We start from the raw sequence: 57,671 nt of genomic DNA, 5'->3' as shown, positions 1-57,671 counted from the left end.
AAAAGTTTAGAAAAGAAGCCTTGTTTCTTTTCTTCAAAGTCTTTTATATCAAACTTATCCATTATACTATTAAGTTGAGTTAATAAGGTTCCTGAATCCTCAACCTTAGTTGTTTCAATTGTATGCAATATTTGATCAGCAAATTTAGAGATTTCAACTGCGGTTTCTTGTCCAAAATTCATTACAGAATCCACATTTGATACATCAAGTTCCCTTGCAATTGCAAGTACCTCTGGAGAGTTTTTTACTCTCAAGGATATTTCATTAGTTTCTTTTTCTAAGTTAATACTTTCAGTACTTAATTCGTTGTTTATGTTTGTATTACCAAGCATAAAATTTCCTCCTCTTATTTAAATAGGTTAGACCAAAATGAATTTGATTTACTTTTACGAATTGAATTCAAGTTGGGTATATCTAGGTTAAAGGTAACGTCTTCTAATTTATGAATATCGTAATATTCTTCATAAACTCTGGTTTCTATATTATTATAGCCTGTAGGGGTAAAGATTACTATGTCAAAACCCATAAGGTTTAAGAAAGCTAATATAATGGAATCTTCTTCTGTAAATATAGCTTCATCCTTAGCATAAATCATAATCTTTGGAATCTTAAAAGGATAATCAAATTTTTGTATCATTTCTAATATAATCTTATCTAAATTTAATATGCATAGTAGAATTTTTAGCTTAAATTCTATTAAATTAGAGTTTTTTAGTATAGGCATAGTTATTAATTGATTTATTTTATCTATTATACCATCTTGAAGAGGAGTTTTTAAGTAATGAAACTTATATAATCTATGCTTTAAAAGGCTTTCTTTATCTACAACTCCATCTTTAAAACAGTATTCTAAACTATATAAATCATATTTAGAATAGGCCTCCTTGACATAAGGAATTTTAGGTATAAATAGAAGATTATTTGCAGACTTAAGTTCTTTAATTTCATTCCAATAAATACTTAAATCTCTATGAGTACCGCTGATTTTAGCGAATAAATTTGGAATATATACCGTGCCGTTTTCGACCTTAAATCCTGGGCGCATTCTTGCTTCTTCATTCCAAAGAATTTTTAGCTCATCAAAAGTTGTTTTTAGAGTAAGAGGGCGAGTCTTGTAGTTTTCAAACTGCCAAGGTTTAAACAGACCATCTTGCTCATTGTAAATTATATTTTCTATTTCCTGAGAAGCTCTAAAAGCCGTAGTTTCATGTCTTACTATAAGTTCTTCCTTAGGGAAATCTTTAAGCTCACATCTATTAGGTAATTCAAAAAGCTTAGAATACTTTTGCTCATTATCTATATCATTAAAGACTGTATCTTCCTTAGAATTAATATATAAAATATCACACCCTATGAGAGATAAGAATATTAAAAAGTAAGCTTCATGTTTTCTTATATTTCCATAATACATAACCTTAGGATTATATATTTCTTTAGAAGAATTTTTTAGATAATCGAAGTTTTTAAATAAATCTGGAACATATTTATTTATCCACATAATAATCTTTATTGCAAAGTTCTTTATTTTAGCAGTATTTATATTAAGTTCCTTAGATATATATAATTCTAAAATACTATAAAAACTTTTTATTATTGAGGAGTTAGCTATTTCTTCTTTAAGATCTGGAAAAGCTCCAGCATTTATCAACATTCCTATTACATTAGAAAGGACTTTTTTATCTGATTTTTCACTTTCAGATATATGCTGAGGTATAGCATTCCATATATGGGCAGTTTTATTAGTTAATTCCATATTATTTTCTACGGGCAAGGGGTTGGTAATCTTAAAATACAATGAACCAAGAGATTCTAAGGTCTTGTCTATTCTATATAAAGCATTATAGTATTCTGATTCCTTTTCTGTAATTCCTATATACCTGTAAAAATATATTGGAACTAAGGGCATAGGTTTGCCAACAAAATTTCCTCTTTCATTTAAGGAAGAGGTAACATCAGTAAATATATCATTAGAAATTTTATAAATACAGGTTATGGAATTTATATATTTATCTTTATTAAAGCTTTCAGATGTTACAGATGAATTTAATGAAGGACTATTAAAAGAGGTATGACTAGTGTGATTTTTCGATAAAGCCTCTATGTCCAAGTTTCTCTTATAAGGAAGTATAAAGATTTTGGAGAACTGTCCCTCTTTATCAATAGTGGAAAAATCCCCATCATCAGGAGAGTTTATATAAAGAACATCAAAGCCTAGTCTAGATAAAAATATTAAAAAATAAACTTCGTGTTTCTTTATGCTGCCAAGATATAAAACCTTTGGATTTATGATATCATGAGTGCTCTTTGAATCAAGATTAAAATTATTTACTAAATCCATGGCAAAATTATTTATCCAAGTAATCAGCTTAAGAGTAAAGTTTTTAATTTTGGTTAAGTTAACATAAGGTTCCTTTTGTAAGTACAAGTTCAATACATAGCTAAGGGATTCTTCTATAGATGAAGTTAACAAAGAAGAATTAGCGTCAATTAAAGAACCGCTTTTTTTAAGCGAAGTTATTAATGCTTCTATTTTAACATTATCAAAAGGTTCAAGCTGATTTTCATTCCATATAGATTGAAGTTTATCGCTTAATATGGAATTGACTTCAAATGGGATATTAGATATAAATTTAAAATAAAGACCATTAAGGTTAGATAACTTCTTATCCAGGTTGTTTAATTTGTCATAGTATTCTTTTTCATTTTCCTTTACACCAATGTATCTATAAAAGTAAATTGGCACAATAGGAGAGCTTCCGTTTATAAAACCTACTCTTTTATTAAGTGGTGTTAGTATATCACTAAAGACGTTATGGGAATTTTTTAGAGAAGGATGTATAAACTTTCGTACATTGATCATTTTTCATTCCTACTTCCTCTCAAGTAAACTGAAATTTAATAAAGTGTAAACTTAGTCACCTATTAATTGTATTATACAGAAAAGTTATATTAACTATCAACATAGGTAAGTCAGTAAAATAAGAACTTTTAGCTTATTTTATGAGATAAAATTTTAAAAGCTCTACCAATAAATGTATGGAATATAAGTAATTTTATGGGTATAATGTTACTATATCATATTGTTAAGGAGATAGTATATGTTTGAGGATATTAATAAACAATTAGGAGAATTAAAAGAAAAAATAAAAGAAAAGGAAAGGCTTAGGTTAAGATTAAAGGAATTAAAAGAGCAGTTTGAATATAAAGAGAAGAAGGTACAGGAATTAAGAAATATTTTAAATAAGGAATATAAAGACGTTAAAAGGCTAGAAAACTTGAGTGTAGGAGGGCTTATATACACTCTTTTAGGGAGAAAAGAAGAAAAATTAGAGAAGGAAAAAGAGGAGTATGTATTAGCTAAAGTTAAATATGATGAAGCAACTGCAGATTTAAGAGCCTTAGAAGCTGATATAAAATCAGCAGAATACAGGTTAAAAGATCTTACAGGAATAGAAGAAGAGTACGATAGCTTGATTAAAAAGAAGGAAGAAATCATTCTAGCTTCTCATCCAGAAAATAGAATAAAGCTAAAAGAGCTGGAGGAAGAAATATGGAGATGTCAGAATAATATTAAGGAACTAAAGGAGGCTACTTTAGCGGGAGATAATTTACTGGATGCTTTAAATAAGGTTATAGATTCTCTTAAAAGTGCAGCTAATTGGGGCACTTTTGATATGCTTGGAGGTGGAATGTTATCTACAGCTATAAAACACAACCATATAGATAAAGCTAAAGAGAATTCTTATGAGGTAAAAGATCGTATAAGAAAGTTTCAAAGGGAACTAAAGGATATAGATAGAGAATTTAATTTAGATATAAATATAGGGTCCTTTGCTAGCTTTGCGGACTTTTTCTTTGATGGATTTTTCGTGGATTGGTATGTTCAGTCTAGTATTAAAGATGCACTTAATAATGCTGAAAATTTAAAATTAAATGTTTATAACATACTTAATAGAATTTATGTAGAAAAGCAGGAATCAGAAGAAAAGCTCAATAGGCTTAAAGAGGAATATAAAAGTATTATTGAAGAAACATATTAGAAAAATGCTGCGCATTTTTAAGATTAAGACAATTAAGAATATGTAATTACGATTTAAAGAGATAAAATGAAAAAATTAAGATTAATAAATTTCGTACCATTAATGATCACAATACCTTCCATAACTATTGGAGCCATAGCGATGTGTCACAATAAAGTTTCAAGCTCTATCTGGATACAAAATATAGTTTGTTTGGTGATTGCAGGGTTGATTTCATGTTTTGCAGTTTCAAACAAATTTATAATTATAAGAATAAAAACTATTGGTTTTTTATACTAATTTCATTACTTCTCTTATTATTAACCCTTATAAGTCCAGGTATAAGCGGGATTCACAGGTGGGTTTCCATCGGAATAATTAAGTTCAATGTTTCAATGATTGTGTTACCAAGAATAATCATAGAATTATGGAAAGTATCACAAACAGAAGATTTGAGATTAACTGTCTTTATAACAATAGCTATATCAATTTTACTGGCTATTCAGCCAGATGCTTCTCAATTAACTGGTTTTTCCATACCCATGATGATTGTATTATGCAATAATATTGATAAAAAGCGTATTCGTATATTTGTTGTGGGGATACTTTCTATATTGATTATTCTTTCATGGGTATTTTTAGATAATCTACCAGCAGTGGATTACGTAGAAGGAATAGTGAGTCTATTAGGGAATATGGGATTAATATGGCTTGTTATAGGAGTTATTTCTCTTGGAATATTACCAATGCCTTTTATATTGTTTCAACCCAAATACTTAAAATTACCCTCAATATGTGTAGGCTTATACTTTATAATAATTTTAGTTTCTACATTATTTGGGAATTTTCCAGTTCCTTTGATGGGATATGGAATTTCCCCTATAATAGGCTATTACATAGCAATAACTTGGTATGCAAAATCTAAAATCGATTCGTAATTTTATTTTAATGTGCAATAAGCATGTCTTAGTGAAAATTAAGATCAAAAGATGAAACTATGATATTGATATGTGAAGAATAAAAAAGTTTGAGAGGGAAAATGATTATGAGTATTAAAAAAATTATAAGAGGGATATTACGCCTTGATGATGGTGTAAAAGAAAAAGATAGAATTGAAAATGTTAAAGCTTATATAAAACAGAAATTAAGAGAAAAAGGTTTTAAAAACAATCAAATAGAGATTGATTTTTCGGATATTTACACCGATGAAGAGGTAATAAAAGCGGCGGAAGAATTAGGATTTGGATTGGAAAGAGGAGAAAAAGACGGTGTATGGTGGCTATTTAGATATTAGTTGAAAATCACCAATATAACTATTAACTTTTACTTTGGAATATACTGCTGCTTTATTGATAAGGAGAAAATAATGATTAAAAAGCTTAATTTAAGGGATATAAAAACAGCAAAACGCGTAATAGAATTGCAAAGAGCCTCATATAAAATAGAAGCTCAACTTATAGGTTTCTATGAAATACCGCCTTTAATGGAGACAATAGATAGCTTACAGGCATGTGATGAAATTTTTTATGGATACTATATAAACGATGTTTTAGCAGGAATAATTTCGTTTAAAATTATCGACAATGTTTTAGATATACACAGGGTTGCCATACATCCTACCTTTTTTAGAATGGGTATTGCAGATAAGCTGATTAAATTCATAGAAGCTCTTAAAAGCAATATAAATAAAATTCTTGTATGTACTGGGAAAGAAAATTATCCTGCTGTAAATTTATATTTAAAAAATGGTTATAAGAAGAAATGTGATATTGAAATAAAAAATGGAGTTTATATAACAGAGTTTGAGAAATTACTATAAAAATATAGGGTTTAGGGGGGAATAAAAATGTATTATGGAGAAAAGGTTTGTTTAAGAGCTTATAGGGAAGAAGATATAGCAAGGGCAACAGAATTAGTTAATGACAAGGAACTTAAAAAGTTCTTGGTTAATGGAATACCATTTCCAATGACTCAATGGGAAGAAGAGGAATGGATAAGATCACAAAAGGGCAATGAGAATGGTGAATATAATTTTGCTATAGAGGATATAAAAACAGGAAAATATATTGGAGGCTGCGGAATTCATAAGGTGAACTGGTTATCAAGAGTTGCAACAGTTGGAATAATGATTGGAGATAAAAACTACTGGGGAAAAGGATACGGCACTGACGCCATGAAAGTGCTTATGAAATTTATTTTTGAAGATATGAATATGAATAAGATAAGATTGAGTGTATTCTCATTTAATGAAAGAGCTAAAAGATGTTATGAAAAGTGTGGCTTCCAAGTGGAAGGAATTTTAAAAAAGGAGATATTTAAGGAAGGAAAATATTATGATGAAATTATAATGTCGGCTTTTAATAAATGATAAGCACCAAAGAGGTGCTTATTTTCCTAAAAACATCTTAATTCCAACAAATATAATAAATATGGCAAAAGCCTTTTTTAATATGTCTACTGGTAAGATATTTGCAATTTGAGCACCGAATTTTGCTCCTATAAGCATAGATATACATATTATAATACCAGCTCTTATATCTACATTTCCTCTTTTATAGTAATGAAGAAATGCTAAAATACCAACAGGTGGAAGCATAGCAGTAATTGATGTTCCTTGGGCTTGCAGTTGAGAGAAGCCTTTTATAAATATCAATGAAGGCACTATTACAATTGCTCCACCTATTCCGAATAATCCACTCAAAACTCCCGCTGCAATTCCAATCAATATGAAGGTTAATATATTAATCATCAGTGATCCCCCTTAAATATTAAAGTATGCTATAGTGTTACTTAAATTATAGCATATTATTTATGCCATAAAATTAATATAATGTTATATTTATGCAGTATTATAGTAACAATTTTTGATGTAATTTATTTAAACATTAAGTAATTTATGTAGGAGAGTAAATTTGAATATGTTATACTATCATTAATTACTACTACATAAGGAGAGAATTGATATATGTTTAATTTTAGGATTCATCAAGAATTAATATGTGCAGCAGAAGGAAGCGGACAATTTTATGCAAGAGTAGGAGCTATGATAGCAAGCCAGGGAAGTTTTACTGCAGAGAAGGTACTGCTAGATCCTAATCAAAATAAAAGTATTATAAACTCAGTTATGAACTTAGCGGCAAGAAAACTTACTGGAGAAAATATATCTATAATGAAAGTCAGCGGCGAAGGTACGTATTATATGGCTCATAACGCAGAGCATATTAGTGTAATCAAGTTGCAGCAAGGACAAAGTATAGTGGTAGAGGGCGAAAACTTATTAGCTTTTACAGAGGATTGTAAATATGGAGTTAGATTTATAGGCAGTGGAATTATATCTCAAAAGGGTATGTTTACATCAAAGCTTACAGGTATAGGACCTAATGCTCAGGTGGCTATAACTACTAATGGAAACCCATTGATATTAGAAACTCCATGTGTAGTGGATCCAGATGCAGTAATATGTTGGACTGGCCCAGACCCAAGCTTTAGAGCAGATGTAAACTGGAAAACATTTTTCGGACAAACATCAGGAGAGTCTTATTTCTTAGAATTTAACAGCCCAGGAGAAGTGGTAATAGTGCAACCAGCAGAAAGAAACTCTGGAGTTAGAATTTCTATAGACTAGTAGAATAGGTAATGTTAAATATAAGAGGAAAGGGGGATCAGTTTTAACATGAATTTAAACATAAATAATGAGAGTAAAAACTTGCGCAGTTCTCAACAGAGAAGATATGGAAATTTAGTTATAGATACTACTGTAAAAGTAAGTAGTGGAATTATAGATTTGAAGAATCCTGTAGGTGTTATTCAAAGAAATCTCACAGCAGCACAACAAGGGATTAATAACACTTCTGGGATAATCAATAACAGTGGTCAAAGAATTGAAACTCAGAATATTCAGCCTACACAAGACAAAACTGTTATAGGAAAGATTAAAGATGTATCATTAAAAAATAGTGTAAATACAAGCGTTTCTACTTCTATTATGAGAGGACAGAAGATAAGTATAAATTCAAAAACTCAGAACCTTTCTAAAATATTAATAGCCATTGAGTGGAATGTAGATTATAGGGGAAGTGAAGAGTTTGATTTAGATACTTCCGTATTTATGGTAGATGGAAACAATAACACAGCTGAAGAGGATTTTATATTCTATGGGAATCCTAAGAGTAAAAATGGGAGTGTATCTATTGGGGAAGACCATAATTCTTCTTTAAAAAGAGCATATGATAGTGTAGTTCAGCTAAATTTAGATAAAGTACCTATGAATATTGAAAAACTTGCCTTTACGGTAACTATATATGATGCTGATAAGAGGTATCAAAGTTTTAGACAAGTTTCTGGAGGTTGTTTTAGAATAATAGATGCACAAACTAAAAATGAACTAATTAATTATAAATTTGGTGATGGACTAACTAGTGAAACAGCTATTGTAGTTGCAGAAGTGTATAGATATAAAAATGAATGGAAGGTAAATCCTATAGGAAACGGTTTTAATGGAGGACTTGAAGCTTTATGTAATAATTATGGAATAGAAGTAGAATAATATGATTAATGCATGATATATAATTTTGAAAGGGCAAAAACACGAACGTTCATATAATAATATTTGCTGTAAAGTTAGGAAATTAAGACGTGCAGCAAAATATTTTATATATTTTAATAGAAATGTTCGTAAATGTTGTTGACTTCCTGTATAACATCTGTTACTATTTACAAGTGTCGAAGACAGGAGAAAAAAGGAGAGTAATTATATGGATAGATTTTTTCGCTTGAAAGAAAATAATACAAATATCAAAACGGAAGTTTTAGCAGGAATAACTACTTTTATGACAATGGCGTACATACTTGTAGTAAATCCGTCTATTTTATCAGTAGCAGGTATGGATTCTGGAGCTGTATTCACGGCTACAGCTTTGTCAGCAATAGTTGCGACGGTAATAATGGGGTTGTATGCAAAACTTCCTTTTGCTCTTGCACCAGGTATGGGATTAAATGCCTTTTTTGCATTTACAATAGTTAAGCAAATGGGCTATAGTTTTGAATTTGCCTTAACAGCAGTTTTATTAGAGGGAATAATTTTTATTTTACTCACACTTTTTAACGTACGTGAAGCTATAGTGGATTCTATTCCATCCAATATAAAAAGAGCTATTTCGGTGGGAATAGGATTATTTATTGCTTTTTTAGGACTTAGCAATGCAGGAGTAATTATACATCCAGAGGATAACGGAACAATTGTTGCTCTTGGAAATGTAACAAGCGGTAGTGCACTTCTTGCTATTATAGGTATACTTATTACAGGGCTCTTACTTGTTAGAAATGTTAGAGGAGCTTTGCTTATAGGAATAGTAATTACTACTATAATAGGAATACCTATGGGTATAACAGAAGCACCTAAAGCTATATTTAGTGCTCCTCCATCATTAAGCCCAATAGCTTTCAAGTTTCAATTTGATCATATATTCACAATTGATATGTTTATAGCTTTATTTACTTTATTATTTATGGATATGTTTGATACAATTGGAACTTTAGTTGGAGTTGCAACAAAGGCTAAAATGTTAGATGAAAATGGAAATGTTCCTAATATTAAAAAAGCTTTATTTGCAGATGCTGTAGGAACAACTGTAGGAGCTTGCCTTGGAACAAGCACAGTAAGTACATTTGTTGAAAGTGCATCAGGAGTGGCTGAAGGTGGAAGAACAGGACTTACAGCTCTATCTACAGCAGGAATGTTTATAGTTGCGTTATTTTTATCACCTTTGTTTGCTATAGTGCCATCAGCAGCAACATCACCAGCTCTAGTATTGGTTGGATTATTCATGATGGAACCAATAAAGGAAATAGACTTATTAGATTTTACAGAAGCTATACCAGCTTTCCTTACAATAATAATGATGCCATTAACCAACAGCATATCAGATGGTATAGTATTTGGTATAGTTTCATATATATTCTTAAAAGCGACAACAGGAAGAGCTAAAGAAGTTACAATACCTACCTATATAATAGGAATGTTATTTATATTAAAGTTTTTTATCTAATAAAATAAAAGCAGTAATACTTACGCTAGGAGTATTGCTGCTTTTATTTTTATTTATTATTAGTTATTAAGTAACAGTTTAAAAAAGAGCTGGTTACTAATTGTGTAATAGAGTGCTATAATAAAAACAATCTATATTTTTAAGGGGGAATAGAATGGGGGGATAATATGAAATTTTTTAGTGACTTATCAGTAAAAGAGAGTAGCCGCATCTTTTATAAAGAGCCAAGCTATATAAGAAAATCATCTCCAAAAGAGTATCTTTCTCTAGCTCTAGGGGCAACTCTATATATGCCAGCATTTAAAGAAGGAATTTTGGATATTATATTAAACAATAAATATAAAAGATTAACTTCTATGGTACTCTGTTTAGAGGATTCAGTCCCAGAAGAGAGAGTTGAAGAAGCAGAAAAAAACCTAATATATGTTTTATCAAAATTCACCCGTTATATAGAAGAAAACAAGTGTATAAAAGGAAATAAGTCTATAGAGGAGAATATGCCTCTTATTTTTGTAAGAGTGAGAAATGTGGAACAATTTAAAAGAATATCAGAAAATAGAAAAAATTTTTATCCTTTAACTGGATTTAATTTTCCAAAGTTTGATTCTACTAATGGAGAAGAATATATAAAAATTTTAAAAGATATAAATAAGGATATGTCTTATAATTTATATGCCATGCCTATATTAGAATCTAAAAATATAATATATAAAGAGAGCAGATTAGAGGAATTGATAAAAGTTAAGAAAATATTAAATTCTTATAAAAGCAATGTTTTAAATATAAGAATTGGAGGCACAGACTTTTTAGGCCTTTACAGCATAAGACGTCAAGTAGACAATAGTATATATGATATTGGTGTAGTGAAAGATTGCATTGCAGATATAGTAAACATATTTGGACGATCGGAGGAAGAATATACTATATCAGGTCCTGTATGGGAGTATTTTGACACTAACTCAGATAATCGTATATTTAAACCTTATCTAAGGCAAAGCTCATTTGTAGAATACCTAGGAAAGAGTGGTCTTAGAAAGAGGGATTATTATTTAGAAAAATGCATTGATGGATTAATTAAAGAAGTTGTATTGGACAAGGCTAATGGATTAATCGGCAAGACCATAATACATCCAAGTCATATATCTATAGTTAATGCCTTGTATGTGGTTACAAAAGAAGAATATGACGATGCAAGATTTATTGTAGAATCTAGCAGGGGTGGAGCATATAAAAGCAGATACAATAATAAAATGAACGAGGTTAGTCCTCATCTTAATTGGGCTAAGAAAATTTTAAGAAGAGCTCATGTATACGGAGTATTTAATGAAAATCGAAGCTATTTGGATTTGCTTTAAAAGGAGGAAATAATGAGAGAAAGACTTAGAGTTTTAGATGAAATTGCTGTAGATGTAGAAATTAATAAAAACCCATTTGATTTCAAGCTTAAAAACTTATTTTTGATGGCAGCTAGAAAAAATGTAAAAAGGGCATTTTTATTTGTAAGCAAGGTTTTGGGAAAACATATACCTGTTAATCCTAAGCAATCTATACTGGCAGGAAGACTTTTGGGTTTTCTTGCAGCTGAAAAGATTCAGGGGCAGTCCTTAAATTTCAATATAATTGTAGAAGCTATAAAGGATGATAAGTTTGCAGATGAAGCCCTAGAATATGCAAATGCTAATCTAATTTCTTTAGACAAGCCTACTTTATTTATAGGATTTGCAGAGACCGCAACAGCCCTTGGGAACTCTGTTTTTGCTCAATTTAAAGGAAATAATATCTTTTATATACACACAACCAGAGAGGAACTTGTAGAATGTGCCTCAGCCTTTGATTTTGAAGAGGAACATTCTCACGCCACTAGTCACTTCTGCTATCCTCTTCAAGAAGATATTTTAAATAATTATGAGAGAATAGTTTTAGTAGATGATGAAATAACCACAGGGAAAACTGCTTTAAATCTTATAAAGGCCATAAATAGGAAATATCCTAATAAAGAATATATGGTAGTTTCTATATTAGATTGGAGAAGAGAAGAGCATATAAAAGAATATAAGGTACTAGAAAGAGAGTTAAACATTAAAATACATGAAGTATCTTTAATAGATGGAGAGGCAGAGTGTCACAGTCCATCAGCTAAGGGTATAGAAATAGTATATCAAAATCAAAATAATATAAATAAATCTATAAACATACAAGAAGAATTCTACAAAGATGGATTAAAGTTAGGAGACAGTTCTGAAATCTTAAAATTAAGGGATGGTTCTCAAATTTTAAGGGATAAATCTGAAGTTTTAGTAAAAAATTATTCATTTACATGGGATGAATACGGGAATTTTACTAAGCGTCTCTGCAGTGGTGAGCTAAAAAAGTATAGTTATATAAATTCAAGTGGAAGATTTGGAATTTCAAGAAGTGAAATTAATAAAATTGAAGCTTATGCAGAGAAAATAGTGAGGGTTATAGAGCCTTTCAGCGAAAAGGTAATTGTTTTAGGAACTGAAGAGTTTATGTATATACCTATGGTAATAGGGAGCAAAATACCAAATGCAAAATACCAGTCTACAACTAGAAGTCCTATCTATGCAAAAAATGAAAAAGGCTATGGAATTCAATGCGCCTCAAGGTTTAGAAGTCCCTTTGATAAAGAAGTTGTAAACTATGTATATAACATAAAAAAAGATATGTATGAAGAAGTATTGTTTATAACGGAAAGAAAGCTAGACGAGGAAAGTAAAGATGAAATGATAAATTTATTTGTAAGTGTAGGGATATATAAAATAAACTTTGTTTATTTTTAAACTATAAACATCAAGTTGACTAATTAAAAATGTTAAAAAGAGATAGACCTGTACAAAGTTAGTTACGTAAAACTTATGATAAGGAGTGGTTATGTGAGATTTGATAATATAAAAGAACCAAGCCATATAGGGAGTTATTCCGGAGAAGATGTTATATTCCTTTTAAAAGATATATCCGGTATGATAAAAGAACAGAGCAATGAAGAAAGAGAGAGAATTATTCAAAATGGAGGCCATTATTCAGAAATGCTTCCAATAGAGTATGTTCCAACAGAAGAATATATGGATGTATTTTTTAAAACTCTAGAGGATAGTAAGGGAAAAGTGGCAAAGGCCGCAGCTGTAGTATCAGAGCTTATATACAGGAAAAAGGGAGATAGAGCAGTTATTGTATCCCTTGCAAGGGCAGGAACCCCTATTGGAATATTAATTAAACGATACTTAGAAAAGAAATATAATAAGGTATTTCCTCATTACAGCATATCCATTATAAGAGGAAAGGGAATAGACGAGAATGCTATAAAATACATCTTAAATCATCATAATCCAGAAGATATTCAATTTGTAGATGGGTGGACTGGAAAAGGAGCTATAAACACAGTCTTAAACAAGGCTATGAAGGACTTTTATGATAAATATAAGATTAGAATTAGTGACAAGCTAGCTGTGTTAGCAGACCCTGCCTACTGCGTACCTCTATATGGCACAAGGGAGGATTTTCTTATACCATCAGCTTGTTTAAATTCTACAGTATCAGGCTTAGTAAGCAGAACAGTTTTAAGAGATGACATAATAGGAAAGGACGATTTTCATGGAGCTAAGTTCTATAGAGAATGGGAAGATAGGGACTTATCAAATATGTTCATTGATACTATAACCCAGTGCTTTGAACATATTAATGTAGACGATGAAGAAATAGAAAAGTTAGATTTAGATGTATATAATACAGGTATTAGGGATGTAAATGAAATAAAAGAGAAGTATGGAATAGATGATATAAACCTAATTAAGCCGGGAGTAGGAGAAACAACTAGAGTGCTTTTAAGACGTGTTCCATGGAGGATACTTGTAGATGATATAAATAACCCTAATTTAAAGCATATTTTAATCTTGGCACAAGACAGAAAAGTTCCAGTAGAAGTTTATAAAGATATGAAATATTCCTGCTGCGGAATTATTAAGCCAAAAACAAAGGAGATCTAATATGATTTTTGCGTCGGATTTAGATAGGACTTTGATTTATACAAAAAAGCTTATAGGAGATTCTGATAAGGATATTGTGCTGGCAGAGAGGTATTTAGGTAAGGATTTGAGTTTTATGAAAAAGGATACTCTAGAAAAGCTTTTGAAAATTAAAAAAAGAATTTTGTTTATACCTGTTACAACAAGAACTATAGAGCAATACAACAGAATTTTCCTAATGTCGGAACAAATAAAGCCAGATTACGCTGTAGTAAGCAATGGAGGAAATATATTAGTAAATGGAGAAGTGGACAGGCAGTGGAAGAAAATTATAAAGGATAGAGTAGATAAGATAATTTCATATAAAATTGTAGAAAAGAGATTTTTAGAAAGTTTTAAAGATAATTCTTGGATTGATAAAATGGTTTTTAGAGACAATTTGTTCTACAGTGTTCATTTTCAAGATAAAAACCTCATAAGAATGCAAGAATTAGAAGAGTTTAAAGCTTGGGTGGAGAAAAAAGGGTGGCACATATCTATTCAGGGCAGAAAGTTGTATATTGTTCCAAACTGTGTTAACAAGTGGGATGCTGTTCTGTATATAAAAGAAAAGGAGAAGAAAAACAGAATTGTATCTTCTGGAGATTCATTCTTAGACTATCCAATCTTAATAAATTCAGATTATTCTATATGTGCATCTCATGGAGAACTTAAGGCTTTAATAGAAAGCAAGAAAGTAGAGCAGAAACATATTTATATGACAAAAAGCAGCGGTATAAGTGCTTCTGAGGAAATAACAGAAATTGTTAGTAATATAATTTGTCGGAAAGTTTGATTTTTAAGAGACTAGTATATATAATAATATTATAATGTAATAAATTGTTAAAAGGAAGAAGGTATTGGTTATGGCAATAAGCTTATCAAAAGGTCAGAAGGTTGATTTGACAAAGACAAATCCAGGATTGTCCAAGGTAATAGTTGGTCTTGGATGGGATGTTAATAAATATGATGGTGGTCATGATTTCGATTTAGATACAGCGGCTTTTTTACTTGGAGGAAATGGAAAGGTTACATCAGATAATGATTTTGTATTCTATAATAACTTAAAAGACCCTTCAGGTGCTGTTACTCATCTTGGTGATAATCGTACAGGGGCAGGAGATGGAGATGACGAACAAATAAGTGTAGACTTAGGAAAAGTTCCTTCAAATATAGAAAAAATAGATTTTACAGTAACAATTTATGAAGCAGATGCGAGAAGACAAAATTTTGGACAAGTATCAAATGCATTCATAAGAATTATAAATGCAGAGACTAATGAAGAGTTAATAAGATATGATTTAAGCGAAGATTACAGCATAGAAACTGCAATAGTTGTTGGTGAGTTATATCGTCATAATGGAGAGTGGAAGTTTAATGCAATAGGAAGTGGATTCCAAGGAGGACTTGCTGCTCTTTGCAATAATTTTGGAATAGATGTATGTTAAAATGAATCTACATACATATAATTGGGAGGATTAAAAATGGCTATTAATTTACAAAAAGGTCAAAGAATAAGCTTGACTAAGGACAATGCAGGATTGTCAATGATAATGGTAGGTTTAGGATGGGATCCTGCAGTTCAAGGCGGCAGAGGACTTCTAGGAGCATTATTTGGAGGTGGTACTCCAAATATAGATTGCGATGCATCCGTATTTATGTTAGATGCTAATAATAAAATAAAATCAAAAGATGATATAATATATTTTGGAAACAGGTACCACAAAAGTGGAAGTGTTCAGCATATGGGAGATAATCTTACTGGAGACGGTGATGGTGATGACGAGCAAATCATAATTGAGCTTTCTAAGGTTCCTCAAGACATTTCAAAATTAATCTTCGTTGTAAACATTTATGACTGTGTAAAACGCAAGCAGCACTTCGGAATGATTAAAAATGCATTTATAAGAATTGTAAACCTTGCAAACAATCAGGAAATGGTTAAATTTAATTTAACAGAAGATTACTCAAATAAGACAGCTTTATATGTAGGAGAAATTTATAGGCATAATGGAGAATGGAAGTTTGCAGCGACAGGAGAAGGAGACACTTCTTCAGGATTAGGAGAAATGGTAAATAAGTTTAGATAAAGAAAAATATATACGAAGAAAGTGAAGGAGTTTTAGAGCCTTCACTTTTTTTTATTAAATTAATCTTTTTTATTGCGAATAGATTCAAAGTCTATAACCTTAGTTTTATGTTCATGATTATGTAGGTGATCCATACAGTATTCATAATCCCCTTCACATTTAGAACAATATCTAAATTCCATATCTGGATTATCTTTTTCAGTTATTCCACAAATGGTACACTTGTGAATATAGGTTTTGGTTGGAATCTTAGATTTAAATCTCTTTCTATTATAATAAGATTGTCTATTGATTTTAGTTCTTCTAACTATATCTCTTCCAAAGAAGATGAAGTAGTTAATTATTGAGGCTAGGGCTGCAAGTTTATATGGTATAGGCTGAGAGATTACAGTAAATCCTACATAAATCCATTCAAACCAAGCTAAGTACTTTACTTTAACGGGAAGTATAAAAAATAGCAGTAGCTCAAAGTCAGGATAAATTCTTGCAAAGGCTAGAAATAAAGACAAGTTTAAATATACTCCAGATACAGAACCTCCTGATATAAAAGCAGCTATGGTTGTTCCTAACATTCCCATCAAATAATAAAGGTTAAATCTAAAGCTTCCCCATTCCTGCTCCAAAGCCGTTCCAACCATATAGGAGAAATAAAGAGCAAATATTATCCAAAATACGCTGGTTTGAGGAGGAATAAATATATAGGTTACAAGTCGCCAAATTTGCCCTCTTAATATTAGGTCGGGATTTAAAGTTAAAAGACTTATAATTTTATAGGAGCCAGTAATATATATTAAGGCAAAAACAACAGCATTTATAGCAACTATGTAAGTTATAAGTCCTCTTATAGCAAACCTTCCAAACTTTCTTTCTAGCTTATCTATCCAATTCATTCACATCATCCTTCTTAATAGCTTAGTTTAATTTAGTTTGATATCATTATAGCTTTGCATGTTTATATATTAACAAAGCTCATATATATAATGCGAGCTAGTGTACATTTTTTTAATTATTATGGTGCAACATAAAATATAGACTGAATAGGTCTTTCACCAGAAGACTTATAGGGATCGCTGATAACTTCTCCGTTATAATACATAGTAGAAGATGAACCTCCATCTAAATTTACAGCGTTATATGCCTCGTATTCATATAATATATCTTGTAATTCCTTTAGCGTTACTGCAAGTCTTCCTATGTATTTTCCGTCAATTACTAAAAATAGAATACTTCCGTCTTTGCGTTGTCCAATAGCAGTTCTAGGAGCAGTTCCCCAACCTCCATCACCAGAAGTAATGGTTTTTTTACCATTAACAATTAGTGCAGGACCAAAAGATACTGCTTCACTTACTCCTGCCTTTTGCATTTCTTCTAGACTATAGTCGCCAACAAGAAGAATCCCGTCTTTTGTTATTCCTGCTATACATATCTTTTCATCTTTTTTTAGGCTATTATAAATAATTTCCCCATTAGAGATAAGAATTCCGCCAGGATTACCCATTTTCTCTGGAGAATCGGTTAGATTTTTATTAGCCATAAATCCACCAGCATTTATAGCTGCAACTGCATTATATCTTTTAGCCATAGCACTAGTGGTTTCACCTTTTTCTCCAAGCTTTTCACTATATCCGACTTTTATGCTCTTAGGATTTTTAATTATAAGTAAATGACCTTTAAATTTATCTCCATCGATATCATGCACTTCAATTTCGTTAGTATTACTTGTTATTCCAGCGTTGATTTCTTTTTTTAACTCATTTATATCAGATTGAACAATAGTATTTATTTTATTTCTGCTAAGTATCTCATCTATTCGCTTACGAGATAAAAACATTGTAGCAATCCATTGATGAGTTGAGGTTGTCATAGCAGATCCAACTACAGTAGCCTTAACATTTTCAAAAGGGACATAGTATAATATAAATGGAGCAGTTAAAATGGTAAAGACAATTTCAAATAGTATAAAAAGCTTCTTGGGAAACTTCCCAGATAAAGACTCTTTTTTTAACATGCAAACCACCTTCATTTATTCTTATATATAATAAGAATATATAATTCTAAGTTATTTTATCTAAGTTTAAAATATAGAGTTTAAAAGCTGTATTTTAATAAGTCTATAATTCTACAATAAATAATTGTGATTAAAATAAAAACATACATATATATTATATAGCTAAAATTTAAATATACAAACATAAACTTTAAGTTGATATTGTAAAATTTCGATAAAAATCTATATATTTGAAAATATAGATAAATAAATTGCATTATATCTCCTTATTTGAATTAAAATGGAATATATGCATCAACAGGTTAAGTATATATTAATTACACAGAAAAAAGAAGCCTCTAAATCTAATGTTTAGAAGCTTCCTAATAGGAAATATTAATTAAGAAAAAATTGGGTAATGTCTATGTATAATTATACAATTATTTTTATATGTATTCAATATGTAAATAAAAAAATATAAAGTTTATTGAGAAATGAGGAAGTTTCTGTATTAAATATTAAGTATATGCTAAAATTATTAAAGAAGACATGATTACATAATGAAACTATGAAAGGATGAGTAACTTTGGATTATATACTTAAAGATTTATCTCCAAGTTTAGTTTTTAAATATTTCGAGGAAATCAGCAGAATACCTAGGTGTTCTGGAAAAGAAAAAAATATAAGTGATTATTTGGTTAATTTTGCTAAGGAACATAATTTAGAAGTAATACAGGATGAAGCTTTAAATGTAATAATTAAAAAAGGTGCTACTAAAGGTTATGAAAATGCTCCTACAGTAATTTTACAAGGTCATATGGATATGGTTTGTGAGAAAAACAAGGATGTAGAACATGATTTTGAAAAAGACCCTATTAAATTAAGAGTGGAAGGAGATTTTATAAAAGCTTCAGGAACTACCTTAGGTGCAGATAATGGAATAGCAATTGCTTATTGTTTGGCTATTCTTGCAAGCGATGATATAGAGCATCCTCCTATAGAGGTTTTAATAACAACTGAAGAGGAGACTGGAATGGCAGGAGCTTCTGCAGTTAAAGCAGAAAACCTTTCCGGAAAGATTTTGATAAATATTGATTCAGAAGAAGAAGGGGAGCTTTTGACTTCTTGTGCAGGAGGAGTTAGAAATACGGTCAGACTTACAGTAGAGCTAGAAGAGAAAAGACAAGGCTTTATTCCATATAAAATTATAATAAAAGGTTTAAAGGGCGGACATTCTGGAATGGATATAGATAAGGGTAGAGGAAATTCTAACAAGCTCATGGGACGAGTACTAAATAGTATAAATTCACAAATGGAATTATATATATCTGATATAAATGGTGGAGCTAAGATGAATGCTATTCCAAGAGAAGCTGAAGCTGTTATATTCATAAGAGAAGGAAACGAAAGCATTTTAAACAATATAGTTAAAAGAATGCATAATATTTTTAAAGATGAACTTAGAGCATCAGATCCAGGAATAATTGTAGAAGTGGAGGAAGTGGAGAAAAAACCATATAGAGTATTTTCAAAAGCATTAACGGATAAAATTATATCTTTATTAATGCTCATTCCACAAGGAGTTCAAACTATGAGTATGGACATTAAGGGGTTAGTACAAAGTTCTACAAACTTAGGTGTGGTTGCTACAACTGAGGACGAAGTAACTTTTGAAAGTGCTATAAGAAGCTCAGTTAAAAGTCTAAAGGAAAGTATTATAGCAGAAATTGAAACCTTATGTAATCTTGTTGGAGCAGCAATGACATTAGAATCGGATTATCCAGCTTGGGAATATAAAGAAAACTCATACATTAGAGAAGTATTTAAAAAAGTTTATAGAGATATGTACGGAAAAGAGCCTAAGATAACAGCAATACATGCAGGACTTGAATGTGGATTGCTAAAAGATATTCTTGGAGACATAGATATGATTTCCTTTGGACCAACTATGCTTGATGTGCATACCCCAGAAGAAAGATTAAGCATTTCTTCAACTAAGAGAACATACGAGTATCTTTTACAAGTACTAAAGGCAATAAAATCATAAATAACCAGTAACCATGTGCTAGATAAGGAAGAAAAAAGCCTAGATGTGGTTAAATATACTATCCGCATCTAGGTTTTGCTTTTGGGTAGAATATGATCTAAATGATACTATCTAACATATTCGGTAACTAAATCAGTGAAAAGGATACCTTCTAAATGATCAATTTCATGGCAAAAGCATTTTGCTAAATCGCCAGTAGCTGTCAATATAATTTCCTCTCCATTCTCGTTTAACGCTTGTACTGTTACTTTTGCAGGTCTTTTTAACTTTCCCCATACATTAGGTAGACTTAAGCATCCCTCTATAACTTCTTGGGTTCCTTCTTGTTTGATTATTTTTGGATTAACTAACTTTATAAGCCCTTGGCCCATATCTATCACAACTAATCTCTTTAGTATACCTATTTGTGGAGCTGCTAAGCCTCCGCCATTTTCCGTAGCGTACATAGTATCTGCCATATCATTTAGTATTTGTCTTATTTTATCATCTACTACCTCTACTGTTTTGCTCTTTTTCCTTAATATTTCATCACCAAAATGTCTAATTTGCCTTAATGCCATCTAAATTACACCTCTACTTTGTTGTGATCTTGATTTTCTTTCACTTTCTTCGAAAAGAAAAATCTCTTCTATCTTCTGTAGTGTTGACCTTACATTTTGAGTTTAATAATGTTCTGCTGTTATGTCAAGTTGGCTGTACGTAACGGATAGAATTCTATAAATACAAATAACTATTGCAAGTGTACTGCAAAAAAAGTAACTAGTAATGCTAACTCTTCCTAATAAAAAAGAGTGCCCATAACTTCGCTAAATCATATTATAAAAGTAGTGAAGGTAACGAGGGGGTTAAAAGTTAAAAATGGTTCAATATCTTTCACATTTTAATCTGATTTGGCTGGGAATTTTGGCAAGCCTTTGTGCAGGATTGGCCACTGGAGTTGGCTCTATCCCTATATTTTTTACAAAAAATGTATCAAAAAAAATTTTAGATATGCTGCTAGGGATTGCAGCAGGAGTAATGTTAGCAGCAACTTCATTTAGTCTTATAGTTCCTGCTATTGAAAAAGGAGGTGGAGGAGTTAAAGGTTCAACGATTACTTTAATAGGAATCTTATGCGGTGGATTCTTTATTGATGCCATAGACAAATATTTTCCAGATACCAATTTACTTACTAATGCAGTGGATGAAATTAATGAAGAGCAAGCAATAGATAGTCTTGCTATAACAATAAGTAGAAGATTGAGAAAAACTTGGTTATTTGTATTGGCTATAACTATACACAATTTTCCAGAGGGATTAGCCGTTGGGGTTGGCTTTGGCGATGGAGATATTGCTAATGGACTGAGCCTTGCTATAGGAATTGGGCTTCAAAACTTTCCGGAGGGGTTAGCAGTAGCTTTACCTTTAGTAAGAGATGGATTTTCAAGAAAAAAATCATTTTTAATAGCTCTTGCAAGTGGACTAGTAGAACCAATTGGTGGGCTCTTAGGTGTATCTCTTGTTCAAGTTTCAAAGCCTATATTGCCTTTTGCTATGGCATTTGCTGCAGGTGCAATGCTTTTTGTAATTGCTCATGAGATTATTCCAGAAACACAAAGTCAAGAAGGGCATTCAAAGCAAGCTACTCATGCAATGTTAGTGGGATTTGTAATTATGATGTTTTTAGATAATACATTAGGATAATACTATTTTTAAAAAGGAAGGGGAGAAAAGGAGAGTGGAGGATTAAGGAAATAATTAAGAGGGCTTAATTATTTCCTTTATTATGGAACTTATATTTATTTTTTAACTATGGCATGAAGATATTCTTTAACGTCATTTAAGTATTTAACTTCAAAAGAATATTTAAATTCAGGATTTGCTGATTCTATAAAGGATTCTACCCAATTTCTACGTAATTCATAGAAATTTGCGGCATCACCGCCTACAGTTTCCCAGTAATCTTTATGAAGATCAGTTACAGTTCTCCATTCTATTATATCTTCTTCAGATCTCATTATGCTATTTGCATTATCACATGGCATACCTTCTAATATATAGTTATTTAAAGCTTTAAATAGATCTTCTGGAGTTGATACACTATATTTTTCAGCAGCATCACATCCAGCAGCTTTTCCTTGCTCTATATAGGCTTGTTTAACAAGATTAAATCCCTCATCTCCAAATTTTTCTACAACTTTAGTTATTAGATAAGCCTGCCTAGTTTCAGCAATTCTTATTCTATTTTGAAGCCATCCATGAATATTGGTTAAATCTATGACTTCCTCAAGAGGAGTATCATCTAGTGGGGATGGATATCTGTTTTCTATATCTCCTAATATATCTAGAATGCCAGTTTTAAGATTGCTATTTAAATTATCAATAACATCCTTTTCAAGTGCTTCGTATAACTTTATTTTGTTAAATAGCCAAGTGTGAATTGGAGCTAAAAATCTACTCATATATAAAACACCTCTTCTATTGATATTTTTATTAAAATCTCATAATTATTTATAGTATTGTACCAATTCTATTCAATAATACTATGTGAAAAACATTAATATATGTTTGTAATCAGATTACATTAATAAAGGCAGGATATAAGTAACAAATGTTACAAAATTCACATAAAGTTTTCATGAACAGAGTGTTGACAGTAAGTATTATATATGGTATTATTTTATATATTATAATAAACCTATGAGCAAGAGAAGTAGGAATTAACCCTTTAATACAGAGAGTCGCTAGATGGTGAGAATGCGGCTGCAAAGGAAATTTTGAATGGACTTGCGAGGGAAGCCCGAAATCCTTAGAGAGTAGGCGCTTACGGGAACCCTGCCCGTTATAAATAGGGTGTGTATGTTAGTACGCAAAATAAGTGGGCGTTTTATCGTCAATTTGGGTGGTACCGCAGAGGTTATAAGCTTTTGTCCCTAATTTTAGGGATAAGAGCTTTTTTTATTTTAAAAATTCTAAATAAATAGGGGGTATGAATATGGCAGTTGAGCTGCTAATGGGCAATGAAGCCATTGCCATGGGGGCAATTCATTCTGGGGTTGGAATTGTAACTGGATATCCAGGAACACCTTCCACAGAGATAATTGAAACAGTAGCAAAGAAAAATCCAGGGGACGTATATGTTGAATGGTCAGTTAACGAAAAGTCAGCTTTAGAAGTAGCCGCAGGAGCTGCATATGCAGGAATGAGGGCTATGGTAACAATGAAACAGGTTGGGCTAAATGTAGCTTCAGATCCGCTTATGAGCCTTTCATATATTGGGGTAAAAGGCGGCATGGTAATTGTAGTAGCAGATGATCCAGGCCCTATTTCTTCTCAAACAGAGCAGGACACAAGGCACTTTGCAGCTTTTTCAAAATTACCTGTATTTGATCCATCTTCTCCTGAGGAAGCCTATCACATGATAGGAGATGCCTTTGAGTATTCTGAAAAATACAATATACCTGTTTTGCTTCGCCCAACTACAAGGGTTTGCCATGGCTATGCTGCTGTAGAAGTAAGTGAAAACATTAAAAAATTTGAGCCTGAAGGCTTTGTAAAAGATCCTAAGTGGGCTATTTTCCCTGCGCTTTCTTACAAAAAACATTTAAAAATCGAGGAAATGCAGTCAGTGCTAATGGAGGACTTTTCTAAGTATACATTCAACTCCGTAACAGGAAGTGGCAGAAAAGGCATAGCAACAGGTGGCGTAAGTTATGCCTACACCTGCGAAGCTTTATCAAATTTAAAGGTAAATCTACAAGGAAATTTACAGGTACAGCAGGGACAGTGCAAGGTTTTTAAAGTTGCAACGCCAAATCCATTTCCAGAAAAACTTGCTTTGGAATTTTTAAAAGATATTGATGAAGTGTTGGTAATTGAGGAACTGGATCCAGTTATTGAAAAGCAGCTTATCTATCTATGCGGAAAACACAATTTAAAAGTAAAAATAATGGGAAAGGGTACAAATCACATACAAAAGGCAGGAGAAAATACAGTGCAGTCCGTTACTGAGGCCATTTCAAAGTTCTTAAATGTGCCTGCACCTGAATTAAAGTCAGTTTTAGATTTGCCAGTAATGCCAGTAAGACCTCCAGTGCTGTGCGCAGGCTGTCCTCATAGAGCATCCTTCTATGCAGTAAAACAGGCTATGAAAGGCAGAAAAGCAGTATTTTCAGGGGACATAGGCTGCTATACTCTAGGAAATGCAAAGCCTTTAGAAATGGTTGATACATGTCTTTGCATGGGGGCAGGTATTACCATAGCTCAAGGGTTGCACAGAGTTGAACCTGATATTGTAAACTTTGCCTTTATCGGAGATTCAACATTCTTTCACACTGGAATACCAGGTGTAGTCAATGCAGTTTACAACGGTACAGATATAGTAATTATTGTGCTGGACAATTCCAACACTGCTATGACGGGCAATCAGCCAAATCCAGCAACTGGCAAAACAGCCATGGGAAGTTTTCATGAAAAAATAAGCATAAGCAATGTGTTAAAAGCCCTTGGTGTAAAGTATGTAAAAACTATTAATCCTTTCGATTTAGAAAAATCCATTGAGGCTGTAAAAGAAGCAGCAGATTTTAAAGGAGTATCAGCAGTTATTTTTGAGTCTCCATGCATTGCAGTAACACCTCCTTTACCTTTATACGCAATAGATAAAGATAAGTGCACAGGATGCAAGAAATGCATTAGAGAAATTGGGTGTCCTGCCATTGTAAAAGATGAGGACAAAGTCAAAATAGATGAAAGTTTATGCAATGGCTGTTCTTTATGCGTAAATGTCTGTCCTTTTGACGCTATTGGAGGTGAGAATTAATGATAAATTGTATACTTACAGGTGTCGGCGGACAGGGTATTGTTCTGGCATCAAAGCTCATTGGACAGTCTGCCATAGATAAAGGAATGATGGTACGAACATCTGAGACAATAGGAATGGCTCAAAGAGGAGGATGTGTAGTGAGCCATGTTAGAATAGGGGATAAAATAGGGGACACATGTCATTCTCCTTTAATACCTCTTAACATGGCAGATGTAGTTATGGGATTTGAGCCAGCAGAGGCAGTACGCTATTTTCCTTATTTAAAAGAAGGTGGCACTGTAATAATAAATAAAAATCCAGTAAAGCCTGTAACAGATTCACTATCAAAGACAGACTATGATGTCAAGCAAATGATTGATTATCTAAAGAGCAAAGTAGAGAACTTAATTTTAATAGATGGAGACACCATTGCAAGAGAGTGTGGCTCTTATAAGGTATTGAACATGGTGCTTTTAGGTTCTGCAGCAGCTTCAGGTGCCCTTGGGATTTCAACTCATGATCTAAAGAAAACCATAAATAAAAAGTTCAGCGGCAAGTTTTTAAATCTAAACCTTCAAGCCATAAGTGCTGGGGAAAAGGCAGTTTTAAAGGGGGAAAATAAATAATGAATGAATTTCAGTTTGATAAAATAAAAGAAGTGCTAACGAGAGTATCTGAAAAAAGTAATTTTTATAAGGAAAAATTTAAGGGAATTGACATAAAAGAAATTCAAACTAAAGAGGACTTTGAAAAGCTGCCTTTTACAGATAAAAATGACCTTAGAAATGCTTATCCTTTAGGACTTCAAGCTGTGCCTAATGATGAAATTGTAAGGATTCATTCCTCTTCAGGAACTACAGGGACACCTGTTGTAATTCCTTATACAAGGCAAGATGTATTAGACTGGGCAGAGATGTTTAAGCGCTGCTATGAAACAGCTGGAATTACAAGTGAAGATAACATTCAAATAACTCCAGGATATGGGCTTTGGACTGCAGGAATAGGCTTTCAGACAGGGGCAGAGCTGCTTGGTGCTATGGTAATTCCTATGGGCCCTGGCAACACAGAAAAGCAGATTAAAATGATGATGGATTTAAAAAGCACAGTTTTGTGCGCCACTTCTTCCTATGCTCTTTTATTATCCGAAGAAATTACAAAGCGAAATCTAAATGACAAAATTAGCTTAAAAAAAGGCATAATAGGGTCAGAGCGTTGGGGAGAAAAGATGAGAAATACTATTGCAAAGAATCTTGGAATTGAACTTTACGATATTTATGGCCTTACAGAAATATATGGACCAGGTATTGCCATAAGCTGTGATGAAGGATTTGCTATGCATTACTGGGATGATTATGTGTATTTTGAAATTGTGGACCCTGATACAGGAAGACCTGTCCCTTATGGTGAAATGGGAGAGCTGGTTATAACTACTTTGAGAAAAGAGGCGGCTCCCCTTATTAGATACCGTACTCATGACTTAACCAGGTTCATTGAGGGAGAATGTCCTTGCGGAAATAAGCATCCAAGGATTGGCACTATTGTTGGACGTACAGATGATATGGTAAAAGTAAAGGGCACTAACATTTTCCCTGGTCAAATTGATGAAATCTTAAAAGAAGTTGATGGGGCAAGCAGTGAATATCAAGTGGTAATAGAACATGTAAATGGTAAGGATGCTTTAACATTGTCCTTTGAAATAGAACCAAATGCAAACATTGAAGAGGTTGAACACAATACAAAAGGCCGCTTCAAGAGCAAAGTAGGCATTACTATTATTCCAAAAGCTGTCCCTATAGGTACTCTTCCAAGAAGTGAGAAAAAGTCTACTAGAATTTTTGATTACAGATACTGAAAAACAAAGGCTCTGAGATTAATTTTTCAATCTCAGAGCCTTAATACATTTTTATTTTAGTTTTACTACAAGTTGGCCAGATTTAACACTTTGCCCTTCTTTAACGAGCACAGAATCAACTGTACCGCTAGCTGAAGCAGTAATATTTGTTTCCATCTTCATGGCTTCAATAACAATCAAGCTGTCATTTTCCTTAACTTCGTCTCCTTCTTTAACAAGTACCTTTAGTACTGTTCCAGGTATGCTGGAGCCAATTTGAAGAGGATCATTTATGTCAGCCATCTGTATAGAGGATCTCTTATTTGCAGTTGCTTGAGTGGTTGCTCTGTCTTTTATCTTTATGTCACGTCTATTTCCGTTAACTTCAAAGGAAAGAGTTCTGTATCCCTCTGAGTCAATCTTGCTTACTGCAAGGAGTTTAATAATGATGGTTTTTCCTTCTGCTACAGCAACTTCGCAAGTTTCTCCTTCACGCAAGCCGTGGAAGAATACGTCACTGCCCATTCTGCTCAAATCGCCGTTTTCCTTAACGAATTTTAGATAATCTGTAAATACATCTGGATACAAAGCATAGCTCAATACATCCTGTTGAGTTGGCTCAATTCCAAAGTTTTCTTTAAGTCCCTTTGCAATATATTCAAAGTCTTCAGGAGGAAGAAGTTCTCCAGGTCTGCAAGTTATAGGTTTCTCTCCTTTTAAGACAATCTTTTGAAGTTCTTTCGGGAAACCACCTTCAGGCTGGCCCATCATTCCTTTAAAGTAGGCAACTACTGAATCTGGGAAAGCTAGATCTTTACCTTTTTCTAATATATTTTCAGGAGTTAAATTATTCTGTACCATGAATATAGCTAAATCTCCAACCATTTTAGAAGAAGGAGTTACTTTTACTATATCTCCAACTAAAGTATTTACCTGTTTATATGCCTCTTTAACTTCATCAAATCTGTGACCAAGACCAAAGCTTTCAACTTGAGGCTTTAGGTTTGAATATTGACCTCCTGGAATTTCATATTTATAGATTTCTGTAGAGCCTGATTTCAGTCCGGATTCAAATTTCTCATAAACAGGTCTTACTGCAGCCCAGTAATCTGAAAGCTTTTGAAGTCCATCTATATCTAGTCCAGTAGCTCTCTTTGTGTTTTCAAGAGCTGCTACAACTGAGTTTAATGCAGGTTGACTTGTAAGTCCAGCCATGCTATTTAGTGCTGTGTCCACAATATCTACTCCAGCTTCAGCAGCCATTATTATAGTTGCTACACCATTACCAGTAGTATCGTGAGTATGAAGGTGTATAGGTATTGAAATTTCTTCTTTAAGAGCTTTTACTAGTTTATATGCTGCATAAGGTTTTAAAAGAGCAGACATATCCTTTATACCTAGTATGTGGGCACCCATCTTTTCTATTTCTTTTGCTTTATTTATATAATATTTTAAAGAATATTTATCACGGGAAGGATCTAGTATATCTCCTGTGTAACAGATACAAGCTTCTGCAATTTTTCCAGTTTTCAAGGTTTGATCAATTGCAACTTCCATGCCTTTTAACCAGTTTAGGGAATCAAATATTCTAAATACATCTATTCCAGAAGCTGCAGATTCATTTATAAATTCTCTAATTACATTATCAGGGTAGTTTTTATAACCAACTCCATTAGAACCTCTTAAAAGCATTTGGAATAGGACATTAGGTATTCTCTTTCTTAACTCTTCAAGACGAACCCAAGGAGATTCTCTTAAAAATCTATATGCAACGTCAAATGTTGCACCTCCCCACATTTCAAGTGAGAATAAATCTTTCTCAAGAGCAGATGTAGCCTTTGCTACTTTAAGCATATCTATAGTTCTCATTCTTGTAGCCATCAAGGACTGATGAGCATCTCTCATGGTAGTGTCTGTAAGAAGTAATCTTTCCTGTGATTTTATCCAATCCACTAAAGCGTCTGGGCCTTTTTCGTCTAAAATTTGCTTAGTACCTCTTAAATCAGAAGGGATAGTAACTTTAGGCACATGTGGCACGTCAAAGTCTTTTTTTACTCCACGAGTTTCATTTATAACTTTTTCTCCTATATATCTTAGAATATTATATTCTTTATCTTGCTCTGCGGAAATGTTAAAAAGTTCCTTAGTCTCTTCAATAAATCCTGTAGTACATTTACCTTCTGCAAAGGTAGGATGATTTAGGACATTGATTAAGAATCCTACATTTGTTTTTATACCTGATATAGTTAATTCCTTCATAGAACGAAGGGATTTTCTTATAGCATCTTCAAAGGTTCTTGCCCAGGTTGTTGTTTTTACAAGAAGACTGTCATAGTAAGGACTTATTACTGCTCCAGTAAATCCGTTTCCTCCGTCAAGTCTTACACCAAATCCAGAGCCAGTCCTATATACATCGATTTTTCCAGTGTCAGGAGCAAAATTATTAGATGGATCTTCTGTTGTTATTCTGCATTGAATAGAAAATCCACGAGGTTTAATATCTTCCTGAGATTTTATACCTATTTCTTTGGAGGAGAGAGGATATCCCATAGCGATTAATATCTGACTTTGTACAATGTCTATTCCAGTGGTCATTTCTGTTACTGTGTGTTCTACTTGAATTCTTGGGTTCATTTCTATAAAATAATGATTTCCGTGCATATCTACTAGAAACTCTAAAGTACCAGCGCTTATATAACCAACAGATTTAGCAATTTTTATAGCATCATTGCAGATTTCATTTCTTTTTTCCTCAGAAAGAGCAAACGCAGGAGTAAATTCAATTACCTTTTGATGACGCCTTTGAATAGAGCAATCTCTTTCATATAGGTGGACAATATTGCCGTATTTATCACCAAGAACTTGAACTTCGATATGTTTTGGCTTTTCTAAATATTTTTCAATAAATATATCATCTATTCCAAAGGCTTTTTTTGCTTCATTTTTAGCGCTTCTAAATGCAGGAAGAAGATCTTCTTTGTTTCTAACTATTCTCATACCACGACCGCCGCCACCAGCAGCAGCTTTTAACATAATTGGATATCCACAATATTCTGCAAATTCAAGCGCCTCTTTTTCTGAAGTTACAGGCTTTTCTATTCCAGGGATAGTAGGAACTCCAACATTATGAGCTAAAATTTTAGATTTAATTTTATCTCCAAGCTGTTCCATCATCTCTGCAGTAGGACCTATAAATTCAATACCAGCCTGTCGGCATTTTCTAGCAAACTCGGGGTTTTCTGAGAGAAATCCATATCCAGGATGGATAGCATCTACACCTTTTTTTAATGCTAGGTTGATTATTTCATCTATATTTAAATAAGCTTCAATAGGTCCTTGATTTTTCCCAATTAAATAAGCTTCATCGGCTTTAGTTCTGAATAAAGAAAACTTATCTTCTTCTGAATATATAGCAACAGTTCTTAATCCTAACTCGTTGCAAGCTCTAAAGATTCTAATAGCAATCTCACCCCTATTTGCTACTAGGACTCTTTTGAATCTTTTTATCATTCATAATCCCCCTTTTAAATTATAATATGTATAATATGTAGACATTGCAATTTTTATTATTTTATAAATTCAAAAATAAGAATAACTTTATTATATATCAGTTAAAGCATTATTTCAATTGCATATTTTGTTTTTTTTACTTGCAAAATTCGTTAAATTATCACGGGGTGTTGTTAATACCTACCCGCTAATTTATACTTGAATTAATAGGAGTATATACAAACATTAAGGTGCTAAAACCTAGCACCTTAATCATAAATGTTATTCATTGTTTTTTAGTTGTTGAATCTTATTTTTCATTTCGTTTATAGTAGATTTTAACTTAAGAGCATAATCGCAGTCTTCTACTAGTTCGGGGTCTATATACAATCCAGCGCTGTGTTTTTCGCATAGTTTTTTTCCAATTAGTGCATAAACATCTTTTAATTTGGATTCCTCAGAAGTTATAGATACTGTGAGCTTTGAAATTTCAATAAGCTCATTTGATTTTTTAGCTACTACAGCAGAACCCTCTTTAGCAGTTTGAGCAACAGTAGAAGCAGTATCTACAGCAGTTTGCTTTAATTTAGAAAATGTATTTTTTAAATCCACAATATAACCCCCATTTTATATTTTTAATTATATTATGTTATAATTACATTATAAGCTTAATGTAAGAAAAATGCGACAATATTAAAAATATTATCTACATTTCTTAAATGGGAATGCTTGGGTAGATCTACTTTTCTCTATAAGAAAAGTATGTCGCAATTTTAAATGGAATGTTTAAATATCTTACCAATATATCGTGCATGAATTTCAGATGAGATAAATTGATGGGATAAATAAAAGTAATTAATTTATTTTATATTGGGGGGAAGGCAAAGTGAATATAGCTTTTTTTCTTACGCCTAAAAAAGATGTAATATATGAAAAAGAGACATCTACTATGAGACAGGTTTTAGAGAGAATGGAGTATCATAGATATACAGCGATTCCTATTATAGATGATAAAGGAAAATATATAGGAACTATAACAGAAGGGGATTTGTTGTGGAAGTTAAAGAATACTCCTGATTTAAATTTTAAAAATACTGATAAGGTAAAACTTAAAGATATACCTAGACGCATGATTAATAATCCGGTGAATATACAAGCAAATATTGAAGATTTGATGAATCTTGCTATAAATCAAAACTTTGTACCGGTAGTTGACGATAATGGAGTTTTTATAGGGATAATAAAAAGAAGTGAAATTATAAGTTATTACTATAAGAAAGCTTTTCAAATGAATGATAAATAGTCAATAACAAATAACAAGAAAATAAGATGTTGACAGAATTTTAGTTGGGATGTAAAATGGTATAAAAAATATATTGTACACTAGGGGAGCTGTTATGGCTGAGATGAATTTTTATTCAGACCCTTTAAACCTGCTCTGGGTAATGCCAGCGAAGGGAAGTTGTAACAATATAAGAGCTAAATCTAGGATTTTATATAGATTTAGCAATTAAGTTATGTTATTAACTCTTTTCAATGGTATGCCCAGTACTATTTGAAAGGAGTTGTTTTTTTATGCAATTTTCACAAAGACTATTTTTAAAAGGGAAACCTATTTGGGAAGCATGTTTAGAGCATCCTTTCTTAAAAGAACTTAGCAATGGTACTTTGGAAGAGGACAAGTTTTGTTTCTATGTTAAGCAGGATTATGTTTATTTAAAAGACTACATAAAACTTTTTGCATTAGGTATGGTTAAGTCAGATTCTTTAGAGGATATTCAGGCCTTTTCTAAATGTGCAAATGCTATAGTAAACATTGAGATGGATGCTCATATTGAATATGCTAAGAAGTTTGGAATAACTAAAGAGGAACTTCAAGCTACAAAGCCAAATGCAAATAACTTATCTTATACTAAGTTTATGCTTCAAGTATCCACAGAAGGGTCCCTAGCCGAGTTATTAGCTGCATTACTTCCTTGTATGTGGAGCTATGCATTTATTGGTAGTACTTTAGCTAAAAATGAAAAAGCATTAGAGCATCCTCTTTATAGAGAATGGATACTTACTTATGCAGACAAGGAATACAATAACCACAATAAGTGGTGTATTGAATTGATGGATAGGGAAGCTGAAGGACTTCCTGAAAGAGAACTTAAAAAGTTGGAGGAGATTTTTATTTTATCTTCAAAATATGAATATATGTTTTGGGATGGATGTTATAAAAAAGAAAGTTGGGTCATTTAGATGAAAGCGCTAGAAGTTAATAATTTATCATTTAAATATAAAGATTCAGATAAGCTTATAGCTGATGATTTATCATTTAGTATAAATAAAAATGAATTTGTTACAATTATTGCACCAAGTGGAACTGGCAAAAGTACTCTGTTTAAAATGATTTTGGGTCTGCTAAAGCCGGATAAAGGTACTATAAATATAGCAAATGAAAATCATAAAAATATTATAGGATATATGCCACAAAAAGATTGTTTAATGCCTTGGAGAAACATTCTTGATAATACATCAATTGGACTTGAATTAAATGGCTATAGTAAAAAAGAATCTAGGAAGATAGTAGCTGCATATTTTGAAAGTTTTGGGCTTAAAGGGACTGAAAAATCTTACCCATATGAATTATCGGGTGGCATGAAGCAAAGAGCTTCTTTTTTAAGGGCAATAGTAAACAAACCTTCATTGCTTTTATTAGATGAACCTTTTTCTTCCTTAGATGCATTAACAAGGAGAAAGATGCAAACATGGTTATTAGACCTTTTTCAGAAGGAAAAGAATACTGTATTTATGATAACCCATGATATTGAAGAGGCTTTACTTTTATCTGATAGGATACTTATTGCAACAGAACTTCCATATAAAAACTTAAAATCCATAGAGGTTAATATAAAAAGGCCTAGAACTTATGAAACTACACTTACTAGTGAGTTTGTAGAGCTAAAAAGGTCTATTTTAAATATCCTTGATATGCTAGATGAGAATAAGGAGGGAAAAGTAAAATGAAGAAGCTTAAGTATTATATATTCCCTTTACTATTCATAATATTGCTATTTTTAGTTTGGGAGGTTTTAGTTCCCTACTTTCACATTCCTAATTATATTGTACCTAGATTTTCTAAAGTATTAGGGGCATTATGGATTCAAAAACAGCTGCTATATAATCATTCCCTAGTAACTCTAAAAGAAGCAATAGTTGGACTTATCATATCTGTAGCTATAGGTATATCTTGTGCATTTTCTATATATTTTTGGAAAAATGTAGGTAGGACATTATATCCAATTATAATATTTTCTCAAACAATACCTATTATAGCTTTATCTCCTATTATGGTTATGTGGTTTGGATATACTATATGGTCAAAAGTAGCAGTTGTAGTGTTGTTTTGCTTTTTTCCTATAGTCATAAGTACACTGGATGGGTTAAATAGTGTAGACAAAGATTTAGAAGACGTTTTAAAGGCATTAGGAGGAAATAAAGCTCAAATATTCTTTAAGCTCCATATGAAATCCGTATTACCTAATTTTTTAAGCAGTTTTAAGATAGCTGCCACCTATAGTGTTGCAGGTGCTACTATAGGAGAATGGCTGGGGGCTGAAAAAGGATTGGGTATATATGTAAAAAGGGCAGCAGGAATGTTACAGTCAGATTCAGTTTTTGCAGGAGTGTTGGTTTTATCATTTTTAGGATTGCTACTATTTTCAATAGGAACTTTACTAGAAAAGATTTTGTTAAAATATAGAAGAGGAATGAAGGAGAGTAATTATGAGATTCAAAAAGGCTAGTATATTTTTGGTAATGCTTATGTTGTTTAGTTTAGTATTAAGTGGATGTGCAAGAAAGGAAAATGAGGAGAATAATAAGGAAGGGCAAAGTAATATTAAAGAGTTACAAGAATTTAATGTTCTTTTAGACTGGTATCCAAATGCAGTACACGCATTCTTATATGCGGCAGAAGATCAAGGATATTTTAAAGAAGAGGGATTAAAGGTTAATCTAATTACGCCAGCAGGTACTGAGGATGGAATTAAATTAGTAGCTACAGGTAAGGCGGATTTAGCTATAAGTTATCCAAAGCAAGTTATTTTATCTAGAGGAGAAAACATTCCTGTTAAATCAGTAGGAGCAATAGTTAGAACTTCTTTAAATCAACTTATGGTTCGTAGGGATGCAGGAATTAAAACATTAAAAGATTTAGAAGGGAAAAAAGTAGGTTTCCCAAGTTTTGAAATTGATAAAGAAACGGTAAATACAATGGTTAAAGAAGCTGGTGGGGAGCCTTCAAAAATTGAATTTGTAGATGTAGGTTATGAACTTATGGCTGGTATTGAAACTAAAAGGGTTGACGCAATTATAGGTGGATATATCAACCATGAAAAGATATTACTAGAAAAACAAGGAATCCAATTAGATACTTTCAACCCAGTTGATTATGGAGTGCCAAACAATTATGAATTAGTATTTATAGCTAGTGATGAAGGAATTAAAAATAATAATGATAATATACAAGCCTTTTTAAGGGCGGTTAAAAAAGGATTTGAATACACTAAGAATAATCCTGATAAAGCTTTAGACTTAGTATTAAAAGTACAAAATGAAAGCTTTCCTCTTGATGCAGAGATAGAAAAGAAGAGTTTAGAAATATTACTACCTTTAATGGAGGATCAAAGTGGAGACTTCTTAAGCCAAGATGAAGAGAATTGGAACAACAATATTAAATGGTTGCAAGAAAAGAGTTTACTTAAAGGAAAGGTTGATAGTAAATCTGTATTTCAATAAAACCTAGATTATGGAGTGGAGGCGCTAAGTGCAGTGAAAAGTTAAGAAAAGTGCTGAATTAAGCATTGCTTAATTCAGCACTTTTCTAATTATAACTATATATCTAGAAGATTTCTAGCATAGTCACTATAAAGCTCTCTTAACTCTGACATTTTACTTTCCATTTCAAGTTGAAGATTAGACACAGTTTCGTAGTCTTGGTTTTTAATTGCTTCTCTTATTCGTGTAAATAAAGATTTTGAAGAGTAACAATCCTTCATTAAATAAAGCCTTAGCTCATTAACCTTTTGCCACATAGTAACATCAATATCAAGAGCTTTTGAGGTATCATGAAGTATTTTGAAGCTTCTGATTTCATCAATATAATGAGGAATGATTCTTCCTTTAATTTCTGTTATCCATCTGTCTTTTACAGCAGACTTATAACTTTCAATTATCTTATCAGTAAATACGTTTCCTGACTTTAAAGTTTCTAGTTTTTTAGGGTAAGCATCAAAGGCACTGAGGTTTTCGTATACTGTGGCAGGAGCTTTTCCAAATAATCTATTTCGTTCTTCTTCAGTGTAGTCCTCGAAAACATCATCTTCGCTTCTATAAGCCCTGTCCTTTTCAAGATAATCAGCTTCATCTCCAGCTTTTTTTGAAAGTTCTGCTAAAAGTTCATCCTCTGTCTTTTTGTTAGTTAGTGCATAGTTTATACCATCGTTGCAAGCCATAAATAGAGCTGCTAAGGCAAGATAAGTATTTGTATGAGGGTTAGGGGATCTAAGTTCAAATCTATAAGCAAGAGGAGAGCCAATATCACGTATAACACCTACTAATATAGTTCTATTTCTAGAAGGTACATCTACAGAATGGCCTATAGAGGTAACTATACAAACAGGAGCTTCAAATCCAGGTTTTAATCTTCTGAAAGAATCATTGGTTGCAGTTACAAAAGGATTTATAATTTCATAATTTTTTAATACACCCATTAGAGAAGCATATCCATAAATGCTTAAGAAGTGTTTAGTTGTTGGAGCAAATAAGTTTATTTTTTTCCCATTCTTCAATTTTAAAGCTATGCTCAAATGAGTATGCTTACCGCTGCCAGCTACGTTATCTACAGGTTTAGCAAGGAAAGATACATCAAGTCCGTGGCGCCTAAAAGTTTCTTTTACTAAAATTCTTACAAATAGTTCGTTGTCAGCAGCTTGAAGAGCATCTGCATATTTCCAGTCCACTTCTAGTTGTTCCATTATATGAGTAAGATTTCCGCCTTCTCCTAAAGTAGCTTTAACTCCGCCAACTTCTTTATGGCCCATTTCAGCATTTAAGCCGTACTTATCCATTAATATTAAAGTTTCTTCTAGAGCTGTTCTAACTACACCTCTTGTCCTAGTCCAATACTGTTCTTTAAGCACTTGGGAAATTGAAAGCTCTTCAACATGAGCTTTTTCCTGAGGAGTTTTCACCCAAAATTCAAGCTCTGTCGCAGCTGTAGCAACTATATCTTGTATATCATCTATAGCTATTCCGTATACATCCAATAATTCAGGACAGTTTTTAAAGAAATTCATTAGATTTTGTTTCATATTAGTAATAGAAGACTTTAAAATATGTCTTGAATCTATTGCTTTTCCTTCATGCATTAAAAAACATGGAATTCTAAGAGTTCCTATAGGTTTTCCTAACTCTTTATCAAAGTTTTCAAAATTATAATCTACGAACCAATCAACCTCAGTATCTGGAATCATGTCCACCTTAGCATTATTCAAAGTAGCAATTCCAGGAAAGGCTACAGAAGATCCATCTGTTTGTATTGCACCCTTTAAAAATCCGTTTATATCTTCTAAAAATATTCTCATAGGGATTTTGGCATCTGTGTCATTGCCTGATAAATCGATACCTACTACAGATACAAACTTGATTTCAGGATGAGAGGTTAGTAATTTCTTCAGAACTTCTTCTGAGTGTTCTTCTTTGTGGATGGTGTAAATTAAATCATTAAACATATTTATCCTCCTTTTTATTGAAGTGCTTAAAGTTTTATGAGAATTTTAGATATTTATCATTTTGAGCCATAGTATATTAATAATTATATAAAAATAATATTATATAATTATCAAACTGTCAATTAGAAAGTGAGATCATGTAAAAGTTTAAAATCCTCAGACTGAAAATTAATAAACAATAAATATTATAAACTATAGAAAGAAAAATTGAAATTAAATCATTAAGGTTTATAATTAAAGGGAGTCAATATTAAAAGTAATATAAGTATAAAAATATGTATGAAATATAATCTCATAATATATTATATATATTTTAGAAATCGGAGGCGAATTTTAAATAATATGAATGTGAAAAATATGCCTATAGGATTTTTTGATTCAGGAGTTGGGGGATTAAGCGTATTAAGAGAAGCTATAAAACTTCTTCCAAATGAGGATTTTATATATTTTGGAGATTCAAAGAACGCTCCTTATGGAACAAAGAGTGTTGATGAGGTAAGAGAACTAAGTTTTAAGGCATCGGAGCTATTATTAAAGTATAGTGTTAAGGCTATAGTTGTAGCCTGCAATACTGCAACTAGTGCTGCCATTGAGAACTTAAGAAATACATACAAAAATATGCCCATAATAGGAATAGAACCTGCTTTAAAACCAGCAGTTGAGCTAAAAAGAGAAGGAAAAATTGTAATAATGGCAACACCTATGACATTGTCAGAAAAAAAGTTTTATAATCTTATGGAAAGATATAAAGAAAATGCCGATATAGTACCTCTCCCTTGTCCGGGATTAGTTGAATATATAGAAAAAGGAATAGTAAAAGGAAGAGAGGTTAATGAATTTTTAAAAGAAAAATTTCTACCTTTAAAAAATGAAAATGTATCTTCTGTGGTTCTTGGATGCACTCATTATCCATTTATAAAGGAAGAGTTAGCTAATGTTTTAGGAGATAAAGTTGCAATTATAGATGGAAGCAAGGGAACGGCAGCACAGCTAAAAAGACAGTTGCTAAATAGAGATATAATTAATGATAAAAAAGAGAAGGGTAAAATTACTATTTTAAATTCTTTAGAAAGTAATGAAATTATAGAGGTATCAAAAAAGTTATTACAATTATAATAAAACAATTTATCACCTTAAGTAAAGACAAGAATAAGCTATTACTATAAGAGTTTTTATCGACAGCGGACTATAACTATAGAAATAAGGTGATAAAGTGAAAGTTTTTACTGTAAGAAAGGAAGCGGAGGATTTAATAGATGAATCTAAGGATAGGACATCCTATATAAAACTTAATGAAAAAGAAAAGTTTAATTATATTATCATCAAAAATCCTTCTAATAGTAATGAGATATGTACAATAAAAACTATAAAAATTTCTATTGAAGATAAAGATAACGAATTACGTCTAATGCATGGAGAAGAAGAACTATTTAGAGGTTTAGAAGATTCAAAGTGTACAAATAAAGCAGGAATATTTAATATTGAAACAAAAATGCAAACACATAGAGATAATAAAAAAGTTGAACTGGAAAGAAAAAAACTCTTACAAAATGAGGAGTGCGATATTTTAAAGGACTATGCACTAATAATGCTTCCAAAGGGATGCCTATTTATAAGGCTTAGTGATGAGGTATCTCGTCTCAACATTAGTATAAATTGGACAAGTGAAAAGATTTATTGAAACTTTTGTGGTGAATATGTATAATATGGTATAATTTAGTCTAGTATATTAAATATCTTGCAGAAGTTAGAATGAGAGGAGAAAAAATATTATGAATCCGATTGTTACCATTAAAATGAAAAATGGAGATATTATTAAGGCTGAATTATATCCAGATATTGCTCCTAATACAGTTAATAATTTCATCAGCTTAGTAAAGAAAGGGTTCTATAATGGACTCATATTTCATAGAGTGATTCCAGGCTTTATGATTCAAGGAGGAGATCCAAAAGGTACAGGAGTTGGAGGACCAGGATATTCAATAAAGGGTGAATTCACATTTAATGGATTTAAAAATGATTTAAAACACACAAGAGGGGTATTATCCATGGCGAGAACTATGGATCCAAATTCAGCTGGAAGTCAATTTTTTATTATGGTAGAAGCAGCTCCACATCTAGATGGGCAATATGCTTCCTTTGGTAAGGTAATAGAGGGAATGGAAGCAGTAGATAAAATAGTTAACACAAAGACAGACTATAGAGATAAGCCGTATGAAGATCAAGTTATGGAAAGTGTTGTAGTGGATACTTTTGGAGTAGACTATCCAGAACCAGAAAAAATATAGAAAAAGTTGAGGTGTAAAAATGGCTTCTGAAACTGAAAAAACATTATTGATTTACGGGTTTAACAACCAGGAAGAAGAAGTATTAAAAAGGTTATCAGATGAAAATAACCTTCCTCAATATAAAGTCATTAAAGATGATATGGGAGAAACTACAGTAAGAGATATTTTATTAGGTAAGGCATATGAAAAAAAGATATGTAATTTACCTAAGGAAAAAGTAGTTTTATTTAATGGATGCGAAGATAGTGATGTTATGAACGGGATGAAGGTAATTAAAGATAACTTTAATGAAAAACCGATTTTTGCTGTGGTAACGCCTACATCAATTGGATGGAAGTTTAAAGAACTTTTGGAACACCTAATGCAAGAACGAGAGTGGTATGAGAGTAGAAAGAAGCAAGAAAAAAGATAATAGAATAAAGTAGAAATTAGCCCTTGAGATTATTTCATTTCAAGGGCTGTTTTATTTTTACTTATAAAATGTATTGTTGATAAGTGAGGAAACATTGTATTAAAATATAATATAATAATATATTATCTTAAAAAATGTTAATTTGGAGGAAATTGAGATATGAGCAGAGTGGGGAGCAAGATAAAAGATGCTAGATTAAGCTTAAAAATGACTGAAAAACAGCTAGCTAAAAAGCTTGGAGTTTCAGAGGGTTTTATAAAAGAAGTGGAAAGCGGAAGAAGAGTTATAAATGAAAGTATTATGAATAAAATATCAAAGGTTTTAGGAAAAGATTTTAATGATATCACAATGTCTTTTGAAGCTGAAACCTTTGAAGAGGCAATAGATAAAAAAGAAGAAAAAAGAGAAAATAAAAAGAATGTTGAGGCAGTAAATGATATTTGGAATGATGCTTTTAGCTCTGTACTGAAGTCAGTCCCAGTTTATGGTTATGACATGAACAAAGCTTTAGCGTTAAGAAAGATGCCTGTTATAAATAATAAAATAGAAGGCTATTCAAAGGATAAGGTTTTATTTTTGCAAATAGAAGATGATGATATGATAGGATATAGAATATCAAAAGGTGATATAGCCTTTGGACATATAACTCATGAAATAGAAAACAATGCAATTTGTCTTATAGAAAGAGGCAATAAAAGATATGTAAGACAAATAAAGAAATTAGATAGTAGTAAATTATTATTAATAAGCAACAGCAGCACCTTAAGAACTGAAACCGTAGGAATAAAAGACATTAAAGTTTTAGTAAGACTTGATAGAGTGGAAATAACTTTATAATAGTAGTGAAGAGCATAATAAAAACAAGTTTAGGGAGTTTAGGGGCTTTAGTAAGTTTAGGGAGTAGGGAATAAGAAATTGTGTATTGGTTATTAAATGATGCTAAACTTCCTAAACTCCCTTAAACATATAGGGAATTTTAAACTTTGCACTTTTAACTAATATATTTAAAATCTTTTGGATATACAAAGAACCTAGTTATTAATTTTGTGGAGCTGGTTCTAGAATTTTAACTACATTTCTTTCTGTAAGTTCACCTTCAACTTTAAGAATATGACTTTCTACTTTAGTAGCATTTTTCATGTTGGTTATAAAGGTTTCAACTCCAGATATAGGGAAAGATATATAGGATGTTTTATAGTGCATAGGTATTATTATGTGAGGATTAATACTTTTTGCAACGTATGAAGCTTCCTTTCCATCTATAGTATAATTTCCTCCAACGGGAATAAGAAGCACATCAATATCTCCTATCTTTTTTATGTCTTCTTCAGATAGAATATGTCCAAGGTCTCCTAAATGACAGACTTTGTATCCATCTATAGTTAATACATAAATAATATTTTCTCCTCTTTTAGCTCCTTTTACATCGTCATGATAAGATGGTATTCCTTCTACAGGTATATCACATTTGTTGAATAAACCTACTTTATCTATAATTTCAGGCTTATTCTTTATGCTATCTAAGTAATCATGATCAAAATGATGATGACTTATGGTTACTAAATCAACTTCATCTTTAAAGGTTTTGTATCCTACAGAATCATCAAAAGGATCTGTTAAAATTCTTCTCCCTTTGGAATCTTTAATTAAAAAGCAGGAATGACCAATCCAAGTTATTTCCATTAAAAACACTTCCTTTACAAAACTTTAGTATTTCCATTATAGGTAATTATATCATATAGTATGGACTTAACTGTATAAAAAATTACACTGATAATTTAATTCTTAAACACATAAAACAAACTAAATCTAAAAATTTTCGTATATGTATATAAAGCGAAAAAATTCAAATAAATATTTCATAAATTTCAAGATATATGTAGAATCATTGCATTATTTATCTACATAAAATAAAATATACATATGAATCTTGATTTTGGAGAGGTGGTATTGTGAACTTAATAAAAAGATTTTTGATATTTTCAGTAATTGTATTTTTTGTTGTAGTGGGTCTATCACCAAGAGCATTAGCCCTTGATTATGAAGAACTGGAAGAAAGAAAGGGGGAGGATATAAATACTAATAAGGTATGGACTATAAAATTTAACAATGAATTAGATCCAGAGTCTATTAACACAGATAATATAGTGGTATTGAATGATAAAAATGAAGAGCAAAAGATCAAGGTAGAATGCAAAGATAGCAAAACTGTATCTGTCTCTCCATTAGAAAGTTATGAAGAAGGAAAAACCTATACTTTAGTTATAAAGGATCAGGTTAAATCTAAAAAGGGAAATAAGATAAAGGCTCCTGTAAAAATGAAATTTACAATTAATACAACTCAAACAGAAAAACCAGAATCACCTAAAGTGCCAGTAGTAGTTTTAGATGCTGGACGTGCTGCGAATGATGAAGCAAATGAAATAGGTCCTTCTGGAGTAAAAGGAAAAGATATAAATCTATATGTAGCATTAAAGGCTGGAGAAATTTTAAAAGCAAATGGAATAAACGTAGTTTATACTAGAACTACAGATAGTGTGCCTTGGAGTGCTAATGAGAGCATAGCAGCTAGAAGTAAAATAGTTAATGATGCTAAAGCAGATATACTTGTAAGCATACATTGCAATGCTATAAGCACTACTGCTACTGGTTCACAAACATATTATTTAAAAGGAGATGCTAATTCTCAAAAACTAGCTTCTTATATTAAGGATGAGCTTTATAATAAAGCAAGCCAAAATGGAGTTATTGAAGAGAGCACTTTAAAAACTTTGAGTAGTGTAAATGCTACAGCTGTATATACTAATTTGGGATATATAACCAATCCTAAAGAAGAGGCGATTTTAAATACTCAAACTTTCAAGGATAACAGCGCAGTAGCTATAGCATCTGCTGTATTGAAATATTTAAGTATTCCTCAAAAGGTTTATATAACAGAGGTACCTGGTAAGACAATTTTATTGTATAAGAATGAAAAATATACATTGCCAACTAGTCTAGATGCTAAAATGAGTGATGGTACAATTTCTAAAGTAACTGTAAAATGGGACAAGACCTCTGTGGATACTTCAAAGGAAGGTACATATTATTACAAAGGAACTGTTTTAAATTACAATAATGAAGTAACTTTCAAGATTATTGTAAATTCTAAAGTGGATCCTGGAACTTCTAATGCTGAAATAAAAACAATAAATGATATTAATGTGAAGATAACTGAAGGGGACAAGTATACATTACCTCAAACAGTTGAAGCCACTACTATATTAGGTGAAACAATCCAAGCAGATGTTATTTGGGACAAAGAAAGCATAGATACAAGCAAGGCAGGAACCATAACACTTATAGGAAGGGTTAAAAACTATAATAAAGAAATAAAACTTACTATAGTAATATCACCTAAGTCTGTAGAAAAGAAGATTAAGGTAGTTTTAGATGCAGGACATGGTGGTCCAGATTCAGGAGCTGTAGGACAAAATAAAACTAAGGAAAAGGATATAACATTAGCAGTAACTTTTAAAATTGGAGATATTCTAAAAAAGAATGGAATAGAAGTTATATATACTAGAACCAATGATACTGACAGCTGGCTTAATGATAAAAATACTGAACTTCAAACTAGAGTTAATATAGCTAACAATGCAAAAGCAGACTATTTTGTTTCTATTCATGTAAATAGTTTTGATAATTCTTCAGTAACTGGTGTAGAAACCTGTTACTTTGGCGGAAGTACTAAGGGTATGGCTTTAGCTAAAAATATACAAAATGAAATCATATCAGAGCTTGGTTTTAAAGACAGGGGAATAAAAGAGAGAAATGGACTTTATGTACTTAAATATACAAATGCTCCTGCAGTTCTTGTGGAGCTAGAGTTTATAAGCAATCCTGAAAAGGAGGCTATGCTAAAAAATCCAGAATATCAACAAAAATATGCAGAAGCTATAGCAAGAGGAATTATGAAAACTATAGGAAAATAGAGGAAAAGGAAGAGAAAAATATTACAAAAAGTAAGTTGTAATATTTTGTCTCTTCCTTTATTATATTAGTAGTATTATATGATTAATTTTTAAAGAGGAGTTATGTATGGAAAATAAAAGTGTATTTCAAGCTAACTTATTTGCATTTATTTTGTTACTATTATATGCAATAGCACCTATGGCTCTTATACCAATATTTAGAAGAATGAATATAAGTTCTGAACTATACATTGTATTACCTCAGATACTTTTGTTGCTGATTCCTACTATAATTTATTTTATAATTACTAAAAAGCCTATTAAGGATACACTAAAGTTAAAAAAAATAGGAATTAAATCTATAGGGATTATTATTGCTGTAGGAATATTCGCACAACCCATAGCTATGTTTTTATCTTTCATAACTCAATTTGTTTTTCCAAATCGAATAAGTCAAGTTGTTTCAAGTTTAGACGATATTCCACTTATAGTGAGATTGTGTATAATAGCTTTAATACCTGCTATTTGTGAAGAGATTACTATGAGGGGGGTGGTTTTAGCTGGATATGAAAATATTAATATAAGAAAAGCTGCTTTAATGACAGGAACTTTCTTTGGAATATTGCATTTAGATGGAAATCAATTATTATATGCCTTTGTTTTGGGAATAATATTTGCATATTTAGTTAGGATAACGGGTTCTATATATTCATCTATGATATGTCATTTTACAATCAATGGAACTCAGGTGCTTTTATCAGAACTTGCAACTAAGATGATGCGTTTAGGCGGTGAGTCTGTAGAACTAGCGCAAAATACAGGAATATCCTCTATGTCAAAAGCTCAACTGATTAATACATTTTTTTCAATGCTAATTTTAGGCATAATATGTTTAGGAATCATAATAATATTAATAGGAAAATTAACTAAGATATATGGAAAAGATGGTCTTGAGGAAAGAGAAACATCTGTAAAGGTTATGAATTGGCCTGTGTATGGGGCTTTAATAGTATATGCTGTTGTAATATTAGTGGAATTAGTAGGTACATAAAGCATGAATAGTAATAGGGGGAATAAAGGGGTATTTCTGGTTATGAAGTAACATAAGGGGGATTTGATAATGAAACAGGACATTAGTACCATGAATGATGAAGAATTGAAAAAATTTATAATTAAAGAGAAAGAAGGTATTTATGACTTATTAAAAGAATATGATTCTATGGTGAATGAACTAATAAAGAAAAGTTTAGATATTGAAAATACAAGAAAAAGTGCCTATGCTATTGTGAAAATTCATAATTATGTTAGATGGGTAAACGAACAGATGAAGATGAATGACAATGCATCAAGATGTACAAAAGTAATCCCAAGAAGAGGCGAAATATGGACTTGTGAGCTTGGGCAAAACATTGGTTCAGAGGAAAATAAAATTAGACCAGTTATAATAATTCAAAATGATACAGGAAACAAGAATGCTCCAACTACTATAATTGCACCCATATCTAATAGACCTAAGAAGATTGCTGTACATATAGAGCTTAGAGAAAGTGACTATGTTCTTGAAGATGGTGAAAAAAATCATATTACAGGTACAGTTCTTGCTGAGCAGATAAAAGTGGTATCAAAAGCAAGACTTGGAAGACATATTGCAACCTTACAAAAAGATTTTATGGATATTTTGGATGGAAAGCTTAGAATTTCCTTAGATTTGTAATTAATTTTGAAATTTTGAATATAATAGTAATAGATAATAAAAAAGTTAAATGAAAAATAAAGAAAATATTAAAAAACCTATTGCCTAAGTTGTGCATTAATGATAGAATTAAAATCGTGAGAGATTGTAATACATACCTAATAAAGATTAGGAGACTATATTTCATATCACTCTTAAAAAGTAACATACCTAGCAGAGGCTAGGAGACTATATAACATATAAAGAAAAAAGATTGCTTTAATCAATCTTTTTTTCTTATATATTTTATTTATATGAATAAAGTATAAGCAGGAATTGACAATACTGTATCCTTATAATATAATATGACTAAAAATGATAATGAAGATTGAAAAATACTATGAACAGGAAAAGTACTTAAGCTGTATGCTAAAAGAGAGTGGGGGATGGTGGAAACCCCATAGCTAAGGCTTAAAGAAAATCACCTGGGAGTAAAGAACTGAAAAGGATTGATCCTAGTAAGTTTATTCGTCATTTCGCGTTAAGAAATAGAGTATGATAGTACTTGAACTGACTTCACATAGGTGGTTTATGCGTAGCTGCGTCCTTATGGGCGGAGCTCTTTTTGTTATAATATAGAGATATTGGAAAGTAAAGCTTTAGGTCAGAAGTATAGCTTAAGTCAGGCACTAAAAGTTTATTAAAATTTTAAATTAAAGGTTATGATAGGACTAAGTTTATGAAATAGGTTTTTGGTAATAATTTTAATAATAGTTACACTTTTAGAGAGAGGAGATAGAGAGATGTACAAAAAGGTTGAAACTTCTACAAACTTTGTTGAGATGGAAAGAAATATAGCAAAGCTTTGGAAGGAGAATAATATAATTCAGAAAAGTTTTGATAGAAATCAAGATGGTGAATATTTCACCTTTTATGATGGTCCTCCAACAGCTAACGGTAAACCACATGTAGGACACGTTTTGACAAGAGTTATAAAGGATTTAATTCCAAGATATAAAGTTATGAAGGGATATAAGGTTTTAAGAAAGGCTGGTTGGGACACTCATGGACTTCCAGTAGAACTTGAAGTAGAAAAGAAACTTGGAATTTCAGGTAAACCTCAAATAGAGGAATATGGAGTAGAAAAGTTTGTTAAGGAATGTAAGGAAAGCGTATTTAAATACACAAGTCTTTGGAAGGATATGTCCGAAAAACTAGCTTTCTGGGTTGATATGGATAATCCTTATGTAACTTATCACAATGATTATATAGAATCTGTATGGTGGGCATTAAAGCAAATGTGGGAAAAAGGCTTACTATATAAAGGACATAGAATAACCCCATACTGTCCAAGATGCGGAACAGCACTATCTTCTCACGAGGTTGCTCAAGGATATAAAGATGTTAAGGAAGCTACTGTTTTTGCTAAATTCAAAGTAAAAGGAGAAGAAAATAAGTATATACTCGCTTGGACAACAACTCCTTGGACATTACCAAGTAATGTAGCTTTGACAATAAATAAGAACTTTGATTATGTAGAAGTATTAAATAACGGAGAATATTTAATACTTGCAAAAGAACTTGCTCCAAAGGTTTTAGTTGGAGAATATGAAATAGTTAGAGAGTTTAAAGGAGAAGAATTATTAGGAACAGAATATGAACAGCTTCTTAAGTTCGTTACACCAGAGAAAAAGGCATTTTATGTAGTACATGGAGACTACGTAACTCTAACAGATGGTACAGGAGTTGTACATACAGCACCAGCTTATGGTGAGGATGACAACATAACAGGAAAGAAATATGATCTTCCTCTTATAAATCTAGTTGATGCAGAAGGTAAATTTGTAGATGCAGTTGAGCCTTGGAAGGGAATGTTTGTTAAAAAAGCAGATCCTAAGATAATAGAATATCTAAAAGAACATGGAATGCTTTATAAATCAGAGAAATTTACTCACTCATATCCACACTGCTGGAGATGTGATACACCACTTCTTTACTATCCAAAGGATAGCTGGTTTATAAAAATGACATCTCTTAGGGATCAGCTTTTAGAAAACAACAATAAGATAAATTGGTATCCAGATAACATTAGAACAGGAAGATTTGGTAAGTTCCTTGAAAATGTTATAGACTGGGGTATTTCAAGAGATAGATATTGGGGAACTCCACTTCCAATTTGGGAATGTGAATGTGGTCATAGAGAGTGTATAGGAAGCATTGAAGAACTTAGAGAGAAAGGAATAAATGTTCCAGAGGATATAGAACTTCATAAGCCATATATAGATAAGGTTAAACTTACTTGTCCTCATTGCGGTAAACAGATGACAAGAACTCATGAGGTTATAGACTGTTGGTTTGACTCTGGTTCAATGCCATTTGCACAGCATCATTATCCTTTTGAAAATAAGGAAGTATTTGAAAAGACTTTCCCAGCACAGTTTATATCAGAGGCTGTGGACCAAACAAGAGGATGGTTCTATTCACAACTTGCAATATCTACAGCATTGTTTGGTAAAAGTGACTTTGAAAACTGTATAGTTTTAGGCCACGTTTTAGATAAGCATGGACTTAAGATGTCAAAGTCAAAGGGAAATGTAGTAGATCCATTTGAAGTTTTAGATAATGAAGGAGCAGATGCAACAAGATGGCATTTCTATACAGCTAGTGCGCCATGGCTTCCAACAAGATTTTCAGAGGAAGATGTAAGAGAGACACAAAGAAAGTTTTTAAGTACATTATGGAACGTATATTCTTTCTATGTACTATATGCTGAGCTTGATAAGTTTAATCCACTAGATTATAAGGATTTTGTATCAGAAAATGTAATGGATAAGTGGATAATATCTAAGCTAAATACATTGATTAAAAATGTAGAAGAAAATTTAGATGGATATAAAATAGTTGAAGCAGCATCAGAGCTTGAAGACTTTGTTGATGAACTTTCAAACTGGTATGTAAGACGTAACAGAGCAAGATTCTGGACTACAGAGCTTACAGATGATAAGATAGGAGCTTATACAACACTTTATAGAGTTCTTGTAACTCTTGTTCAAGTTGCAGCACCATTTGTACCATTTATGACAGAGGAAATATATCAAAACTTAGTAGTTAATTTAGATAGTAATGCAGTTGAAAGTGTTCACCTTCTAAATTGGCCAAAATATGATTTGAGCCTTGTAGATAGTAAGCTTGAAGAAGAAATGGATTTAGCTTATAAGGTAGTAAAGCTTGGACGTAGTGCTAGAAACTCAGCTAATATAAAGAACAGACAGCCTCTTGCAGAAATGCTTGTTAGTGTAATGTCTCTTCCAGAGTACTATGGAGATATAATAAAAGAAGAGCTTAACATTAAAAATGTTAAATTCGGTGCAGATCTTTCACAATATGTTAATTTTGAAATTAAACCTAATTTACCAGTACTAGGTAAGACTTATGGAAGATATATTCCTGCTATAAGAAAGGCAATAGCTGAACAAAACCAAGTGGAACTTGCTCAAGCTATAAATAATGGTAAGTCTGTATTTATAAATGTAGAAGGTTTAGAGGACCAAATAGAACTTACTTCTGAAAATCTGCTTGTAACAATGCATGGACTTGAAGGATTTGCTTTTGCAGGAGAAGGAGAGGTAGGAGTTATTCTTGACACTACTATTACAGAAGAGCTTAGAGAAGAAGGCTTTGTTCGTGAAATCTTAAGCAAGGTTCAAAACCTAAGAAAAGAAAGCGGTTTTGAAGTTGCAGATAGAATAAAACTCTATGTTGCAGGAAACAAGATGCTTGAAGAAGTAACTAAAAAGTTTGAAGATCATATAAAGAATGAGACTCTCGCTACAGCAATACTTTACAATGAAGATAGAGAATATAATGACTTCAAGATTAATGGAGAAGATTTAAAAATAGCTGTAGAAAAAGAAGAATAATATATGGATATTCAATTTCTAAAGAATTTTTATGATGTTGCAACTTTAAAAAGTATATCCAAGGTAGCGGGACTTTCTCATATATCTCAGTCAGCTCTTAGCCAACGTATTTCAAAACTTGAGCAAGAGCTGGGAATACCTCTTCTTGAGAGGAGTAACAAAGGGGCTACTCTTACAGAAGAAGGAGAAATGATACTCAGGCATGTGAAAACTATGATTAGAGCATATGATAGAATATTAGAGGATATTTCTAACATAAAGGAGCATAGAAGTACTTTTGTAGTTTCATCATCTTCTTCTGAAATTGACTCTATTATTCTAGAAGTTCTGCTTGCTATAAAGGATATAAATCCTCAATGGTTTTTTAAGCTTAATAATATGCCCCAAGACAATATTCAGGTAGAACTAGATAAAAATCTATCAGATGTGGCTGTAACTTACGAGAGCATAGAAACAGATAACATAACTAGCTTTAAAGTAGGTACCGGTGAATTAATATTTGTAGCTAATCCTAGCATAGATATTGGGGATAAGATCTCTGCCAAGGAGCTCTCAAAGTATTTCTTTGTATTATTAGGTGATGGACCAGATATATATTCAGCACTCAATTACGGCCTTAAATCTAAAGGGGTTAATATAGAGGAGTTGCAGCTTGTATTCACTGCTAATTCTATATGCATAGCTAAGGAGTCTGTGGAAAAGACTGATGATATAAGTCTCCTTCCTAAAAATTCTGTTAAAGAAGAAATTGAGAAGGGCATAATAAAGACTTTTGAGGTGGAAGATCTATCTTTTAAATATGATATATTCTTTTCTTATAATAAGAATAGTTATAGCAAATATAAGAAATTGATAGATATATTTAAAAGAGAAACTAAGAAAATATTAAGTAAATTTTAATGATTAAAAAGGGCAGTGCAAAACAATGCACTGTCCTTTTAGTATGATCTTAAGAGAAGTTTTTCTGCAACTTCTTTTAATACTGTTTTGTAGGGGTTTTCTGGAAGATTATCGATTAATTTAAAAGCTTTCTTTGTATATTTATTTGCAAGCTCTTTTGCATCTTTAATACCTTCATATTTATTTACTAAAGATATAATATTCTTTACATCTTCATCTGAAAAGCTTTCTTTTTCTAAATAATGTTTGAAAGCATTTCTATTCTTCTTTGCAGCATATATAAATGGAAGTGTGAATATTCCTTGCTTTAAGTCGCTTGCTGCAGGCTTTTTTATAGAATCATCAGTACCTACATAATCTAAAACATCATCTATAATTTGAAAAGCCATTCCAATATTATGACCTATTTTCCAAAATTGTTTTGAAAGAGCATCGCTGCATCCGCTTTCAGCAGCACCTGTGTATAGAGAAAGGGAAAATAGTTCAGCTGTTTTGCCAGAAATTCTATTTAGGTAGTCTTTTACAGATAACTTTGTATCGAACATTGAATTCAATTGGTTTATTTCTCCTAAGCAAATTCTAGACATGGAGTTGCTGTCTATTTTTATACTTTGAAGACTTGAAGAAGAAGCTAAAATTTTAAAGCATACACAAAAAAGAAAATCTCCAATATATACCGCATAATCTTTACCATATTTTGATTGAATAGTTTCCTTGCCTCGCCTTGTTTTAGAATCATCTATAACATCATCATGAACTAAGGTTGCCATATGAAGCATTTCGATTACAGAGGCTAAAATTTTAGTCTTTTCTTTATCATAATTTCCAAAGTGAGAGGATATTATAACAAATGCAGGTCTAAGCATCTTTCCACCAGAATGAATTAGCTCTTTAATGGAATTTTCTATTTTTTTATCTTTGCATTTTACGCTCTTTTCCATGAAAGAAATAACATTATTTAATTCATCTTTTATATCTTTATAATTGTCCCATATTTTATCCATATCATCATCCTCTACATTACTTTTTTATAAGTAATCATAAGGTAGAGTGAAGTTCACTCTACCTATATTAAAGCAAATTATTATTAGCATATTAATTTAAAATCATTCTATTTTATCTAAATTCTTAAAGAGATGTTTTTTGATTATAAACAGGAACTCTCTTTCCAAACCACCAATTACTTAATGTTTTACTTATCCATGGTATTACCCAGTAATCTAATCCAAAGGTTCTACCTGCTCCACCCATTAGAGCTATAGCACCAAAGAAATACCATAGTATATCCCATCCAGCCATTGCTGAAAGAATAAAGTTAGTAACCATAAATGCTGATGCGGCACTTGCTAAGAATGTAAATAAACCTGCAAGTAAAGCAAGACCTATACCTATTTCAATGCAAACAACCATTCTTTGGAACCAAACAGCGATTTCAGGGCTTGGTATCATAATCTTCATTATTGTACTGTAAAAACTTGGCATATGGCTTAATATTGGTGTAGCAGTCTCGCTAGCAGTGGATGCAGCTTCTGATGCTCCAGAGTTAGCGGCAGTTTGAAGCCATTCAAAAGGCATTTTAATATTTCCGGCCTTAATCCAACTATCAGAAGCAGGACCATTTAATAAAGCTTTAAATCCTTTATCAGCCCAAGTACTTTCTCCAACAAATTTCTCTAAACCTTCTAAAAGCCAAATAACTCCCATAAACAATCTTAATGGAACAAGCCATAATCTATTTCCTTTAGAGGATAAGTGACCTCTCATTATATTTCTTTTATCTTCTATTGAGAAGAATTCATGAATTAGATAATGATAACAAGCATTAATTCCGTTTACTCCCCAAAGATAGTGGAGGTTAACTAAGTGCTTCATAAGCATAGCAAAGAATCCAGATAATTTTATTCCAGAAAGATTGGCTACGCAATATTTTCCTCCAATTGAAACCATAAAGCCATGATAGTTTGATTTAAATTTAGTCATTTTTGTGTTTTCTATAGAGGCAATTATATTTTTTACTATTGTATCTCCAGTTTGAAGAGCTGCTTCAACTATTTGAGGGGTTCCACGTCCTGGTTCTTCCTCATAATAAGCTATGTCACCAACTACAAATACATCTTTTTTGCCAGATGCTTGCATAAACTCATTTGCAATAAGTCTTCCAGCTCTTCCGCTTTGTAATCCATATTCGCTAGATTCTTGATTAGCTTGTATACCACAAGTCCAGATAAGTGTTTGAGTTGGAATTTCTTTTCCGTCCTTCAACTTTATGCTGTTTTTATTAACTTCTACAATAGGAGAATCTTTTAATATCTCCATACCGTGCTTTTTCATATATTTTTCTGCTTTATCGGCCTGACCTCTATCAAGCATATTTAAGATAGTAGACATTGCTTCTACTACTAATAATTTTACCTCTTTTTCATCTACATTATACTCTCTAGCTAGTTTGCTTTTCCATTCAAGAAGTTCTCCAGCCATTTCAATTCCAGTAAATCCAGAACCGGCCACTACAAAAGTAAGCATTTCTTTTCTCTTCTTTTCATTTCTTTCTTTTGATGCTAAAGAGAACATAGTTTGAATGTGCTCTCTTATCCTTATTGCATCTTCAAAAGACCAAAGAGTAAATCCGTTCTCTTTTACTCCTGGAACGCCGAAGAAAGCAGGTTCGGAACCTGTACCTATAACTAAATAGTCATACTCGTATTTGCCGTAGGAAGTGGTTACTACCTTTTTATCTGTGTCTACTTTCTCAATATAGTCTGTAACCACATTAACTTTAGTTCTGCCAAATATTTTGCTTAACTCAATTTGAACAGATTCAGGATGAACTCTTCCACCAGCTACTTCATGAAGCTCTGTCATTAAAGTATGGAAAGGGTTTTTGTCGATTAGTGTAATTTCTATAGAATCATTTTTTTTGTATTTTTTTGCAAGCTTTTTAGCTACATGAACTCCACCATAGCCGGCACCCAAGATTAATATCTTTGTGTTTGCTGACATTTAAAATCACCTCTTATCATATAAATAAACATTAATAAAATAATATTAATAAAAAATAAACATTAATAAAATAATAATAACGAAATAAAAACTGAAATAAATTTGTTGTCTGAATAGAATTTTATATTTAAATTAGCTGTATGTCCATATGTATAATAAGGAAAGCTTATATATAAAAAATATATCTAAACCCTTGTATCCATTGAAAATACTAAGGTAGTACAAAAAAAATATTGAATTTGATATAAGGAAATCTAATATAGCATTAAAAATTCAAATGTCTAAATGTAAAGGAAGTATAGTATAATTGAATTGCAAAAAAAGTTGACTTAAATTAAAATAAGCTTAAAAATTTTGTTTGATATTTCACAAACTAAATTAATCAATAGGAGGATTAATAAATGAAGAAAAAGTGGTTATCTGTAATACTTGCTACTACTGTTATAAGTGCGGGATTACTTGCTGGATGTGGTTCTAAACAAGAATCTGGTGAAACAAATACTCAAAATCAAACTCAAACTGAGGATACTGCAAAGACTGAATCAGCTTTAAAAGATGGAACATATAAGGCAGAAGCTAAAGATTTTGATGATAAGGGTTGGAAACCATTTGTTGAAGTAGAAATTAAGGATGGAAAAATTGTTGCAGTTAACTTTGATTACACAAATAAAGATGGAAAGTTCAAGTCAGAAGATGCTGAATACAACAAGAAGATGGAAGAAAAAGTAAAAACAGGTCCAGCTAAATACACTAAAGAATTAGAAGATTCATTAGTTGAAAAACAAGATCCAGAAGCTGTGGATACTGTAGCAGGTGCAACTCATTCTGTAGAGAACTTTAAGAAACTTGCTGGAAAAGCACTTGAAAATGCAAAAAATGGAGATACATCAGTAGCAACTATTGATATGGCAGAATAGTTACTAGACAATTAATTTAAATTTGATATAATTAATTAGAATTTGACCTTAGGCTTGATATACAAAGTCTAAGGTTTTTTTCCTTAATTCACATGAAGGAGGACTTTTTTAATGAATAATATAAAAAAGGTACTGCTAGTATTGACCATATTTATATCCAGCATAAGTATGGTTGCTTGTACAAAAAATAATTCAAGTGAGCCTATAAGCAGAACTAATTTTTTTATGGGTACAGTAGTTAAAATCTCTCTATATGATAAAAAAGATCAAAATATAATTTCTAAAGGGTTTGATAGAATTAGGCAAATCGAAAGTGAAGTAAGTATAAATAAACAAGGAACGGAATTAGATAAGGTGAATGAGGCTGCTGGAAAGAAGCCAGTAAAGGTCAAGGATGATACATTCGCCATAACTAAAAAGGGATTAGAATATTCTGAGTTGACAAAAGGAAGCTTCGACATAACAGTAGGTCCTATAGTAAAGCTTTGGAGTATAGGGCTTCCAGAGGCTAAGGTTCCAACTAAATCAGAAGTAGATGAAAAAATTAAACTTGTAGGATATAAAGATTTACAATTAAACGAGAAAGATAAGACTATATTTTTAAAGAAAAAGGAAATGATTATTGACCTTGGTGCTATAGCAAAGGGATATGCAGCAGATGCTGTTGCAGAAGTTTTAAAAAACGAAGGTGTAAAAAGTGCAATTATAGATTTGGGAGGAAACGTATTTGCTCTAGGCACAAAGCCGGATGGAGAGCTGTGGAAAATAGGAATTCAAAATCCATTTCAGTCAAGAGGAGAAATTGTCGGAACAATATATGTAGAAAATAAATCCGTAGTTACATCAGGTATATATGAAAGATTCATAGAAAAAGACGGTAAAAAGTATCATCATATTTTGAATCCTTTTACTGGATATCCTTATGATAATGAAATAGCAGGAGTAACTATAATAAGTGATAAATCTATAGATGGGGATGCTCTTTCAACTTCTGTATTTTCAAAGGGCTTAAAAGGCGGAATAGATTTTATTGAAAACATTAAAAATGTGGATGCCATATTTATTACTAAAGATAAAAAGGTTTATGTAACTGAAGGAATAAAAGATAATTTTAAAATTACTAATGATGAGTTTACTCTTGTGAATTAGAGGGTGATAAAATTGATGTTACGTGCTTTTTTTCAATATGTTGAAATACGAACTAAGGTTGCAAGTGTGATACCATTTACCCTTGGAACCCTTTATACTTTGTATAGGTATGAGAGCTTTAGTTTAAAAAATTTCATAATTATGTTTATATCATTAATAACCTTTGATATGGCAACAACAGCAATCAATAATTATTGTGATTATAGAAAGGCACATGCTAATGGAGGGTATAATTACGAAGTAAAAAATGCTATTGAAAAGTATAATATAAAAAAATCTACAGCTCTAGCTATAATATTTATCTTACTTACCATTGCCACAATATTTGGTGTATTTCTTGCGCTAAATACAAATTTGGTTGTACTTTTTGTAGGAGCAATATGCTTTATAGCAGGAATTCTTTATACATTTGGGCCTATTCCAATTTCCCGTATGCCTTTAGGAGAGATTTTTTCGGGTATATTTATGGGATTCATAATTACATTTTTATCAATATATATACATGTATATGATGCAGGAATACTTTCATTAACATATAATAATGATATTTTAGGCATCACTATGAATATAAGAGAAATATTATATATGTTCTTAATAAGCATACCTCTTATAAATGGAATTGCTAACATCATGCTTGCAAATAATATTTGTGATGTAGAAGAAGATATAAAAAACAAAAGATTTACTTTGCCATATTATATAGGTGAAAAAACTGCACTAAAAGTATTTGAAATTTTGTATTATATAGGATATGTAGATATAATATTATTAATATTATTAAAGATACTTCCCTTTAAGCTATTTTTAATGCTCATTACTTTAATTCCAGTGAGAAAGAATATAAAAGTATTTCAAAACAAACCTAGCAAGTCAGAAACATTTGTTATATCAGTAAAAAATTTTGTGCTAATGAATGTATGCTATATAATATTATTAGGTATATCTATATTTATGAAATAATGCTTTATAGAAAATCAATAAAGCTCCAAGTATTGCAACTAGGAGCTTTATCTCGATAATTCGTTCCAGTTTTCTATAAGTTCATATAGTTCTGTAAGAATTGATGGTTTATCTTTACAAGATAGACCTCCTTTTAGTCTAGCTATGTTTATTCCTATGTTATATATTTCATCTCTTTCTACGCTAAATTGAATTCTAGGAATGATTTTATTCCACGCTTTTTCAATATTATATATGTCACTTTCAACTTTTATCCAATTTTCAGATTGAACATCTTCTATAGCAGCATTTACGAAACCTATTACGTCCTCAGAAGGGTTGAAAGGTTGTTTTAAATAGTTTCCGCTTAGCATAATAGCTATAAATATAGCTAAAGCAGCTACAGGTATCATATAGCCTAAGAATTTTTTCATATCTATATTTTCCTCCTTTTTACTGGATATGGTCCTTGTAAAGGTCGATATAAATTGAATCTGGTGGGTTATAGGTTGCTATAAAAACATCAGATATATGTTTTACGTTATGGGCTTTTAATTGAAGATCTAACCATTTCATATCCTTGTTAACCTTTTTTAGGTTTTCTTCAATAACAATACCATCATATATTAATTCTGAACTTAAATAAGAAGGAGGAACGGTTAAGTTTAAATCCTTTGGAGTTACAGGCTCATACTCTGGTTTTTTCAATACAGATAGTTGACCATCTTTTTCTAATATTGCAAAAGCTACTTGATTTAAATCAAAAACTCCTTTATCTCTTAATTGTTCAAGAAGATCGCTTAACCTATATCTCAATTTTTTCATGGAGGATTCTAATATTTTTCCATTCATAATTATTATTGTAGGTTTATCATCCAAATAATCTGAAGCCCTTTTGGACTTTAGAGCAATAAATTGCAATATAAGAGATAAAACAGTCCAAGTAAGCAGACCAACCCAATGGCACCAGACTGTGCTCGTTAAGTCTGTGGTTAAAGTAGAGGCTGTAGAACCTATGGTTATTCCGAGTATATAGTCAAAGAAAGTAAGCTGACTGATTTGCTGTTTACCTAGAATGCGGGCAAAAATCAATAAACTAAAAAAGCCTATTATTCCTCTAACAAGAACTATAAGAGCTTCATTCATAGATCTCACCTCATTTAAGGTTATACTTTATTAAGAATAGTATAAGGAAAAAAATAAATTTAATTCTTTTTTAATATAAACTTAATGAAAGAAGTTGTATATGCATATAATACTGCATATACTATTTTTAATATAGGATTAATAAGGAAGAAATAATCAGAAGTTTCGCAGATTAAAAAATAAATAGGGCGTAGCCCCTTGATATGTAATGGTTTAGATGAATAATAATTGAAATATATAAATTCCGATTTTTACTGGAAAAAATTTAGGGTTTAAAAATGAAA

The 57,671-nt window shown here is 31.5% G+C and carries 52 protein-coding genes, 1 pseudogene, 1 riboswitch and 2 other annotated features (1 of these 56 running past the window's edge); of the genes and pseudogenes, 37 read left to right on the top strand and 16 right to left on the bottom strand.

Annotated elements, in window-relative coordinates; all coding sequences use genetic code 11:
- Together CPAL_RS07795 and CPAL_RS07790 are read right to left on the bottom strand one after the other, a co-directional pair.
- Positions 1-332, bottom strand: partial view of a toxic anion resistance protein gene (locus CPAL_RS07795; protein WP_061857756.1) — the beginning only. It extends 766 nt beyond the left edge of the window; only the first 332 of its 1,098 coding nucleotides appear in the window; it begins with the start codon at positions 330-332; its stop codon lies off the left edge, out of view.
- A gap of 14 nt (positions 333-346) precedes the next feature.
- The gene (locus tag CPAL_RS07790; RefSeq protein WP_061857755.1) at positions 347-2,860 is read right to left on the bottom strand and encodes a YceG family protein; all 2,514 of its coding nucleotides are present in this window, start codon (positions 2,858-2,860) and stop codon (positions 347-349) included.
- Positions 2,861-3,098: 238 nt separating this feature from the next.
- Here CPAL_RS07790 and CPAL_RS07785 point away from each other — a divergent pair, with 238 nt between their 5' ends.
- The 5 genes from CPAL_RS07785 to CPAL_RS07765 all read left to right on the top strand — a co-directional run bounded on the left by CPAL_RS07785 (position 3,099) and on the right by CPAL_RS07765 (position 6,387).
- Entirely contained in the window at positions 3,099-4,040 is a 942-nt protein-coding gene (locus CPAL_RS07785) for a hypothetical protein (protein ID WP_106024375.1), read from the top strand.
- 215 nt (positions 4,041-4,255) lie between these two features.
- Positions 4,256-4,957 (top strand): cell division protein, encoded by a 702-nt coding sequence (locus CPAL_RS07780; RefSeq protein WP_242976296.1) that lies wholly within the window; start codon positions 4,256-4,258, stop codon positions 4,955-4,957.
- 107 nt (positions 4,958-5,064) lie between these two features.
- Positions 5,065-5,313, top strand: coding sequence for a hypothetical protein (locus CPAL_RS07775; RefSeq protein WP_061857752.1), 249 nt, complete (start codon positions 5,065-5,067; stop codon positions 5,311-5,313).
- 72 nt (positions 5,314-5,385) lie between these two features.
- On the top strand, positions 5,386-5,838 hold the full coding sequence (locus CPAL_RS07770) for a GNAT family N-acetyltransferase (RefSeq protein WP_061857751.1): 453 nt from the start codon (positions 5,386-5,388) through the stop codon (positions 5,836-5,838).
- Between the two features lie 27 nt (positions 5,839-5,865).
- A complete protein-coding gene (locus tag CPAL_RS07765) occupies positions 5,866-6,387 on the top strand; it encodes a GNAT family N-acetyltransferase (RefSeq protein WP_061857750.1) in 522 nt (173 codons plus the stop codon).
- An 18-nt stretch (positions 6,388-6,405) separates the two neighbouring features.
- Here the strand turns inward: CPAL_RS07765 and CPAL_RS07760 are convergent, their stop codons facing one another.
- Positions 6,406-6,768 (bottom strand): sulfite exporter TauE/SafE family protein, encoded by a 363-nt coding sequence (locus tag CPAL_RS07760; RefSeq protein ID WP_106024374.1) that lies wholly within the window; start codon positions 6,766-6,768, stop codon positions 6,406-6,408.
- Between the two features lie 216 nt (positions 6,769-6,984).
- On the opposite strand from CPAL_RS07760, the gene CPAL_RS07755 reads away from it, so the two are divergent.
- The 9 genes from CPAL_RS07755 (at position 6,985) to CPAL_RS07715 (ending at position 16,178) form a co-directional block, all read left to right on the top strand.
- Positions 6,985-7,644 (top strand): AIM24 family protein, encoded by a 660-nt coding sequence (locus CPAL_RS07755; protein ID WP_106024373.1) that lies wholly within the window; start codon positions 6,985-6,987, stop codon positions 7,642-7,644.
- 48 nt (positions 7,645-7,692) lie between these two features.
- Positions 7,693-8,565 (top strand): TerD family protein, encoded by an 873-nt coding sequence (locus tag CPAL_RS07750; RefSeq protein ID WP_106024372.1) that lies wholly within the window; start codon positions 7,693-7,695, stop codon positions 8,563-8,565.
- Between the two features lie 208 nt (positions 8,566-8,773).
- Positions 8,774-10,066: an NCS2 family permease gene (locus CPAL_RS07745; protein WP_106024371.1), complete on the top strand. Its 1,293-nt coding sequence runs from the start codon at positions 8,774-8,776 to the stop codon at positions 10,064-10,066.
- 167 nt (positions 10,067-10,233) lie between these two features.
- Entirely contained in the window at positions 10,234-11,421 is a 1,188-nt protein-coding gene (locus CPAL_RS07740; RefSeq protein ID WP_106024370.1) for an HpcH/HpaI aldolase/citrate lyase family protein, read from the top strand.
- Positions 11,422-11,433: 12 nt separating this feature from the next.
- Entirely contained in the window at positions 11,434-12,867 is a 1,434-nt protein-coding gene (locus CPAL_RS07735) for a phosphoribosyltransferase family protein (RefSeq protein ID WP_061857744.1), read from the top strand.
- Positions 12,868-12,960: 93 nt separating this feature from the next.
- On the top strand, positions 12,961-14,070 hold the full coding sequence (locus CPAL_RS07730) for a cysteine protease StiP family protein (protein WP_242862609.1): 1,110 nt from the start codon (positions 12,961-12,963) through the stop codon (positions 14,068-14,070).
- Between the two features lies 1 nt (position 14,071).
- The gene (locus CPAL_RS07725) at positions 14,072-14,884 is read left to right on the top strand and encodes an HAD family hydrolase (RefSeq protein WP_106024369.1); all 813 of its coding nucleotides are present in this window, start codon (positions 14,072-14,074) and stop codon (positions 14,882-14,884) included.
- 70 nt (positions 14,885-14,954) lie between these two features.
- The gene (locus tag CPAL_RS07720) at positions 14,955-15,536 is read left to right on the top strand and encodes a TerD family protein (RefSeq protein WP_106024368.1); all 582 of its coding nucleotides are present in this window, start codon (positions 14,955-14,957) and stop codon (positions 15,534-15,536) included.
- Between the two features lie 36 nt (positions 15,537-15,572).
- A complete protein-coding gene (locus CPAL_RS07715) occupies positions 15,573-16,178 on the top strand; it encodes a TerD family protein (RefSeq protein WP_106024367.1) in 606 nt (201 codons plus the stop codon).
- 59 nt (positions 16,179-16,237) lie between these two features.
- Here CPAL_RS07715 and CPAL_RS07710 read toward each other — a convergent pair whose 3' ends face one another.
- Together CPAL_RS07710 and CPAL_RS07705 are read right to left on the bottom strand one after the other, a co-directional pair.
- Positions 16,238-17,068: a rhomboid family intramembrane serine protease gene (locus CPAL_RS07710; protein WP_106024366.1), complete on the bottom strand. Its 831-nt coding sequence runs from the start codon at positions 17,066-17,068 to the stop codon at positions 16,238-16,240.
- 119 nt (positions 17,069-17,187) lie between these two features.
- Positions 17,188-18,186 carry a phosphodiester glycosidase family protein gene (locus CPAL_RS07705; RefSeq protein WP_106024365.1) on the bottom strand — a complete coding sequence of 333 codons (999 nt, stop codon included), beginning with the start codon at positions 18,184-18,186 and terminating at the stop codon, positions 17,188-17,190.
- 565 nt (positions 18,187-18,751) lie between these two features.
- On the opposite strand from CPAL_RS07705, the gene CPAL_RS07700 reads away from it, so the two are divergent.
- On the top strand, positions 18,752-20,212 hold the full coding sequence (locus CPAL_RS07700) for an aminoacyl-histidine dipeptidase (protein WP_106024364.1): 1,461 nt from the start codon (positions 18,752-18,754) through the stop codon (positions 20,210-20,212).
- A 107-nt stretch (positions 20,213-20,319) separates the two neighbouring features.
- On the opposite strand, the gene def is transcribed toward CPAL_RS07700, so the two are convergent.
- Positions 20,320-20,772, bottom strand: coding sequence for a peptide deformylase (gene def, locus CPAL_RS07695; RefSeq protein WP_061857736.1), 453 nt, complete (start codon positions 20,770-20,772; stop codon positions 20,320-20,322).
- Positions 20,773-20,844 (bottom strand): annotated as a pseudogene (locus CPAL_RS14230) (helix-turn-helix transcriptional regulator); the annotation flags it as partial.
- Positions 20,845-21,070: 226 nt separating this feature from the next.
- Here CPAL_RS14230 and CPAL_RS07685 point away from each other — a divergent pair.
- Positions 21,071-21,895: a ZIP family metal transporter gene (locus CPAL_RS07685; protein WP_061857735.1), complete on the top strand. Its 825-nt coding sequence runs from the start codon at positions 21,071-21,073 to the stop codon at positions 21,893-21,895.
- Between the two features lie 95 nt (positions 21,896-21,990).
- Here the strand turns inward: CPAL_RS07685 and CPAL_RS07680 are convergent, their stop codons facing one another.
- On the bottom strand, positions 21,991-22,653 hold the full coding sequence (locus tag CPAL_RS07680; RefSeq protein WP_106024363.1) for a hypothetical protein: 663 nt from the start codon (positions 22,651-22,653) through the stop codon (positions 21,991-21,993).
- 229 nt (positions 22,654-22,882) lie between these two features.
- Positions 22,883-23,129: a binding site (T-box leader), on the top strand.
- 57 nt (positions 23,130-23,186) lie between these two features.
- Between CPAL_RS07680 and iorA the strand changes: the two genes are divergently transcribed.
- From iorA to CPAL_RS07665, 3 genes are read left to right on the top strand one after another with little or no spacing between them, the layout of a single operon-like run.
- On the top strand, positions 23,187-25,010 hold the full coding sequence (gene iorA, locus CPAL_RS07675; protein ID WP_106024362.1) for an indolepyruvate ferredoxin oxidoreductase subunit alpha: 1,824 nt from the start codon (positions 23,187-23,189) through the stop codon (positions 25,008-25,010).
- Positions 25,010-25,618, top strand: a complete 609-nt coding sequence (locus CPAL_RS07670; protein ID WP_106024361.1) for an indolepyruvate oxidoreductase subunit beta — start codon at positions 25,010-25,012, stop codon at positions 25,616-25,618. Before iorA ends, CPAL_RS07670 begins: the two co-directional genes overlap by 1 nt.
- A complete protein-coding gene (locus CPAL_RS07665) occupies positions 25,618-26,844 on the top strand; it encodes a phenylacetate--CoA ligase family protein (protein WP_106024360.1) in 1,227 nt (408 codons plus the stop codon). Before CPAL_RS07670 ends, CPAL_RS07665 begins: the two co-directional genes overlap by 1 nt.
- 51 nt (positions 26,845-26,895) lie before the next feature.
- Here the strand turns inward: CPAL_RS07665 and CPAL_RS07660 are convergent, their stop codons facing one another.
- Together CPAL_RS07660 and CPAL_RS07655 are read right to left on the bottom strand one after the other, a co-directional pair.
- On the bottom strand, positions 26,896-30,333 hold the full coding sequence (locus tag CPAL_RS07660; protein WP_165815362.1) for a pyruvate carboxylase: 3,438 nt from the start codon (positions 30,331-30,333) through the stop codon (positions 26,896-26,898).
- Positions 30,334-30,594: 261 nt separating this feature from the next.
- The gene (locus CPAL_RS07655) at positions 30,595-30,924 is read right to left on the bottom strand and encodes a hypothetical protein (protein WP_061857731.1); all 330 of its coding nucleotides are present in this window, start codon (positions 30,922-30,924) and stop codon (positions 30,595-30,597) included.
- Between the two features lie 274 nt (positions 30,925-31,198).
- On the opposite strand from CPAL_RS07655, the gene CPAL_RS07650 reads away from it, so the two are divergent.
- The 5 genes from CPAL_RS07650 to CPAL_RS07630 all read left to right on the top strand — a co-directional run bounded on the left by CPAL_RS07650 (position 31,199) and on the right by CPAL_RS07630 (position 35,097).
- A complete protein-coding gene (locus CPAL_RS07650; protein WP_061857730.1) occupies positions 31,199-31,615 on the top strand; it encodes a CBS domain-containing protein in 417 nt (138 codons plus the stop codon).
- 72 nt (positions 31,616-31,687) lie between these two features.
- Positions 31,688-31,789: riboswitch (TPP riboswitch) on the top strand.
- A 98-nt stretch (positions 31,790-31,887) separates the two neighbouring features.
- Positions 31,888-32,556 (top strand): thiaminase II, encoded by a 669-nt coding sequence (gene tenA / locus CPAL_RS07645; RefSeq protein WP_061857729.1) that lies wholly within the window; start codon positions 31,888-31,890, stop codon positions 32,554-32,556.
- Positions 32,557-33,324, top strand: a complete 768-nt coding sequence (locus CPAL_RS07640; RefSeq protein ID WP_061857728.1) for an ABC transporter ATP-binding protein — start codon at positions 32,557-32,559, stop codon at positions 33,322-33,324. It abuts the gene before it with no gap.
- Complete coding sequence (locus tag CPAL_RS07635) at positions 33,321-34,103, top strand: ABC transporter permease (protein ID WP_061857727.1); 783 nt, start codon at positions 33,321-33,323, stop codon at positions 34,101-34,103. Before CPAL_RS07640 ends, CPAL_RS07635 begins: the two co-directional genes overlap by 4 nt.
- Entirely contained in the window at positions 34,084-35,097 is a 1,014-nt protein-coding gene (locus tag CPAL_RS07630) for an ABC transporter substrate-binding protein (protein ID WP_061857726.1), read from the top strand. Before CPAL_RS07635 ends, CPAL_RS07630 begins: the two co-directional genes overlap by 20 nt.
- Before the next feature lie 95 nt (positions 35,098-35,192).
- Here CPAL_RS07630 and CPAL_RS07625 read toward each other — a convergent pair whose 3' ends face one another.
- Positions 35,193-37,091: a type I glutamate--ammonia ligase gene (locus CPAL_RS07625; protein WP_106024359.1), complete on the bottom strand. Its 1,899-nt coding sequence runs from the start codon at positions 37,089-37,091 to the stop codon at positions 35,193-35,195.
- A 342-nt stretch (positions 37,092-37,433) separates the two neighbouring features.
- On the opposite strand from CPAL_RS07625, the gene murI reads away from it, so the two are divergent.
- The 5 genes from murI (at position 37,434) to CPAL_RS07600 (ending at position 40,628) form a co-directional block, all read left to right on the top strand.
- A complete protein-coding gene (gene murI / locus CPAL_RS07620; protein ID WP_061857724.1) occupies positions 37,434-38,207 on the top strand; it encodes a glutamate racemase in 774 nt (257 codons plus the stop codon).
- A gap of 97 nt (positions 38,208-38,304) precedes the next feature.
- Entirely contained in the window at positions 38,305-38,772 is a 468-nt protein-coding gene (locus tag CPAL_RS07615; protein ID WP_061857723.1) for a hypothetical protein, read from the top strand.
- Between the two features lie 91 nt (positions 38,773-38,863).
- Positions 38,864-39,379, top strand: a complete 516-nt coding sequence (locus CPAL_RS07610; RefSeq protein WP_061857722.1) for a peptidylprolyl isomerase — start codon at positions 38,864-38,866, stop codon at positions 39,377-39,379.
- 19 nt (positions 39,380-39,398) lie between these two features.
- Positions 39,399-39,791, top strand: a complete 393-nt coding sequence (locus CPAL_RS07605) for a DUF3783 domain-containing protein (protein ID WP_061857721.1) — start codon at positions 39,399-39,401, stop codon at positions 39,789-39,791.
- Between the two features lie 159 nt (positions 39,792-39,950).
- Positions 39,951-40,628, top strand: a complete 678-nt coding sequence (locus CPAL_RS07600) for a helix-turn-helix transcriptional regulator (RefSeq protein ID WP_061857720.1) — start codon at positions 39,951-39,953, stop codon at positions 40,626-40,628.
- Positions 40,629-40,829: 201 nt separating this feature from the next.
- On the opposite strand, the gene CPAL_RS07595 is transcribed toward CPAL_RS07600, so the two are convergent.
- The gene (locus CPAL_RS07595; RefSeq protein WP_061857719.1) at positions 40,830-41,474 is read right to left on the bottom strand and encodes an MBL fold metallo-hydrolase; all 645 of its coding nucleotides are present in this window, start codon (positions 41,472-41,474) and stop codon (positions 40,830-40,832) included.
- 269 nt (positions 41,475-41,743) lie between these two features.
- Here CPAL_RS07595 and CPAL_RS07590 point away from each other — a divergent pair, with 269 nt between their 5' ends.
- The 5 genes from CPAL_RS07590 to CPAL_RS07570 all read left to right on the top strand — a co-directional run bounded on the left by CPAL_RS07590 (position 41,744) and on the right by CPAL_RS07570 (position 50,236).
- Complete coding sequence (locus CPAL_RS07590; RefSeq protein ID WP_061857718.1) at positions 41,744-43,765, top strand: N-acetylmuramoyl-L-alanine amidase; 2,022 nt, start codon at positions 41,744-41,746, stop codon at positions 43,763-43,765.
- A gap of 106 nt (positions 43,766-43,871) precedes the next feature.
- The gene (locus tag CPAL_RS07585; RefSeq protein ID WP_106024358.1) at positions 43,872-44,795 is read left to right on the top strand and encodes a CPBP family intramembrane glutamic endopeptidase; all 924 of its coding nucleotides are present in this window, start codon (positions 43,872-43,874) and stop codon (positions 44,793-44,795) included.
- 69 nt (positions 44,796-44,864) lie between these two features.
- Complete coding sequence (locus CPAL_RS07580; protein ID WP_061857716.1) at positions 44,865-45,458, top strand: type II toxin-antitoxin system PemK/MazF family toxin; 594 nt, start codon at positions 44,865-44,867, stop codon at positions 45,456-45,458.
- 349 nt (positions 45,459-45,807) lie between these two features.
- Positions 45,808-46,028: a binding site (T-box leader), on the top strand.
- A gap of 191 nt (positions 46,029-46,219) precedes the next feature.
- Positions 46,220-49,336 (top strand): isoleucine--tRNA ligase, encoded by a 3,117-nt coding sequence (ileS, locus tag CPAL_RS07575; RefSeq protein WP_106024357.1) that lies wholly within the window; start codon positions 46,220-46,222, stop codon positions 49,334-49,336.
- A gap of 3 nt (positions 49,337-49,339) precedes the next feature.
- Positions 49,340-50,236: a LysR family transcriptional regulator gene (locus CPAL_RS07570; protein ID WP_061857714.1), complete on the top strand. Its 897-nt coding sequence runs from the start codon at positions 49,340-49,342 to the stop codon at positions 50,234-50,236.
- 38 nt (positions 50,237-50,274) lie between these two features.
- Here the strand turns inward: CPAL_RS07570 and CPAL_RS07565 are convergent, their stop codons facing one another.
- A complete protein-coding gene (locus CPAL_RS07565; RefSeq protein WP_061857713.1) occupies positions 50,275-51,240 on the bottom strand; it encodes a polyprenyl synthetase family protein in 966 nt (321 codons plus the stop codon).
- A gap of 124 nt (positions 51,241-51,364) precedes the next feature.
- A complete protein-coding gene (locus tag CPAL_RS07560) occupies positions 51,365-53,236 on the bottom strand; it encodes an FAD-dependent oxidoreductase (RefSeq protein ID WP_106024356.1) in 1,872 nt (623 codons plus the stop codon).
- Between the two features lie 401 nt (positions 53,237-53,637).
- On the opposite strand from CPAL_RS07560, the gene CPAL_RS07555 reads away from it, so the two are divergent.
- The 3 genes from CPAL_RS07555 to menA all read left to right on the top strand — a co-directional run bounded on the left by CPAL_RS07555 (position 53,638) and on the right by menA (position 56,262).
- The gene (locus CPAL_RS07555; protein ID WP_061857711.1) at positions 53,638-54,153 is read left to right on the top strand and encodes an FMN-binding protein; all 516 of its coding nucleotides are present in this window, start codon (positions 53,638-53,640) and stop codon (positions 54,151-54,153) included.
- A 111-nt stretch (positions 54,154-54,264) separates the two neighbouring features.
- A complete protein-coding gene (locus CPAL_RS07550; protein WP_106024355.1) occupies positions 54,265-55,302 on the top strand; it encodes an FAD:protein FMN transferase in 1,038 nt (345 codons plus the stop codon).
- A gap of 15 nt (positions 55,303-55,317) precedes the next feature.
- Complete coding sequence (gene menA, locus CPAL_RS07545; RefSeq protein ID WP_242862608.1) at positions 55,318-56,262, top strand: 1,4-dihydroxy-2-naphthoate polyprenyltransferase; 945 nt, start codon at positions 55,318-55,320, stop codon at positions 56,260-56,262.
- Positions 56,263-56,309: 47 nt separating this feature from the next.
- Here menA and CPAL_RS07540 read toward each other — a convergent pair whose 3' ends face one another.
- Both CPAL_RS07540 and CPAL_RS07535 read right to left on the bottom strand, forming a co-directional pair.
- Positions 56,310-56,675 carry a DUF4363 family protein gene (locus CPAL_RS07540; RefSeq protein ID WP_061857708.1) on the bottom strand — a complete coding sequence of 122 codons (366 nt, stop codon included), beginning with the start codon at positions 56,673-56,675 and terminating at the stop codon, positions 56,310-56,312.
- Positions 56,676-56,694: 19 nt separating this feature from the next.
- Positions 56,695-57,387 (bottom strand): DUF421 domain-containing protein, encoded by a 693-nt coding sequence (locus CPAL_RS07535; protein WP_061857707.1) that lies wholly within the window; start codon positions 57,385-57,387, stop codon positions 56,695-56,697.
- Between the last annotated feature and the right edge of the window lie 284 nt (positions 57,388-57,671).

Source organism: Clostridium thermopalmarium DSM 5974 (genome assembly GCF_002995795.1).
GTDB classification, from domain to species: domain Bacteria; phylum Bacillota; class Clostridia; order Clostridiales; family Clostridiaceae; genus Clostridium_H; species Clostridium_H thermopalmarium.
Note: the sequence above shows the minus strand (reverse complement) of the source record. Positions and strands in the feature narration are given on the sequence as shown.

Excerpts from the sequence above, each read along its gene's own strand:
- CPAL_RS07790 (WP_061857755.1), bottom strand. The coding sequence starts at position 2,860 with ATGATCAATGTACGAAAGTTTATACATCCTTCTCTAAAAAATTCCCAT.
- CPAL_RS07785 (WP_106024375.1), top strand. The coding sequence starts at position 3,099 with ATGTTTGAGGATATTAATAAACAATTAGGAGAATTAAAAGAAAAAATA.
- CPAL_RS07780 (WP_242976296.1), top strand. The coding sequence starts at position 4,256 with ATGTTTTGCAGTTTCAAACAAATTTATAATTATAAGAATAAAAACTAT.
- CPAL_RS07775 (WP_061857752.1), top strand. The coding sequence starts at position 5,065 with ATGAGTATTAAAAAAATTATAAGAGGGATATTACGCCTTGATGATGGT.
- CPAL_RS07770 (WP_061857751.1), top strand. The coding sequence starts at position 5,386 with ATGATTAAAAAGCTTAATTTAAGGGATATAAAAACAGCAAAACGCGTA.
- CPAL_RS07765 (WP_061857750.1), top strand. The coding sequence starts at position 5,866 with ATGTATTATGGAGAAAAGGTTTGTTTAAGAGCTTATAGGGAAGAAGAT.
- CPAL_RS07760 (WP_106024374.1), bottom strand. The coding sequence starts at position 6,768 with ATGATTAATATATTAACCTTCATATTGATTGGAATTGCAGCGGGAGTT.
- CPAL_RS07755 (WP_106024373.1), top strand. The coding sequence starts at position 6,985 with ATGTTTAATTTTAGGATTCATCAAGAATTAATATGTGCAGCAGAAGGA.
- CPAL_RS07750 (WP_106024372.1), top strand. The coding sequence starts at position 7,693 with ATGAATTTAAACATAAATAATGAGAGTAAAAACTTGCGCAGTTCTCAA.
- CPAL_RS07745 (WP_106024371.1), top strand. The coding sequence starts at position 8,774 with ATGGATAGATTTTTTCGCTTGAAAGAAAATAATACAAATATCAAAACG.
- CPAL_RS07740 (WP_106024370.1), top strand. The coding sequence starts at position 10,234 with ATGAAATTTTTTAGTGACTTATCAGTAAAAGAGAGTAGCCGCATCTTT.
- CPAL_RS07735 (WP_061857744.1), top strand. The coding sequence starts at position 11,434 with ATGAGAGAAAGACTTAGAGTTTTAGATGAAATTGCTGTAGATGTAGAA.
- CPAL_RS07725 (WP_106024369.1), top strand. The coding sequence starts at position 14,072 with ATGATTTTTGCGTCGGATTTAGATAGGACTTTGATTTATACAAAAAAG.
- CPAL_RS07720 (WP_106024368.1), top strand. The coding sequence starts at position 14,955 with ATGGCAATAAGCTTATCAAAAGGTCAGAAGGTTGATTTGACAAAGACA.
- CPAL_RS07715 (WP_106024367.1), top strand. The coding sequence starts at position 15,573 with ATGGCTATTAATTTACAAAAAGGTCAAAGAATAAGCTTGACTAAGGAC.
- CPAL_RS07710 (WP_106024366.1), bottom strand. The coding sequence starts at position 17,068 with ATGAATTGGATAGATAAGCTAGAAAGAAAGTTTGGAAGGTTTGCTATA.
- CPAL_RS07705 (WP_106024365.1), bottom strand. The coding sequence starts at position 18,186 with ATGTTAAAAAAAGAGTCTTTATCTGGGAAGTTTCCCAAGAAGCTTTTT.
- def (WP_061857736.1), bottom strand. The coding sequence starts at position 20,772 with ATGGCATTAAGGCAAATTAGACATTTTGGTGATGAAATATTAAGGAAA.
- CPAL_RS07685 (WP_061857735.1), top strand. The coding sequence starts at position 21,071 with ATGGTTCAATATCTTTCACATTTTAATCTGATTTGGCTGGGAATTTTG.
- CPAL_RS07680 (WP_106024363.1), bottom strand. The coding sequence starts at position 22,653 with ATGAGTAGATTTTTAGCTCCAATTCACACTTGGCTATTTAACAAAATA.
- iorA (WP_106024362.1), top strand. The coding sequence starts at position 23,187 with ATGGCAGTTGAGCTGCTAATGGGCAATGAAGCCATTGCCATGGGGGCA.
- CPAL_RS07670 (WP_106024361.1), top strand. The coding sequence starts at position 25,010 with ATGATAAATTGTATACTTACAGGTGTCGGCGGACAGGGTATTGTTCTG.
- CPAL_RS07665 (WP_106024360.1), top strand. The coding sequence starts at position 25,618 with ATGAATGAATTTCAGTTTGATAAAATAAAAGAAGTGCTAACGAGAGTA.
- CPAL_RS07660 (WP_165815362.1), bottom strand. The coding sequence starts at position 30,333 with ATGATAAAAAGATTCAAAAGAGTCCTAGTAGCAAATAGGGGTGAGATT.
- tenA (WP_061857729.1), top strand. The coding sequence starts at position 31,888 with ATGCAATTTTCACAAAGACTATTTTTAAAAGGGAAACCTATTTGGGAA.
- CPAL_RS07640 (WP_061857728.1), top strand. The coding sequence starts at position 32,557 with ATGAAAGCGCTAGAAGTTAATAATTTATCATTTAAATATAAAGATTCA.
- CPAL_RS07635 (WP_061857727.1), top strand. The coding sequence starts at position 33,321 with ATGAAGAAGCTTAAGTATTATATATTCCCTTTACTATTCATAATATTG.
- CPAL_RS07630 (WP_061857726.1), top strand. The coding sequence starts at position 34,084 with ATGAGATTCAAAAAGGCTAGTATATTTTTGGTAATGCTTATGTTGTTT.
- CPAL_RS07625 (WP_106024359.1), bottom strand. The coding sequence starts at position 37,091 with ATGTTTAATGATTTAATTTACACCATCCACAAAGAAGAACACTCAGAA.
- murI (WP_061857724.1), top strand. The coding sequence starts at position 37,434 with ATGAATGTGAAAAATATGCCTATAGGATTTTTTGATTCAGGAGTTGGG.
- CPAL_RS07610 (WP_061857722.1), top strand. The coding sequence starts at position 38,864 with ATGAATCCGATTGTTACCATTAAAATGAAAAATGGAGATATTATTAAG.
- CPAL_RS07605 (WP_061857721.1), top strand. The coding sequence starts at position 39,399 with ATGGCTTCTGAAACTGAAAAAACATTATTGATTTACGGGTTTAACAAC.
- CPAL_RS07600 (WP_061857720.1), top strand. The coding sequence starts at position 39,951 with ATGAGCAGAGTGGGGAGCAAGATAAAAGATGCTAGATTAAGCTTAAAA.
- CPAL_RS07595 (WP_061857719.1), bottom strand. The coding sequence starts at position 41,474 with ATGGAAATAACTTGGATTGGTCATTCCTGCTTTTTAATTAAAGATTCC.
- CPAL_RS07585 (WP_106024358.1), top strand. The coding sequence starts at position 43,872 with ATGGAAAATAAAAGTGTATTTCAAGCTAACTTATTTGCATTTATTTTG.
- CPAL_RS07580 (WP_061857716.1), top strand. The coding sequence starts at position 44,865 with ATGAAACAGGACATTAGTACCATGAATGATGAAGAATTGAAAAAATTT.
- ileS (WP_106024357.1), top strand. The coding sequence starts at position 46,220 with ATGTACAAAAAGGTTGAAACTTCTACAAACTTTGTTGAGATGGAAAGA.
- CPAL_RS07570 (WP_061857714.1), top strand. The coding sequence starts at position 49,340 with ATGGATATTCAATTTCTAAAGAATTTTTATGATGTTGCAACTTTAAAA.
- CPAL_RS07565 (WP_061857713.1), bottom strand. The coding sequence starts at position 51,240 with ATGGATAAAATATGGGACAATTATAAAGATATAAAAGATGAATTAAAT.
- CPAL_RS07560 (WP_106024356.1), bottom strand. The coding sequence starts at position 53,236 with ATGTCAGCAAACACAAAGATATTAATCTTGGGTGCCGGCTATGGTGGA.
- CPAL_RS07555 (WP_061857711.1), top strand. The coding sequence starts at position 53,638 with ATGAAGAAAAAGTGGTTATCTGTAATACTTGCTACTACTGTTATAAGT.
- CPAL_RS07550 (WP_106024355.1), top strand. The coding sequence starts at position 54,265 with ATGAATAATATAAAAAAGGTACTGCTAGTATTGACCATATTTATATCC.
- menA (WP_242862608.1), top strand. The coding sequence starts at position 55,318 with ATGTTACGTGCTTTTTTTCAATATGTTGAAATACGAACTAAGGTTGCA.
- CPAL_RS07540 (WP_061857708.1), bottom strand. The coding sequence starts at position 56,675 with ATGAAAAAATTCTTAGGCTATATGATACCTGTAGCTGCTTTAGCTATA.
- CPAL_RS07535 (WP_061857707.1), bottom strand. The coding sequence starts at position 57,387 with ATGAATGAAGCTCTTATAGTTCTTGTTAGAGGAATAATAGGCTTTTTT.